40 protein-coding genes and 4 pseudogenes (1 of these 44 running past the window's edge) are annotated in these 57,671 nt (G+C 37.2%); 36 read left to right on the top strand and 8 right to left on the bottom strand.

Annotated elements, in window-relative coordinates:
• Positions 1–614, top strand: partial view of a DNA polymerase III subunit alpha gene (locus tag N824_RS20305; RefSeq protein WP_048906980.1) — the end only. Its footprint begins 2,338 nt before the window's first position; the window shows 614 of its 2,952 coding nt (coding positions 2,339–2,952); its start codon lies beyond the left edge, outside the window; it ends in the stop codon at positions 612–614.
• A gap of 316 nt (positions 615–930) precedes the next feature.
• Here the strand turns inward: N824_RS20305 and N824_RS20300 are convergent, their stop codons facing one another.
• The gene (locus N824_RS20300) at positions 931–2,229 is read right to left on the bottom strand and encodes an MFS transporter (RefSeq protein WP_048906979.1); all 1,299 of its coding nucleotides are present in this window, start codon (positions 2,227–2,229) and stop codon (positions 931–933) included.
• A gap of 282 nt (positions 2,230–2,511) precedes the next feature.
• Between N824_RS20300 and N824_RS20295 the strand changes: the two genes are divergently transcribed.
• Both N824_RS20295 and N824_RS20290 read left to right on the top strand, forming a co-directional pair.
• Positions 2,512–2,703 carry a hypothetical protein gene (locus N824_RS20295; protein WP_048906978.1) on the top strand — a complete coding sequence of 64 codons (192 nt, stop codon included), beginning with the start codon at positions 2,512–2,514 and terminating at the stop codon, positions 2,701–2,703.
• Positions 2,703–3,785, top strand: coding sequence for a serine hydrolase (locus N824_RS20290; protein WP_084498406.1), 1,083 nt, complete (start codon positions 2,703–2,705; stop codon positions 3,783–3,785). Before N824_RS20295 ends, N824_RS20290 begins: the two co-directional genes overlap by 1 nt.
• Before the next feature lie 13 nt (positions 3,786–3,798).
• Here N824_RS20290 and trxA read toward each other — a convergent pair whose 3' ends face one another.
• Positions 3,799–4,095 carry a thioredoxin gene (gene trxA, locus N824_RS20285; protein ID WP_048906977.1) on the bottom strand — a complete coding sequence of 99 codons (297 nt, stop codon included), beginning with the start codon at positions 4,093–4,095 and terminating at the stop codon, positions 3,799–3,801.
• 138 nt (positions 4,096–4,233) lie between these two features.
• Between trxA and N824_RS20280 the strand changes: the two genes are divergently transcribed.
• Positions 4,234–4,815 (top strand): DUF1684 domain-containing protein, encoded by a 582-nt coding sequence (locus N824_RS20280; protein ID WP_048906976.1) that lies wholly within the window; start codon positions 4,234–4,236, stop codon positions 4,813–4,815.
• A 45-nt stretch (positions 4,816–4,860) separates the two neighbouring features.
• Here N824_RS20280 and N824_RS20275 read toward each other — a convergent pair whose 3' ends face one another.
• The gene (locus tag N824_RS20275) at positions 4,861–5,382 is read right to left on the bottom strand and encodes a hypothetical protein (protein ID WP_048906975.1); all 522 of its coding nucleotides are present in this window, start codon (positions 5,380–5,382) and stop codon (positions 4,861–4,863) included.
• Positions 5,383–5,681: 299 nt separating this feature from the next.
• Here N824_RS20275 and N824_RS20270 point away from each other — a divergent pair, with 299 nt between their 5' ends.
• From N824_RS20270 to N824_RS20235, 9 genes and pseudogenes are all read left to right on the top strand, one after another.
• Positions 5,682–6,203 (top strand): DinB family protein, encoded by a 522-nt coding sequence (locus N824_RS20270; protein WP_200869918.1) that lies wholly within the window; start codon positions 5,682–5,684, stop codon positions 6,201–6,203.
• Between the two features lie 17 nt (positions 6,204–6,220).
• On the top strand, positions 6,221–6,823 hold the full coding sequence (locus N824_RS20265) for an alpha-ketoglutarate-dependent dioxygenase AlkB (protein WP_048906973.1): 603 nt from the start codon (positions 6,221–6,223) through the stop codon (positions 6,821–6,823).
• A 131-nt stretch (positions 6,824–6,954) separates the two neighbouring features.
• Positions 6,955–7,560: a TetR/AcrR family transcriptional regulator gene (locus N824_RS20260; RefSeq protein WP_048906972.1), complete on the top strand. Its 606-nt coding sequence runs from the start codon at positions 6,955–6,957 to the stop codon at positions 7,558–7,560.
• Between the two features lie 50 nt (positions 7,561–7,610).
• On the top strand, positions 7,611–8,042 hold the full coding sequence (locus N824_RS20255) for a DoxX family protein (RefSeq protein ID WP_048906971.1): 432 nt from the start codon (positions 7,611–7,613) through the stop codon (positions 8,040–8,042).
• 48 nt (positions 8,043–8,090) lie between these two features.
• Positions 8,091–8,690 carry an LEA type 2 family protein gene (locus tag N824_RS20250; RefSeq protein WP_048906970.1) on the top strand — a complete coding sequence of 200 codons (600 nt, stop codon included), beginning with the start codon at positions 8,091–8,093 and terminating at the stop codon, positions 8,688–8,690.
• Positions 8,691–8,812: 122 nt separating this feature from the next.
• On the top strand, positions 8,813–11,251 hold the full coding sequence (locus N824_RS20245) for a PIG-L family deacetylase (RefSeq protein ID WP_048906969.1): 2,439 nt from the start codon (positions 8,813–8,815) through the stop codon (positions 11,249–11,251).
• A 12-nt stretch (positions 11,252–11,263) separates the two neighbouring features.
• Positions 11,264–11,413, top strand: a complete 150-nt coding sequence (locus tag N824_RS33205; RefSeq protein WP_172659566.1) for a hypothetical protein — start codon at positions 11,264–11,266, stop codon at positions 11,411–11,413.
• Positions 11,410–13,117: pseudogene (locus N824_RS20240) on the top strand (sodium:solute symporter). The gene N824_RS33205 and the pseudogene N824_RS20240 overlap by 4 nt, the downstream one beginning before the upstream one ends.
• Positions 13,118–13,174: 57 nt before the next feature.
• Positions 13,175–14,155, top strand: coding sequence for an exo-alpha-sialidase (locus tag N824_RS20235; RefSeq protein WP_048906968.1), 981 nt, complete (start codon positions 13,175–13,177; stop codon positions 14,153–14,155).
• Positions 14,156–14,220: 65 nt separating this feature from the next.
• Here N824_RS20235 and N824_RS20230 read toward each other — a convergent pair whose 3' ends face one another.
• Positions 14,221–15,069: a DUF2911 domain-containing protein gene (locus N824_RS20230; RefSeq protein WP_048906967.1), complete on the bottom strand. Its 849-nt coding sequence runs from the start codon at positions 15,067–15,069 to the stop codon at positions 14,221–14,223.
• Positions 15,070–15,186: 117 nt separating this feature from the next.
• On the opposite strand from N824_RS20230, the gene N824_RS20225 reads away from it, so the two are divergent.
• On the top strand, positions 15,187–17,751 hold the full coding sequence (locus tag N824_RS20225) for a M1 family aminopeptidase (protein WP_052334227.1): 2,565 nt from the start codon (positions 15,187–15,189) through the stop codon (positions 17,749–17,751).
• A gap of 5 nt (positions 17,752–17,756) precedes the next feature.
• On the opposite strand, the gene N824_RS20220 is transcribed toward N824_RS20225, so the two are convergent.
• Together N824_RS20220 and N824_RS20215 are read right to left on the bottom strand one after the other, a co-directional pair.
• Entirely contained in the window at positions 17,757–18,146 is a 390-nt protein-coding gene (locus N824_RS20220; protein WP_048906966.1) for a hypothetical protein, read from the bottom strand.
• Between the two features lie 35 nt (positions 18,147–18,181).
• Entirely contained in the window at positions 18,182–18,541 is a 360-nt protein-coding gene (locus N824_RS20215) for a hypothetical protein (protein ID WP_048906965.1), read from the bottom strand.
• 257 nt (positions 18,542–18,798) lie between these two features.
• Here N824_RS20215 and N824_RS20210 point away from each other — a divergent pair, with 257 nt between their 5' ends.
• From N824_RS20210 to N824_RS20125, 18 genes and pseudogenes are all read left to right on the top strand, one after another.
• On the top strand, positions 18,799–20,127 hold the full coding sequence (locus tag N824_RS20210; RefSeq protein ID WP_048906964.1) for a cytochrome ubiquinol oxidase subunit I: 1,329 nt from the start codon (positions 18,799–18,801) through the stop codon (positions 20,125–20,127).
• 4 nt (positions 20,128–20,131) lie between these two features.
• Positions 20,132–21,148: a cytochrome d ubiquinol oxidase subunit II gene (locus N824_RS20205; RefSeq protein ID WP_048907024.1), complete on the top strand. Its 1,017-nt coding sequence runs from the start codon at positions 20,132–20,134 to the stop codon at positions 21,146–21,148.
• Between the two features lie 142 nt (positions 21,149–21,290).
• The gene (locus N824_RS20200; protein ID WP_048907023.1) at positions 21,291–22,157 is read left to right on the top strand and encodes a hypothetical protein; all 867 of its coding nucleotides are present in this window, start codon (positions 21,291–21,293) and stop codon (positions 22,155–22,157) included.
• Positions 22,158–22,207: 50 nt separating this feature from the next.
• Positions 22,208–24,976, top strand: coding sequence for an outer membrane beta-barrel protein (locus tag N824_RS20195; protein ID WP_048906963.1), 2,769 nt, complete (start codon positions 22,208–22,210; stop codon positions 24,974–24,976).
• Between the two features lie 91 nt (positions 24,977–25,067).
• Positions 25,068–27,983 carry a triple tyrosine motif-containing protein gene (locus N824_RS20190; protein WP_048906962.1) on the top strand — a complete coding sequence of 972 codons (2,916 nt, stop codon included), beginning with the start codon at positions 25,068–25,070 and terminating at the stop codon, positions 27,981–27,983.
• A gap of 219 nt (positions 27,984–28,202) precedes the next feature.
• The gene (locus N824_RS20185; RefSeq protein WP_048906961.1) at positions 28,203–31,334 is read left to right on the top strand and encodes a TonB-dependent receptor; all 3,132 of its coding nucleotides are present in this window, start codon (positions 28,203–28,205) and stop codon (positions 31,332–31,334) included.
• 11 nt (positions 31,335–31,345) lie between these two features.
• Complete coding sequence (locus tag N824_RS20180; RefSeq protein WP_048906960.1) at positions 31,346–32,881, top strand: RagB/SusD family nutrient uptake outer membrane protein; 1,536 nt, start codon at positions 31,346–31,348, stop codon at positions 32,879–32,881.
• Positions 32,882–32,947: 66 nt separating this feature from the next.
• Entirely contained in the window at positions 32,948–34,351 is a 1,404-nt protein-coding gene (locus N824_RS20175) for a glycoside hydrolase family 30 beta sandwich domain-containing protein (RefSeq protein ID WP_048906959.1), read from the top strand.
• A 292-nt stretch (positions 34,352–34,643) separates the two neighbouring features.
• Positions 34,644–36,170 (top strand): cellulase family glycosylhydrolase, encoded by a 1,527-nt coding sequence (locus tag N824_RS20170; RefSeq protein ID WP_200869917.1) that lies wholly within the window; start codon positions 34,644–34,646, stop codon positions 36,168–36,170.
• Between the two features lie 104 nt (positions 36,171–36,274).
• Entirely contained in the window at positions 36,275–37,354 is a 1,080-nt protein-coding gene (locus N824_RS20165; RefSeq protein WP_161662345.1) for a multiheme c-type cytochrome, read from the top strand.
• 66 nt (positions 37,355–37,420) lie between these two features.
• Positions 37,421–38,053 (top strand): annotated as a pseudogene (locus tag N824_RS38600) (RNA polymerase sigma factor).
• 27 nt (positions 38,054–38,080) lie between these two features.
• The gene (locus N824_RS20155; RefSeq protein ID WP_048906956.1) at positions 38,081–39,127 is read left to right on the top strand and encodes a FecR family protein; all 1,047 of its coding nucleotides are present in this window, start codon (positions 38,081–38,083) and stop codon (positions 39,125–39,127) included.
• A 164-nt stretch (positions 39,128–39,291) separates the two neighbouring features.
• Positions 39,292–42,855 carry a TonB-dependent receptor gene (locus N824_RS20150; RefSeq protein WP_048906955.1) on the top strand — a complete coding sequence of 1,188 codons (3,564 nt, stop codon included), beginning with the start codon at positions 39,292–39,294 and terminating at the stop codon, positions 42,853–42,855.
• 20 nt (positions 42,856–42,875) lie between these two features.
• Positions 42,876–44,666: a RagB/SusD family nutrient uptake outer membrane protein gene (locus N824_RS20145; protein WP_048906954.1), complete on the top strand. Its 1,791-nt coding sequence runs from the start codon at positions 42,876–42,878 to the stop codon at positions 44,664–44,666.
• A gap of 20 nt (positions 44,667–44,686) precedes the next feature.
• Positions 44,687–45,808, top strand: coding sequence for an acyltransferase family protein (locus N824_RS20140; protein WP_048906953.1), 1,122 nt, complete (start codon positions 44,687–44,689; stop codon positions 45,806–45,808).
• Between the two features lie 12 nt (positions 45,809–45,820).
• Positions 45,821–48,349 (top strand): family 20 glycosylhydrolase, encoded by a 2,529-nt coding sequence (locus N824_RS20135; RefSeq protein ID WP_048906952.1) that lies wholly within the window; start codon positions 45,821–45,823, stop codon positions 48,347–48,349.
• A 139-nt stretch (positions 48,350–48,488) separates the two neighbouring features.
• Entirely contained in the window at positions 48,489–50,855 is a 2,367-nt protein-coding gene (locus N824_RS20130; RefSeq protein ID WP_048906951.1) for a DUF1549 domain-containing protein, read from the top strand.
• A gap of 36 nt (positions 50,856–50,891) precedes the next feature.
• Positions 50,892–52,310, top strand: coding sequence for a DUF1501 domain-containing protein (locus N824_RS20125; RefSeq protein ID WP_048906950.1), 1,419 nt, complete (start codon positions 50,892–50,894; stop codon positions 52,308–52,310).
• 79 nt (positions 52,311–52,389) lie between these two features.
• Here the strand turns inward: N824_RS20125 and N824_RS20120 are convergent, their stop codons facing one another.
• Entirely contained in the window at positions 52,390–52,719 is a 330-nt protein-coding gene (locus N824_RS20120; RefSeq protein WP_048906949.1) for a DUF3276 family protein, read from the bottom strand.
• Positions 52,720–52,788: 69 nt separating this feature from the next.
• A pseudogene (locus tag N824_RS20115) lies at positions 52,789–54,581 on the bottom strand (ABC transporter ATP-binding protein).
• Positions 54,582–54,692: 111 nt separating this feature from the next.
• Here N824_RS20115 and N824_RS20110 point away from each other — a divergent pair.
• The 4 genes and pseudogenes from N824_RS20110 to yajC all read left to right on the top strand — a co-directional run bounded on the left by N824_RS20110 (position 54,693) and on the right by yajC (position 57,597).
• Positions 54,693–55,781, top strand: a complete 1,089-nt coding sequence (locus N824_RS20110) for a Glu/Leu/Phe/Val dehydrogenase (RefSeq protein WP_048906948.1) — start codon at positions 54,693–54,695, stop codon at positions 55,779–55,781.
• Between the two features lie 90 nt (positions 55,782–55,871).
• Complete coding sequence (gene nusB, locus N824_RS20105) at positions 55,872–56,765, top strand: transcription antitermination factor NusB (protein ID WP_235207223.1); 894 nt, start codon at positions 55,872–55,874, stop codon at positions 56,763–56,765.
• Positions 56,766–56,771: 6 nt separating this feature from the next.
• Positions 56,772–57,242: pseudogene (locus N824_RS20100) on the top strand (DUF1573 domain-containing protein).
• 22 nt (positions 57,243–57,264) lie between these two features.
• On the top strand, positions 57,265–57,597 hold the full coding sequence (yajC, locus tag N824_RS20095) for a preprotein translocase subunit YajC (protein WP_048906945.1): 333 nt from the start codon (positions 57,265–57,267) through the stop codon (positions 57,595–57,597).
• The last annotated feature ends 74 nt before the right edge of the window (positions 57,598–57,671 follow it).

The following is a 57,671-nucleotide window of genomic DNA, read 5'->3' as shown; positions in this document are numbered from 1 at the left end:
CATTTATTGATCTGGAGGATTTTGTAAAACGCACAGGGATGGGGCTGGAACAGGTAATTATTTTGATTAGGGTGGGAGCTTTAAGGTTTACAGGTAAGAGTAAGAAAACTTTGTTGTGGGAGGTGCATATGATGTTGGGTGGTAAAGTTAAGCCTGTTAATCATGCAGAACTTTTTCATTTGGAAAGCAAACATTATATACTGCCGGAGCTGATTAATACCAAGCTTGAAGATGCATATCATGAGTTGGAACTGCTTGGGTTTCCTTTGTCGCTTTCCATGTTTGATCTATTGAAAACCCCATACAGGGGGGATGTGCGTACAAACAACCTGATTCAATATGTTGGGCAAACGGTAAAAATGGTGGGATTGTATGTTTGTGAAAAGACTGTGCATACGAAGAACAATAAGAAAATGTGGTTTGGTACTTTTCTGGATGCAGATGGAAATTTCTTTGATACTACGCATTTTCCAAACAGCACACCTACTTATCCTTTTAGGGGAAAAGGTTGCTATTTGATATTGGGTAAGGTAGTGGAGGATTTTGGTTTTCCAAGTGTTGAGGTAATCAGGTTTGCAAAACTACCTATCGTTGATAATCCTGTAATGGATTGAGTTTGATTAAATACAAAATTTGGAATTTTATTTTTTATAGGACAGAATGCCAAACAAAAAATTGCTGAAAAGTTAATAGCCGGAAAAAGTGCGGAATGTATAGTATTCTTTGTTTTTGAATCAAGAGAATTGGACTTTTGTTAATAGAATTGTGTGCCTAAATTGTAGTCTCATAAATAAATTTTTGCTCAGCACTTTTCGTTTTAATTATGTCTATTAAGATTTGTAGACATGCTTATATTTGGTTTTTAGGCATTGTTGTTCCTGCATCGAACAACAATGCCTTCCTTAAAGCATTCGCACGGAACTTTATTTATCAGCTGTCCTGATTCAATTTCGAAGTCTTCTTTGTATCCTTCATAAAAATGTAAACCATCAGAGATATGAAAATACAGGTGGTAATGTACCAATAGTAATATTCTTCATGGTTCCAGTCTTTTAATTGCAAGGCGATATATTCAGCTGATCCACCAAAGATGGCAACAGTTAGCGCATAAGGTAATCCAACACCCAGTGCTCTAACCTGGGCAGGAAATAATTCAGCCTTTACTACTGCGTTAATACTAGTATAACCACTAACTATAATTAATGCTATCATTAACAGAAAAAAAGCCTGCCACTGTGATGTAGTGTGGCTTAGTGTAGTAAGCAATGGAACTGTGCATATTGTGCCTGATACGCCAAAAGCGATAAGGAGTGGCCGCCTTCCTATTTTGTCGGACAGAGCCCCGAATAAGGGCTGTAAACATGCAAAGATAAATAACGTTAAAAACGACATCAGTGTAGATTGTTCTTTTGTCATGTGTACAGTATTAACAAGGAACTTTTGCATATAAGTTGTATAGGTATAGAAAGCGAGGGTACCACCCAGTGTTAATCCTATTACGGTAATTACTGCTTTGGGATGTTTTAATAATTCTTTTATGGTTCCTTTCTTTTCACTTTCGCGTTGCTTTTGGTTTTCGAATGCTTTTGTCTCGTCGAGGTTTTTTCTAAGATAAAGCGCTACAATAGAAAGGATAGCACCGAATACGAAAGGAATACGCCAGCCCCATTCCTGAAGCTGAGTTTCGGATAGTAATATTCTTTGCAGTATTAATTGAATAGCGAGGGCTAGTAATTGACCCCCAATTAACGTCACATATTGAAAGCTTGAATAAAATCCACGCCTGTTTTTAGTGGCCATTTCGCTTAAGTAGGTTGCAGATACCCCATACTCGCCACCAACACTTAAGCCTTGAAGCAATCTTGCAGTTAACAAAAGGATAGGTGCTATAATGCCAATGGTTTTATAGGTTGGCGTTAGTGCAATTAGAAAAGAACCCAGCGACATCAATAATACAGAAAGTGTCATAGATTGTTTACGGCCAACACCATCGGCAATACGACCAAAAATATAGCCTCCAAGTGGGCGCATTAAAAAACCTAAAGCAAATATCCCCGCGGTATTAATTAGCTGTACAGTGGGATTCCCTTCGGGAAAAAAGGAAGCGGAAAAATAGATTGCGAAAGCAGAGTAGGCATACCAATCGTACCATTCTACAAGATTGCCTATGGAGCCTCCAAAAATAGCTTTTAGTCTTCTTGCCGAGATTTTATCATCATTTCCTTCCATAGGTTTTATAGTTAAATGCAATTTATATAGTTTGATCTTTATATCTGCAAAAATGGATCAACTAAAAATTTTTAAAGGCGTATACAATATTTTGTTTTTAAATGCGTCTTTATATGGAGAGCGTTAATTTAGATATACAGGAATGGTCGGTAGGATCATTCCTGTTTTCTTTTTATAGCCTATGTAGTTGTAATATAATTGTAACTATATTCCATGGTTATTTGATGAACGAATTAATTTGTATCTTGTATTGTTTATTTTTTATCTGTAAAGCAGTACGTTATGAATCAAAAAGAAATCAAAGACGAGTATGTTAACGCAGTTAACAAGATCGAAACCATTCTTAAATTTGATAAGCATGTTTATCCTACAGCGACCGATTTTATTGGTCACCTTTTGAAGCTATCTAAAAGTCATCATTTTGAAGTTTTAACAAAAGATGGTTCTAAACTGGAAGATGCTATTAATGGGTAATGTCTTTGATAAGAGTCATAAACCTGGTAATACTTCTGTTCATTGTAAACTGTGCTTCCGGACAAATTAAAAATGTTCAGGAGGTAGTTGATTCCTGTGTCAAACAGCGAAACTTTAACGGCGCAGTGCTGATTGCAAAGAATGGAAAAATTGAGTATTTAAAATATACGGGAATAGCAGATAGGGTTAATGATATCAGGTATTCCGAAAGTACAAGATTTCACATTTGGTCTTTAACCAAAACATTCACTGCTGTACTGATCATGCAGCTTTATGAACAAAAAAGAATAAATTTAGATTCAACAATCTCTACATATTATCCTGAATATAAGGGCGAAGCCGGAAGAAAAGTTACTATCAGGAATTTGCTTACCTATAGTAGTGGAAGATTTCATAAAGATATTAGTTCTCCGGAAATGATACATGAGGCTTATGATAAAACAATCTGGCCTCTGGATACTTTTATAAATAAATTCCTTTCAGAAAAATTAATAGATACACCAGGCACTAAATTCAATTATAATAATGGTGACTTCATTATTCTGGGTAAAATAATAGAGAATATTTACGGAAAAAGTTATCAGCAGGTACTAAAAGAAAAAATATTATTACCCTTAAAAATGTTCCATACAGATTATCTTCATCATGAGGACATCATAAAAGGGATAGATCATGGGTATTCAAATAGAGATTCAAGCGTAAAAGATCTTTATATGCCAACGAATTATTATATGGATAATTTCTATTCCGCGGGAGCTATGTACTCAACGCCGCAGGATTTGCTGTTGTTTGATCAGGCAATTTTTAATCATAAAATATTAAAACCTGAGACGGTGGATGTAATGCTTAAGGGGGATGAAAAGCTTGGAGATGTTGCTTTTGGATTTTGGGTATACCCTAAGAAATTCGGAAATGTAAATACCATATTTGCTGAAAGGCAGGGAGCAGGGTACGGACATAATGCGAACTGGGTACACCTTGTTGACAAAGGTCTTACCTTTATTTTCTTATCAAATACCAGTACGACTGATCTTAATAAGATGCGCCTAAAAGTAATTGCTGCTTATTTGGGCCAGAAATAGTTTGTTCCTCGTGTTAAGCATATTGGTTGATGAGCTGCTGTAATTGCGTTGCCTGAACAACTCCAGATTGCCTCCAAAGAATTTTACCTTGTTTAAAGAGTATAAAGGTAGGTACACCTTGCACACCGTATGCAGCAGCAGCGGCTTGATTCTTGTCGACATCTATTTTTAGAATGGTTGCAGTCTCTCCGACTTGTTTTTTTAACGTGTCCAGAATGGGCGCCATAACTTTGCATGGGCCACACCATGTAGCATAAAAATCGACAAGTACCGGTTTATCACCTTTAATGATTTCTGAGAATGTAGCCATAGTGTTATTAGTTTAATGTTATGTTATTCTAAGCAACAAACAGAATGCCACATACCTGAATGGGATTTCTAATATATAAATTGATAGCTTTGTAAACTAGATTTTAATGATATGATTAGATATTGCTTTATACTGTTTATGATGATCCAACTGAACAGTTTTGCACAAGATTATAAAACACAGATTGCAACTCATCGTGATAATTATAAAGCGGATTTTTTGAAAGATCCCCGTTCACCACTAAAAGAAGATGATCTAAAGAATTTGCATTTTTTTGAGGCAGATAGTAACTATAAGGTAAAAGCAAATGTAGAACTTTTAATGAATGAAACATCATTCCAAATGCCAACTTACACCGGTACTAGCAGGGAATATATCCGTTATGCAATTCTTAGTTTTAAATTAAATGGCGAAGCTCAGAAGCTTACAATATATAAAAGCATTTCATTATCTAAAATTGCGGAATATAAGGATCATTTATTTTTGCCATTTACTGATGAAACCAACTCAGAGGAATCATATGGTGGTGGGAGGTATATTGACTTAAGCAGTCAGGATATTTCAGGGAATTTTATTGAGGTTGATTTCAATAAGGCCTACAACCCTTATTGTGCTTATAGCGATGGTTATCAATGTCCTAAACCTCCGGCAGAAAATGAGCTGAAACTTAAGGTTAAAGCTGGTGAAATGATTTATACCGGAGATAAAAAACATAAATAATCTCTTTTGATAGAATTAAAAATCAGAGTTAATTGATTTAATCAACTAACTCTGATAAGCATAAACCATATTTAGATTTGCTGTCTGCTTATCTTTAATACGCTTTAAATGATCTTGGAACAGCTCGTGCTCAGTTTGTGAGGCAGTTGCTAGCGCCGCTTGTTTGTAGTGCTCTTTTGCTGTAGCGAAGTCTTGTAATTCCTCGGCATTTAAGCCAAGGCTCTCATGAATGTGAGCTTTACAAACTCCCGGAACAGTTAATGCCTTTTTAGCTATGTTTTGAGCTAATTTATGCATTTTTAATGTGATCAACAGCTTTAGATAATGTTCATAAACATCAGGGAAATCAGCCTCCAGTTCTATGCACTTTTTATAATAGTAGCCGGCAGTTTGGTAATTTTTGAACTGATAATAATAAAAACTACCCAATTGATAATATGCTCTGGCATACTCCGGATCTGAATTAACGATTTCATGAAAAAAGTGAAGCGCTTTTGGCAGCTCGCCATAATGAAGTTCTTCTATTGCCTGCAGATACTTTTCTTCTACAGTGTATAAAATGTCCATAAGGATATATGTATGATTTGCTAAGGATTAAATAGCCATAGCAAATTGATTATAATAAAATAAATGATTTTTGTTTAGGTCTTAGCGTATTCTAGTTAAAACTAAAATCCATACCCAAGCCCATGAGCCAAAGAGACCGGCTTATGTTATTTTTTTGGATATGTTTAAGACGTAGCATGATTTTATTTTTTTACAAATGTAGTTAATTTTTTTATTTAAAAACAGACTGCCATAGGGTTGTCAGTGGGGGTTGTTTTCTTTGTATAAGAAATAAGATTAACCACTAAAAACCCTACATTATGACTATGATTAACACAGCCACAGAAACAGTTTCGGCACCTTTATTTATTAATTCTAATGCTTTATTGGACCATTGGCAAGGTCATCGCAGACTTACAAGACGTGTGATTGAGGCTTTTCCAGAAGATAAATTATTTAATTATTCTGTTGGAGGGATGCGTCCGTTAGCCGGTTTGATAAGCGAAATTACAAGCATGTCTGGTCCGGGCATAAAAGGCATTGCTACCGACGAGTGGACAACCATAAATGAAATGGATCATCATACTGGGAAAACTGAGGTGAATTCCAAGGAAGCGCTGTTAAAGGAATGGGATAGGATTACAGATGAGATTAATACTTACTGGGCACAGATTCCAGAAGAGAAATTTCAGGAAGTAGTGTTGGCATTTGGCCAATATGAAGGAGAGGCTTATGGTATTATCCTTTATTTTATCGATAACGAAATTCATCACCGTGCACAGGCTACTGTTTATTTGCGCAGTTTAGGTATAGAGCCGCCAGCATTTTGGAACAGAGATTAATTGCCTAAATTGCATGCATGGAAAAAATCTATGGTGATCATGTAAATCTATTAACAATACCCGGGGAAGCATTTTTTCATCCGGGTTTTTTTATGGAGGATGATAGTTATATGTATCTGGATAGGTTAACTGAGGAAACCAAATGGAAACAGGAACCCATAAAGATTTTCGGAAAAACTATTCTTCAGCCTCGTTTTACTGCTTTTTATGGAGATGATGATGTTAGTTACGCTTATTCTGGTATTAAGATGAATGCTTTGCCGTGGACAGCTACCTTACAGAGAATAAAAGAAAGCATTGAAACTGCTTTTGATACCAAATTTAATGCCTGCTTGTTGAACCACTATCGCGATCGTAAGGATTATATGGGGTGGCATAGAGATAATGAAAAAAATCTGGGTAAATTTCCTGTGATTGCTTCCGTTAGCTTTGGGGCATCAAGAATTTTTCAGTTCAGAAATTATAAAGATAAGCTGCCAATTGTTTCTATTGAATTAACCCACGGTAGCTTGCTGATTATGAAAGGTGAGACCCAACACTACTGGGAGCATAGGCTTCCGAAGACGGTAATTGAAACTCAACCTAGAATTAATTTGACCTTTAGAACAATTAAAATTTAGTGGTCTTGGTTACTCTATTCATACCAAATAGAAAAAATATTGTTGTAATTAAGTCAGAAAAACATTTGAAGTTTTAATTGTATCTTAAACCCATTACTTTTGTTAACACTGTTAACTAAAATTAAACTAGTATGGGAATTGCAGAACGTAAAATCAGACAAAAGGAAGAGTTCAGGGCTAGCATACTTGAAGCTGCCTGGCTACAAGTGCTCACTGACGGCTGGCAATCTTTATCTATTCGTAAAATTGCTGATGCCATTGAATACAGTATTCCGGTCATCTACAATCATTTCGAAAATAAGGAAGCCATTCTTTTAGAATTTACTAAAGAGGGGTTTCAAAAACTCGCAGATGCGCTACTCGAAGTAAAGAATAAATATACTGAACCATCCGAACAACTGGAGGCAATTGCTCACGCTTACTGGGACTTCGCCTTTGAACATAAGGAATACTATCAGTTAATGTTTGGCCTTGGAATACCTGCATGTGAAATGGTAAATCAAATTGCCGAAATGAAATACATGACAGGTATTATGATCACAACTATTCAGGAAGCAATTGCTTCTAGTAATAATACCGAAACCAACTATTTTCTAAAGTATCATACTTATCTCTCAATTCTGCACGGTTTGGTTTCAATAGAGATGATCCAGAAGGTAGGAAAGCCTGATCCGGAGAAGAAATTGATCCTTCAGGATGCGATTTCGGGATTTATTAAATCACTTACAATTAAATAATCATCAAAATTTCTATATTTATCATTAACTGAAAAACTGAAAGTTTAAACATGAGAAAACTATTTAACACTAATTTCAACAATGAGGGCGTACATTTTATGCTGCTTATTACACGTATTGCTATTGCCGCATTTATGCTTACACATGGTCTTCAAAAATTACCATGGCTTTTGGCAGGAGGTGAGATTCAGTTTGCTGATCCTATAGGTCTTGGTCAAACAGCTTCTCTAGTATTAACCGTGTTCGCTGAAGTTGTATGTTCAGTTTTAGTTTTGTTAGGTCTGGGAACCAGATTTGCCGTAATACCTCTGATTATACTTATGCTTGTAGCCGCTCTTGTTATTCACGCACCGGACGCATTTGAGAAAAAGGAACTTGCATTCCATTACCTGCTTACGTACTTATTTTTACTTGTTGCTGGTCCTGGTAAATATAGTATTGATCATTTGATAAGCCGTAATATGAATGGCCGCAGACGGTAGTGAAAAATCTATTTGTATAATTTTACTGAATAATCCGTTATAGCTGTTATGAAAAAGATATTATTAGTTTGCCTGATGGCGATAGGGATAGCTGGTTGTGGTATAAACAAACAGGCGCGACAAATAAAAGCACTTGAAAGATGTAAATATAGGATCACTTCTGCTGATGAGATTACTCTGGCGGGAGCTGATGTCAAAAAGATGATCAGCAATCAGGATATTAATTTGGGTAGCCTTCCAGGACTAGCTCTGGGATTACTGAGAAAAGATGTTCCATTAAGAGCTCGTTTGAACCTGGAAGTGAAAAACCCTTCAGGTGATGATGCTTCCATTAATCAGTTTGAATACAAAATATTAATTAACAGACAGGAGCTTGCTACTGGTTTTGTAAATCAGGAAGTAAATGTTGCTGCAGGACAGGCTACAGTAGTACCTGTTGACATGGAGATAAACGTCTATCCGTTTATCTCTGACAGCAAGGTAATGAGGGAGATCACTGAGTTTATTCAATCTGGAAAGAATGGACCCGAAAAGAAAGGGATACTTACACTTAAAATCAGACCAAGTATTAAAGTGGCCGGTGGATTAGTGAAATATCCGGGTTTTATTACTATTGATAAAGAAGTAAGCAGTAAAATTCTCCTATAAGAACCGTAGTATTTTTGCAGGATTGTTACGGAGTTTAGTTTTTAATAACACTTCGGATTAATGTTTTTTAATTATTTTCGGGCTATCTTGAGGTTACATAAAATGTAATCTAAGATGTGTATATGAAGTTACGTTTATGCCTGTTCCTGCTTACTGTACTGGTTCCTTCGCTAATTAAAGCCCAGAATATGCAGCAGCTTAATGCTGCTGAGATTAAACAAGGCCTTGAAGGATTGAATGTTGTTGGTAGTGTGTTATATATTGCCGCACATCCTGATGATGAAAATACCCGTTTATTGGGCTATCTGGCGAAAGAGAAAAAAGTTAGAGCTGGTTATTTATCATTAACCAGGGGTGATGGGGGACAAAATCTGATCGGTAATGAACAGGCTGAATTACTTGGGCTGATCCGTACCCAGGAATTGTTGGCTGCCAGACGTACAGATGGTGCAGAACAGTTCTTTACAAGAGCAAACGATTTTGGGTTTTCGAAGAATTCTGATGAGAGTTTTAAGATCTGGGATAAATCAAAAATACTGGCAGATGTAGTCTGGGTGATTCGTAAGTTTCAGCCGGACGTGATCATTACCCGCTTTCCCGAAGATTCACGCGCAGGCCATGGACACCATTCTGGTTCTGCAATATTGGCTCATGAAGCTTTTATAGCAGCAGCTGATCCTAAGCAATTTCCCGAACAACTTGCTTTTGTAAAAACATGGCAGACAAAACGTATTCTTTGGAATACCTTTAACTTTGGAGGGAATAATACGACCTCAGATGACCAGTTAAAAATTGATGTGGGCGGGTATAATGCTTTATTGGGTAAAAGTTATGGAGAAATTGCTGCCGAAAGTAGATCTAATCATAGAAGTCAGGGCTTTGGTTCTTCCAGACAACGTGGATCAGCTATAGAGTTTTTTAGTTATGTAGCTGGTGAAAAGGCTTCGAAAGATATATTTGAGGGGGTAGATTTTACCCTTAACCGAAATTCTGGAAATGGAGAGGTACAAAAACTTGTTTCTGAAATAAATGCAGAATACGATGTTGCCGATCCATCTAAATCGGTAATAAAACTTTTAAAGCTAAAACAACTGGTAAAAGGAAGGCCTTTTAAACAAGATTTACTGGATGATTTGATCCTCGCATGTGCGGGAATCTGGTTTGAAAGCGCTGCGGCAAGTTCATCTTACGCGTTAGATGCCCCTGTTGATGTTAGAATACAGGCCATTGCAAGGGCTAAACAAGGTTTTCCCTTAAAGATTAGTATTGAGGAAATTAATAGCAAAGCTTCTTTTGATTTGCCGCTTAATCAATTCGTTTCTCAGGATAAAACTATATCAACCTCGGGCGTGGGAATTACTCAGCCTTATTGGTTGGAAAAGAAACATACTTTAGGTTCGTATGTAGTTGATTCATTATCAAAGATAGGCCTTGCAGAAAACCCGATAGGTTTAAGTGGTCTGTTCCGGATCAAAATAGGTAATCAGGTGATTGAAAAGAAACGGCCAGTAGTTTATAAATATACAGATCAGGTCCGTGGTGAAATTTATAAACCTTTGGTAATTGCGCCTCCTGTTACCGCTACAATGAGTGAAAAGGCATTTGTTTTTATTAATAATGAGCCTAAAAGAATAGCTATTCAGCTCAGAAGTTTTAAGGATAATGCAGTAGGTATATTAAGGCCCGCAGTTCCCACGGGATGGAAGGTTACTCCTGAAAATATTAGTTTTAACTTGGTTAAAAAAGGTGAGGAACAGACTGTTGAATTTACAATTACCCCGGCTGGAAATAAGATTAGCGGTAATTTAGTTTTAAATGTAGTTGTTGATGGCAAAACATATAATCATGCTTTACATGTAATAGACTATGAGCATATACCCACTCAAACACTTTTTCCGTTTGCTGAGGCAAAGGTAGATAAGGTTGATTTAAAGTTGGCAGGAAAACGCATAGGATATATAGCGGGAGCGGGAGATTTAGTTCCTGAGTCACTAAAACAGATTGGTTATGAAGTAATTAATTTAACCGCAGGACAGGTTATAAATGGAGATCTTTCGGGATTTGATGCAATAATTACTGGTGTTAGATTATATAATGTAAGTGAACAGATTAAAAGCATGCAGCCAAAACTGATGAAGTATGTAAATGATGGTGGGACTTTATTGATTCAGTATAATGTAAATGGCCCTTTGCGATTAGATAACTTAGGCCCATACCCTTTCGGCTTGTCGCGAGATAGGGTAACAGAAGAAGATGCCAAAGTTACAATACTAAAATCTAATGATCCTGCTTTGAACTATCCTAATAAAATTACAGATAAAGATTTTGAAGGCTGGGTACAGGAGCGGGGATTGTATTTTGTTACCGATGTTGATCAAAAGTACAGAACCCTTTTGAGTATGCATGATGATGGTGAAGGAGAGAAGACAGGGTCTTTAATTATTGCAGATTATGGCAAGGGTAGATTTGTTTATACTGGCTTATCATTTTTTAGACAGCTACCCGCTGGTGTACCTGGTGCTTATAGACTCTTTGTGAATTTAATATCAGTTAAGAAGTAATATAATAACAGCATGGCAGAACATGACAACCCGGTACCAGAGAAACCAGAACAAGAGCTACCGCCTTTTGTTAAAACCTGGAAACAGTTTTACCGGTTGCTGATAGGCTGGCTTGTATTCCTGATCCTGATCTTTTACGCATTTACAAAATACTTCGAATGAGTGTTATAGACTGGGCGGTATTAATTGTTACACTCGTTGTAATTGTAGTTTACGGCATTTATAAAAGTCGTGGGGCTCAAAATATTCAGGGCTATTTGCTCGGTAATCAATCTTTGCCCTGGTACCATGTTTGTCTGTCAGTTATGGCTACACAGGCCAGTGCCATTACTTTTTTATCTGCACCTGGATTGGCGTANMWSWTCNRGGATSMGMTTTGTACAATTTTATTTTGGTGTACCCCTGGCAATGATCGTTTTGTGTATCACTTTTGTACCTATATTTCATCGTTTAAAGGTGTATACAGCTTACGAATATCTTGAACAACGGTTCGACCTTAAAACAAGAGCTTTAACTGCATTTCTTTTTCTTGTGCAAAGAGGGCTTTCTACTGGTATTACCATTTATGCCCCTTCAATTATCCTTTCTACTATTTTAAACATCAATACTACTTATACAACTTTGTTTATTGGAAGTCTGGTAGTATTTTATACTGTTTATGGGGGTACAAAAGCAGTTTCTTATACGCAGATGCTTCAAATGAGTATCATATTTTGTGGTTTGTTTGCTGCGGGTATTATGGTAGTTCATTTACTGCCAGCAGATATTGGCTTTGTGAAAGCGATAAACATAGCTGGTAAAATGGGCAGGGCAAATGCAATAGACTTTACCTTTGATCCGAATAATCAATACACTGTATGGACAGGTTTACTGGGAGGTTTCTTTTTACAATTATCGTATTTTGGAACTGATCAGAGTCAGGTTGGCCGTTATTTATCAGGTGCATCTGTTAGCCAGAGCAGACTGGGGTTATTGATGAATGGCCTTGTTAAAATACCTATGCAGTTCCTGATATTGCTGATAGGCGTGTTGGTTTTTACTTTTTATCAATATAATAAACCACCTATATTCTTTAACAGTTTTGAGTTGAACAAGCTGGAGAATAGTAAGTATAATCCTGAACTGAATAAAATAAAGGCAGACTATGATGTGGCTTTTAAAGAAAAACAGCTTGAGGTTAACAAAATGAATATTGCTTTGGACAAAGATGATAAATCGTTGATTGACCAGCAGAGAAAGGCATTGCAACAGGCAGACGAGAAGGAGAAGTCGATAAGAAAACAAGCTACAGACTTAATGGTTAAGAATGATGAGCATGCAAATACAAAAGATAATAACTATATATTTTTAAGTTTTGTAACTCAATATTTGCCACAGGGACTTATTGGGTTATTGATTGCTATTATATTCCTTGCTTCTATGGGCTCTACAGCAAGTGCCTTAAATTCATTAGCATCTACAACAGTAATTGATATTTATAAGAGATTGATTAAGAAAGATGCTTCAGATCATGAATACTTGCAGGCTTCCAGACTTGCTACAGTGTTTTGGGGTGTGATTTGCATTGTTATGGCACTTTACGCAAGTAAGATAGGTAATTTGCTGGAGGCTGTGAACATACTTGGTTCTTATATTTATGGTACCATCCTTGGTGTTTTTTTAGTTGCTTTTTATGTGCGGCATGTAAATGGTAGGGCTGTATTTTTTGCAGCTTTAGCAACGGAACTGGTGATTATAATTATTGGTAAACTTGATCTTGTTGCTTACCTATGGCTAAATGTGATTGGGTGTTTATTGGTAGTTCTTTTGTCGGTAATTATTCAGAGTATCATGAAGAAAACAGGAATTGCCGGGGGAGAAAAATAATATTTAATMTSWTMCGATNTTTTTTTAACTGCTTTCGTTTTAACTGTTTGTACTGGTGTGGTATTTGGACAGCATACATGGAAAAAGGTAACTGCTGAACAGATATTTAACAATCCCCCATTTGATCAATGCCATGCATCTACATTGGTTGAAATTGAGGGAGGGAACTTAATGGCTGCATGGTTTGGCGGTAGTCATGAAGGAAGTAAAGATGTAAGGATCTGGTTATCTACAAATGAACAGGGAAAATGGACTAGTCCTGTTGCCGTTGCCGATGGTAAAATGAATGGTGAATGGTCTTCTCCCTTATGGAATCCGGTGTTATTTAAAACAAAGAAGGGAAAACTTTTTTTGTTCTATAAAGAAGGACCCTCGCCAAGAGAATGGTGGGGAATGGTGCAAACATCCGATGATAATGGCAAAACATGGTCTGCTAAAACCCGTTTGCCGGAAGGAGTGTTGGGACCAATAAAAAATAAACCTGTTGAGTTAGCTGACGGGACAATTTTATCTCCATCAAGTACTGAAACTGAGGATAAGTGGAATGTGCATATAGAACGATCTGTAGATGGAGGTAAAACATGGACAATTATACCTGTTGATGCAGATAGTAAATTTGATGTAATCCAGCCAAGTATATTATCTCATGAGGGCCATAAACTACAGATATTATGTCGCAGTAAACAGGGGGTTGTTGTTGAATCGTGGTCGGAAGATAGTGGGAAAACATGGGGTAAATTAAGCGCTACCACTTTGATGAACCCTAATTCAGGAACTGATGCTCAAACATTGAAAGATGGTAAGCATATGATTGTTTATAATCCAACTGTTCCAGGTAAGGAATGGTTTAATGGGCGATATAAATTAAACGTCGCTTTGTCGGAAGATGGGGAAAAATGGAATGATATTCTAAAACTCGAAGATGGCGATACTAAAAAGGAGTTCAGTTATCCGTCAATAATTCAGACTAAAGATGGCAAGGTTCATATCACCTATACATTTGATAGAAGGAATATTAAGCACATAGTGCTTGAATAATTGGATAGATAAAGACAGGATGCTGATTTATGGTATCCTGTCTTCTATTTATGTTTTGGATAATATTATTTTTTTGTTTCAGCTAATAAGCCAGTATGTAATCTAATGTATTCAGGGTTTTTAATCTCAGTCGCTAATTTTATGCCCTCTTCTGCGGTAGCAGCAGCAGCTTTCTTATCTCCTGATTTTAATTGAACACGTCCTTTAAGTAATTTAACCCATGGTGCTTTAGGATCTGCAGTTTCAGCAGCGGTAGCCCATTCAAGTGCTTTGCTTAAGTCTTTTCCAGTTTCAAGGTAATAGTATGCAGCCTGAAAGTAAGGTTTTTTCTCTCCTTTCATTGCCTCATCAATACCTGCCATCACTTTGGCATCAAAATCAGTAGATAAATCAACCGTTAAAGCAGTGTTTTCCCACGTTAACTGCAATTTGGCAGTATTTGGATAAACATCAGCAAATTGAATCGTAAATGTTTCTACTTTCTCTTTAAGCTTAGTTGGCTTAACCTTTATGCGCAAAATATCATCACTTTCTTTATACTCATAGGCACCCCATTGTTTTGATCCTTTGTTTATGATTACGGTCCATTCACTCTCTCCTGGAATGGTAAATAATTCATATTCTCCGGCAGCAAGATCTTTTCCTCCAATTTTAACGGCCTCCGTAAAAGCGATGGTAGTAGCAGAATTAGCACCGGTTCTCCATACAGAACCATATGGTTCCAGTCCGCCAAAGATTTTACGTCCTTTAGTGTTTGGACGAGAATAACTGATGGTTACTTTACCCAGACCAAAATCCTGAGAAATGGTTTGTCCTGAGCTTGGTTGAGGCATTTTTACACCTTGTGCCTTAAGCTCAGATTGTAATGATACCGCTAGCGCAATAAGCAGTACAGTTGTTAATGTCTTTTTCATGATCATAAATTTGTTTTAGGTGATCAGTCAGTTTGAACAGAACTGATCTAAGTTTTGTTGACGCTAAATTACCACTTATTTGATGCTTTAATTCAACAAAATCTTAAATTCGTTGCTATGGTCAATTTGCGTAATACAATAGCAATTTTAGCGCTCTTTCTTATTTCTTGTTCTGGTGCGAAATATGTCTCAGAGCCAATATTGGAGACGGGAGTCTCCAAAAAGCTGGCCATTTATCGTAAATCTATTTTAAGTAATATCAACTATAAAATCGAACTGGACATTCCTAAGAATAGGAGTGAGATTATAAATGCTACAGAAGGAATTGCATTTCAACTTAGATCTAATAAATATCCATTGCAGCTGGATTTTAGAGAGGATGCTAAAAAGATAAAGAGCTTGGACGTAAATGGTATATCCGTAGTGGTGAATCATAAAGATGAACACCTCATTATAGATTCAAAATATCTAAAAAAAGGAGAGAATGTACTAAGTGTGAGTTTTGAGGCAGGTGAGGCCGCACTTAACAGGAACAGTGATTATTTATATACGTTATTTGTTCCAGATAGAGCCAGAACAGTTTTTCCTTGCTTTGATCAGCCTGATTTAAAAGCCACATATAATCTTACTTTAAAAATCCCAGCCGATTGGAAGGCACTGGCTAATGCTACGTTAAAAGATTCTGTTGTTACAAACGACCGTAAAACCTACCGATTTAATACATCGGATACCTTAAGTACTTATTTATTTGCTTTTGCGGCAGGAAAGTTTACACTTGCAAATGGTAAAGTCGGAAACATGTTGACCGATTTTCTGTACCGAGAAACTGACTCGTTAATTATAAAAAACAGCTTGAATGAAGTATTTAACATTCATTCGAAGTCATTGAGTTATCTGGAACAGTGGACTGGAATTCCTTATCCTTTTCAAAAATTTGGTTTTGTGGCTATTCCGGATTTTCAGTTTGGAGGGATGGAACATGTAGGTGCAATTCAGTATAAGTCGTCGGCCTTATTTCTCGATGAAGGTGCCACAAAGGATCAACTAAATGGTCGCAATAACTTAATAGCTCATGAAACTGCTCATATGTGGTTCGGAGATTTGGTTACCATGAATTGGTTTACAGATGTTTGGATGAAAGAAGTTTTTGCAAATTTTATGGCTGATAAGAGTGCGGACACTATTACTGGGAAAGAAGCATTTGACCTTAAGTTTTTGATAGATCATTTCCCTGCAGCTTACGGTGTAGATCGTACTACGGGTTCAAATCCAATAAGACAAGATTTAGATAATTTAAAAGATGCAGGAACACTTTATGGAAATATCATTTACCATAAAGCTCCAATAATGATGAGACAGTTGGAGCGCTTAATGGGAAAGGAGAAATTTCAATTAGGTGTGCAGGAATACCTGAAGAAATTTGCCAATAAAAATGCTTCTTGGCCAGATCTAATCACAATCCTTGACAAACATTCGGAGCATGATTTAAATAAATGGAATAAGGTTTGGGTAAATGAGGCGGGAAGGCCTTTGGTTGACTATACGGTTAAAGCTGTAGATAATAAAATTAGTGAGTTCATAATTAAGCAGAAGCCAGAGTATGGCCCAAATAGGATTTGGCCACAATTAATAGAAGTAACTCTTTATTATCCTGGTTATAGTAAAGAACTAACAGTGAGCTTCAATAATAAAGAAGTGAGATTAAAAGCTGCAGAAGGAATGGATGTGCCATCCTTTGTTCTGTTTAACTCATCAGGACAAGGGTATGGTCTTTGGCCATTGGATAAAAAAATGTTTAATGAGATATATTTGATTGATAAGCCTTTGAGCAGGGCTGCTGCCTATATTTCCTTGTATGAGAATATGTTAAGTGGGCGGTATATTAAACCATCGGAGCTGTTAAATCTGTTTGTAAATTGGCTGGATCAGGAAAAAGAAGAGCTAAACCTGAAACTGATGACCAATTATATCAGTAGTATTTATTGGGGATTCATTTCAGCGCCTGAACGTACTGGTGTATCCACATCATTGGAAAGCAATTTGTGGAACAGTATGCAGAAGCAAAGTTTGCCTAATAACAAGAAGGTGCTTTTTAAAACCTACCAAGACATATATCTATCGGCTAACGCCGGTGAAAGGTTACACCGAATTTGGGAAAGTCAGAAAATTCCTGCAGGATTAAAGCTAACAGAAGATGATTATACCTCATTGGCCTTTTCACTTGTATTGAGAGATGCTGATAGTTCGATTCTTGGTAAGCAGCTTAAGCGAATAAACAATGGGGATAGACGAAAGAGGTTTGAATTTATTATGCCAGCTGTATCTTCTGCAGAAACAAAAAGGGATGCCTTTTTTAAGAGTCTTGAACTAAAATCGAATAGAGAAAAGGAATCAAATGTGGGGGCTGCTTTATATTATCTTCATCACCCACTAAGACAAACTAGTTCGTTTAAATATTTAGCGAAGAGTCTGGATATGTTGGCTGAAATACAAAAAACAGGAGATATCTTTTTCCCTCAAAACTGGCTTCAATCTACCTTTGGGTATTATCAGCGCGCGGAGGCCCTAAAAATTGTTCAAGACTTTTTGGAAAAGAACCCCCGCTATAATCCAAAGTTGAAGGCTAAAATTCTTCAGTGTTCTGATAATTTATTTAGAGCACAAAAATTATTAAAAGAATAAGGCCATTATTTAAGTTCGGTATAGGTGATCTTAAAAGTTTGCTTACTTTGAAGCATTGTGATCTGTTTAGGATAATCATCACTATTGTATTGATAACTGAAATCGGTATTTTCAAGCGGCTTATCTGTATTTGAATAGCTTAATCTATTGTTTACATCGGCACAAAAAAAGCTGTAGCCCATTTCCAGAAATAACAATTGAGCATGCTGTACATTCTTGAAGACTCCATTTTTTTCATCATGGGTATATTTAATAGGAGACGTATCACTAGGAGAACCTTTTACGATAATACCTGATACATTTCCAGCTGGGCTATATGACCATATACTATGGATATGAGGGCCGTCGCCTGATGCTTGAATAGAAATCAGTTGTTCCTTATTGTTTCTTGTCAATACCAGAGCGCCGGTAGGTGTATCTACTTTTCCATCTATGTTGAAAATGTAACCTTTAAATCTGTATTGGCTGTTTTTCTAAAATAAATTGATTTAAAAGGTATGTTGCTTTTGTATTTAAGACATTCAAACGGTAATTGATCTAGGTAACTTATTTTAACACTGTAGCCATCGGAACTATTAACTTCTGAAATAAGAGCAGATTTTTCGATGTATTTAAGGTTAATATCCAGATTTTCCGATTCCAGTTTTATGGGGATAAATTGTTTTTTAACAGGATCTTTAATATCCGGTTCAACAGGTTTTTCTTCGTTAGGTTTATTCTTCTTGCAAGACGCAGTTAAAAATATAATTCCAATAATAGTAAGGACGTATTTAAACTTCAGTGTATTCATCAGTTATCTTTTAAAATGTTAGCGATCAACAGATGTCAAACGTATTTGTAAATATCTCTTTAAACAAATTTATTTTCTTTTAAGTTTGGTTTTTATTTCTTATAAAGAAATATAATTCTTTTAAGGAATTGTAAGCTTATTGAAATAATCATAAAAGTATTGCCTGAAATACGGTAAGAAATTGGGTTCCTGTGCTTAAAACACGTACTTTTGCTTGACTATTTCTTTTAGCGACTAACGTTTATTAAACCCTAACTATGGACGATTTTTTAGCTGCCCGACTCCAGATGGCCTTCTCTCTTGGCTTTCACATTGTTTTTGCATGTATTGGTATGGTGATGCCCTTTTTTATGTCAGTTGCTCATTTTTACTGGCTAAAAACAAAAAAGGTTGTCTATAAGGACGTTACAAAAGCCTGGAGCAAGGGTGTTGCAATATTTTTTGCAACGGGAGCGGTTTCGGGAACGGTATTATCTTTTGAACTAGGACTCCTGTGGCCAACATTTATGGAGCACGCAGGTCCTATATTTGGAATGCCGTTTTCTTTAGAGGGGACGGCATTTTTTATTGAAGCGATAGCCCTTGGGTTTTATTTATATGGATGGGACAAGTTAAACCCCTGGTTTCACTGGGTTACTGGTGTTGTTGTAGGAATAAGCGGGTTATTGTCAGGAATTCTTGTGGTTGCTGCAAATGCCTGGATGAACAGCCCTGCAGGTTTTGACTTTGTAGATGGCAAGTATTTAAACATAGATCCTATAAAGGCAATGTTTAATGACGCCTGGTTTTCTCAGGCGCTCCATATGTCGGTTGCTGCATTTGTATCTACCGGATTTGCCGTAGCAGGTGTACATGCCCTGATGATTCTTAGAGGGAGAAACGTGCTTTTTCACAGTAAGGCTTTTAAAATAGCAGCAGTATTTGGAACAGTTGCAGCTTGCTTGCAACCTATCAGTGGTGATATTTCTGCCAAGGATGTTGCTCATCGGCAGCCGGCAAAACTCGCTGCTATGGAGGCTCATTTTCATACAGAAAGAAATGCGCCATTAATTATTGGAGGAATACCAGACACAGCGAATAAAAGAGTTGATTATGCAATTAAAATTCCTGGCCTGCTTAGTTTTATGACTACAGGAGATTTTAATGGAGAAGTTAAAGGTCTCGACGTGATCCCAAAAGAAGACCAACCTCCGGTAGCGGTAACACATTATGCCTTTCAGATTATGGTTGGACTTGGAATGGCAATGGTGTTCATTGCTTTATTGTACTTTATAGCCCTTTGGAAAAAGAGGCAATGGCTTAAGAGTAACTGGCTATTAAAGCTTTTTGTAATTGCAACTCCTATGGGATTTATAGCTTTGGAGGCAGGGTGGACAGTAACAGAGGTTGGACGACAACCCTGGATTATCAACGGTGTTATGCGGACTGCAGATGCTGCAACGCCAATGCCTGGAATTGCTTATTCCTTCTATCTCTTTACTGGAGTATACATTTCGTTGGCTATTATAGTGAGTTTATTGCTGTACCGTCAGATTACGATGGTTGGTAAATTATATGATTCTACTTCCAAACTACCTAAAAATTAATATTATGATCTATGTTGTTATTGTTTTCCTGTGGACATCAATTCTATTATATATCCTATTAGGTGGTGCAGATTTTGGTGCGGGAATTATAGAATTGTTTACTTCCAAAGGTAATCGATCTAAAACGCGTAAAACTATGTATGAAGCTATTGGCCCTATATGGGAAGCAAATCATATGTGGTTAATTATTGCTATTGTTATCCTTTTTGTTGGGTTCCCTAAAATTTATACTACAGTTTCAATCTATCTGCATATTCCATTAGTATGTATGTTGCTTGGTATTATTGCCCGCGGAACTGCCTTCGTATTTAGAAACTATGATGCCGTTAAGGATGATATGCAAAAGGTATATACCCCAATTTTTATTTATTCAAGCTTAATCACCCCATTTTTCCTTGGAATAATTGCTGCCAGTTCTGTATCGGGTCAAATAGATGTTCAGGCACAAGATTTTCTTTCAGCCTATGTTTTTAGCTGGCTAAACTGGTTCTCTGTTTCGGTTGGTGTATTTACAGTTAGTATATGTGGCTTTTTGGCCACTATTTTTATCATAGGGCAGGCGGCTGACGATGACAGAAGCTTCTTTATCGGAAAAGCAAGGCGGACAATTTATACGGTTATGTTTTGTGGAGCACTAGTTTTTGTCGCCGCTTATCATGAAAACATCCCATTAGCAAGTTGGATTTTTGGAGATACTTTGGGTTTGATCGCCATTATTGCTGCAAGTATTTCATTGATTATTATGTTTTTCTTACTTCAGCGGAAGAAGCCCATATTGCTTCGTTTACTTGCAGGATTTCAGGTTGCTATGATCTTATTTGCTGCTACATACAGCCATTTTCCAGACATCGTACTCCTTAAAAATGGGGCTAATTTATCGTTACTTACCCATCAGGGACAAGCAAAGGCGATAGATACATTAGGTTACGCCTTATTGATTGGCAGTATATTTATTCTGCCGGCCCTAGTTTATCTGATCTACATATTTCAACAAAAAAAGGAAGTACAGGAAGCCCATTAATTTGTATTGAGGTGGAATGCTATTGTAAAATTGATTGTAACAAGAATATTAACCGCTAAAATTGGTCATTAGGATTAAACCTAAGCAGGTTTAGTTAGTCATAATTCCAAAGCTATAGTTAATGACAAAACTTTCACCAAATATGAAATCAATATTCTTAAAAATCACAGCAAACACTTTATTGCTAGCTGGTTTTTGCATGACAGTGCAAGCACAAAAACTTAAAGATGTGCAGGAAGGTAGTGTAACTGCTCCGACTAACATAAAAGTTGATGGAAGAAATACAGAATGGAACGATACTTTTCAGGCCGAAAATAAACGGACCAGTATTTTATATACGATAAGTAACGATGATAAGAACTTATACCTTGTAATTAAATCAACTGATGTAGCAAATAATTCAAAGATTCTTGCCGGTGGAATTACGCTTGCTATAAATACTGAAGGAAAAAAGAAAGAAAAGGAAAGCATTACACTTACATATCCATTGATTAACCGTCCTGCACAAGGTGGTGGACAGGGAGGCGGACGGCGCCAAATGGGTGCCATACTGGGCGGAGGTGGAGGAGGAACTCAAACTCCTGAACAAAGAGATTCTATGATGGCTGTAATGCAAAAAAGGCAATTAAGTCAGGTCAAGGAAATTAAGATCAGCGGGTTTAAAAAAACAACCGATACCCTTATTTCCGTTTATAACGATTTAGGTATAAAGGCATTTGCTAGTATAGGGAATGATAAAGCATTCTTCTACGAATTGGCAATCCCATTTGAAGAGTTGGGCATTTCGAAAGATGCAACAAAGGAATTTGCATATAATATAAAGTTGAATGGTTTACAATTTCAGAGGCCAGATGGAGGCGGCGGTGAAGGCGACGGAGGAGGAAGAGGCGGTTTTGGTGGTAATAGAGGCGGCGGGGGCGGTGGTAACTTCGGCCCTAGACGTTCTGGAATTGATTTTCAAGCACTAACCAGCCCAACAGATTTTTGGGGAAAATATATCCTTAAATAAGCTGTATACATAGATACTACTCACACACAAATAAACCACACAAACAAAAAATGAATTATTTATATAATGCATTGAGACCTGCTATTGTATTATTTCTACTGGTATTCAGTTCTGTAGTACTTTATGCACAGGGGCAACAAAACCCTCCTCCACCCTTGCCCACGCGTGAGATAAGTGGAATTGTAAAGGATTCTACAGACCTAGGAGTAATTGGCGCAACTGTTAGTTTAACTTCCGACAAGGATACCCTAAAAACCAGTACTAATAATGATGGTGTATTTGTTTTTAGAAATGTAAAGTCAGCAACTTACATTATTGTAGTTCAGAGTATTGGGTATGTTAATACCCCAGCAATGCGTTTTAAACAAAACGACACAAGCCCAAGGATTGTGATGGATCCAATAGTTCTTAAAGAAGAGCATAATACTTTGAATGAAGTAGTTATTAATGGAACCCCTTCTATTACCTATAAAACAGATACAGTTGAATACAAGGCCAGCGATTACATTGTTCGAAAGAATGCTACTGTAGACGAACTGCTGAAAAAGATGGAGGGTATGGAGGTAGGTACTGATGGAAGTTTAGTCCATCAGGGAGAGGCAGTTACTAAGGCCAAATTGAATGGAAAGGAATATCTTGGAGGTGACATCGCAAATGCAATTAAAAATCTTCCTGCTGAGATCGTTGATAAAATTCAGATTGTTGATGACTATGGTGATCAGGCGGCCCGTACAGGCGTAAAGGATGGGGATCCTGAAAAAATATTGAATATTACTACAAGAACAGATAAGTCTGTTGGAAATATGGTGAATCTGAACACCGCTGGAGGCAGTAAGGAAAGAAAGGAAGCTGGATTATTTGCTACTCGAATTAACGGAAATCAACAGATTGGTATAAACGGGAATTATAAAGATGCAATTAATCTTAATGCATTAAGTGGCACAACAAAGAATGCAAATGCCAGATTTAGTTTGCGTGATAAAATCGGGAAAAAAATAGACTATAATCTGGGCTATCAATTTCAAAATTCCAATGGAGACAATTTGAATGAGACCGAATCCCTAAGTATTTTAAATAATGGGCAATTGCACTCCAACAGTTCAAATACAGGTTTGCAAAAATCAAATAATCATAATTTTAAGCTTGAATTTGAAGTAAACCTGGACTCAAGTAATTACCTTAAAATTGTCCCGACTTTTCAGTCTAATTCTACTGATAATAATGGTTCTTCAACTTTAAGCCAAAGGGGTAGTAGTCTTTCAATGGGTCTGGATCAGGACCGCCGCATAACAAATTCAAATTCCAGCACTGCGCCTCAATTTGGTATTTCTGCTTTTTATCAGCATCTATTTAAAAAATACAGAAGGAATTTTTCAACCCAGATAGATTTGAATAAAAATAATCAGGATAATGAGCAGGAAAGATACAATTTCACAACTTTTTATACTGAAGCGACGCAAGACGGGAAAGATTCTATAATTAATCAGATTATAGCACGTAAGAATCGACGTGATAATTATCGCGGAAGTATGACTTATGTTGAGCCTCTTGGAATCAATACTCAATTCGAGGTGAATGCCCAGATAAATTATAATGGTTATGACAATACCGCGACGACAAGGGATATTTTAGATGGAGGCGTTTCAGGTATTATAGACTCATTAAGCAACATTTATAATTATTCCTTTACACAGGGCCGGGTGGCGTTGAATTTTAGATATGGAATGACTAATGCTTCCAAAGTTCGTTTTTCTGTTGGTTTAACAGGTGTGCCAGCTTTATTATCCGGCACTAAAGTAAGTCTGGGTACGACAACAAACCGGACTAGTTTTAACTTGATCCCTATTGCAAGATTTGAATATCGTTGGAGTAGACAACAAAGAGTATCCCTGAACTATTCAGGAAATGCAGTAGAACCAACATTTGATCAGATACAACCGGTAAGGGATGTAACAAATCCAAATAATCCGGTTATTGGTAATCCAGACCTGATAGCCACTTTTGTGCATACTTTAAGAGGTGATTACAATAATTATATTGCAAACTCCAAACTCAATCTTTCACTAAATGTAAATGGGGCATATACGGAAAATGCCGTAATCAGAAATGTGGCAACTGTTGATAATCCAGATCCAAACCTCCCTGGCAGTAAAATTAATGAAACACGCTTTTTGAATGTTAGTGGGGTATATAGACTAACCGGTAATTACAACATCAGTAAGCAACTCAACAACAGAAAGTATAATTTGCAACTTAATGGTACGGTGAGTTATAATCATAGTCTGAGTATGCGGGACGGTATCTTGAATACTACTGATATTACTTCTTTCGATCAGCGTTTTGGCCCAAAAATTAATCCTACAGAATGGTTCGAAATCAATCCGAACATCGGATACAAAAACGAAAAATCTAATTCAACACTTCGTTCCGGTAATAATGAAATCAACACGCTTTCTCTTAACTTAGATGGAAGATTATATTTATGGGACGTATGGATGTTGGGTTACAACGGCAGTAAGCAGTTCATAAATGGTATAGTCGGAAATACAAATAATAGCCCTTTAGTGATAAATGCAAGTTTGGAACGTCAACTGTTTAACCGGAGAGGCCAGATCACTTTTCAGGCATTTGACATTTTAAATCAGAATAATTTTCTAAGAACACAGCAACCAGATGATGGCGGTTATATAAATACAAGAGTAAATCCCATCAGTCGATACTTTATGCTTAAACTGAGTATGAGATTGCAAAAATGGTCTGGTTCTCAAGGCCGTGGTGGTAGAGGCATTATGCGCCGTGGAGACGGAAGCTTCATGTAGGGCTTGATTTTTTAGGTGAAATACCTATGTTGATCAAAAATCCGTATTTTGGGTAGCTAACCAAATCCGGATTTTTTGTCTGTTGTAATTTATGAGGAAAACTCTACTAATCATTCTAATTCTATATTGTTTTACCCATTTTGAAGGTCTGGGCCAAATTGGCACACCTCAAATACTTAACTATAATAATGACCAGTATAAAGCCGGAATGCAAAATTGGGATATTGCTCAAGACAAGAACGGTATTTTATATTTTGGTAATAATGAAGGCTTACTAACGTTCGACGGCCGATTCTGGAATCTTATTAAATTGCCAAATTTTACTTCTGTAAGATCTGTTGAAATAGATTCGCACGATAGGATCTTTATTGGGGGACAGGATGAGGCCGGATATTTTTATCCAGAAAAAAATGGAATCCTGAAATATCATTCAATTATCCCTCTCATCCCCGAAAAATACCGAAGTTTTGCCGATATATGGAATGTTGCTATTATAGATGATGCAGTAGTTTTCAGAACAACCAGCGTTATTCTTTATTATAAAGATGGGGTTGTAAAAACCTATAAACCAGATATAGAATGGCAATTTGCAGGTAAGAGTAATCATCAGTTTTTTGCTCATTCTAAAGGGCATGGATTAATGATTTATGACGGTGAGATCTGGAAACCATATTGTTCAGATCCGGCATTGCTAAAATCTGCGGTGACTTCCATAATAGAATACAATAAAGACACCATGCTGGTCGCCACGTTAAAAAATGGACTTTTTTTAATGCACAAGGGAAAACTTATACCTAAACCAACAGCCCTGGATCAGATATTTTATAGCGACAGGATTTATGGTGCTGATAGGATAGACAGTAATAAGTACGTAATTGGAACTACCTCTGCAGGGGTTCTAATTATTAACAAACAGGGAAAGGTTTTGCAAAAATATACCTATAAGGATGGTCTACAGAATAACAATGTAAGAGGCTTTATTACTGATAGGAGCAAAAACCTTTGGTTAGCACTGAATGATGGGATTGATTATGTTGCTATTAATAGCGCAGTAAAAAGCATATTTCCTGATAAGAATAAACAGATAACAAGCTATGCTATACGTAATTTTAATGGGGAATTATATATAGGAACATCTAATGGCTTATATGTAACAGAAATTGAAACTGGTGTTGCTGATTTAAGTTTGTCGACCAAAGCATTTACGGAAGTTAAAAACTCTAAAGGGCAGGTCTGGAATCTTAGCGAAATCAACAACAAACTTTTAATGGGGCATGAGGATGGCTTTTTTGAAATTGAAAATGATGTTGCCCATCAAATATATAATCGGCCGGGAACATGGTTGTTTGAACCAACTTCAGAGGTTTATCCTTCACAAGATATTATAGCTGGCACCTATCTGGGCCTTCAGAAAATAAGTTATAGAAATGGAAGTTTTACCAATCAGGGCAAAATTGAAGGGCGTACAGAATCCTTAAGGTTTATCGCATTTGATGCCAACAACAATTTATGGGCATCGCATCCATATCACGGGGTATATAAAATTGAATTGTCTGAAAATTTTAAAAGAATAAAAAAATATACCATCTATACAGATAAGCAAGGGCTGCCTTCACATTTGTATAATTACATTTTTAAAATAAAGAATCGGGTTGTGGTCGCAACTAAAAATGGCGTATATGAATATGATACAGCAAAAGATAAATTTAAGCCTTTTGCCTTACTTAGCCAAGCATTAAAGCAAATGCGAATCCAATATCTTAAAGAAGATTCTAAAGGAAACTTATGGTTTGTCTCAGATAAAAAAGTTGGAATATTAGATTTTGGACATCCAACAGCTACAAAATCATTTACAGTACATTATTTTCCTCAGTTAGATGGTAAAATAGTAGGTGGATTTGAATCTATTTATTATCTGAATGATGAGAATGTTTTTATAGGTGCCAATAAGGGTGCTTATCATTTAAATTATGCTAAGTATTTGGAAAACATCCCAAAACCTAATGTTTTACTTGGTTCAGTAAAGCTTTTTGGTAAAAAGGATAGTACAATCTTTGGTGGTTATTTCCTGAATAAAGATAAAATGGTAAAAACTCAGGATTTGTCCTCTGTTTTAAAACTTGCCAACGTCTACAGTTCTCTTCATTTTGAATATTCTTCTACGCTATTTGAGCATCAGGCAAATATTGAATTCAGTTATCAACTTGTTGGCTTTGATAAAGAATGGTCGTCCTGGACGCAAAAAAGCGAGAAAGATTATACTAACCTGCCTTCGGGGAAGTATACATTTAATGTTAGGGCCAGAAATAGTTTTGGCAACGAGTCTGAAGTTGTGGGGTATACTTTTGAAATTTTACCTGCCTGGTATCAAACGATATGGATGTACATGTTCTATGTATTGCTCCTGGGCGTAGTTATCTATATGTTCTTTAAGTGGCAAAAGAAGAAACATATCAAAGCCCAGACCAGGTTAAGCTATCTTCATCAGCTTGAAATGGATCGTAGCGAAAAGGAAATCGTTCGTTTAGAATACGAAAAACTGGAAGCCGATGTAAATTATAAAAATAGAGAACTATCTAATATGACTATGCATTTGGTACAGAGAGGCAAGGTGCTGGCTAAAATAAAAGAGGTGATTTCTGCTGTAATTAAAAATCACGATATCAACGACAGTTCCCCAAGCTTCCGACACTTGATCCGACTCATAAGAGATGTTGAAAAGAGTGATCAGGACTGGGAAAACTTCTCAATCCATTTTAATACTGTTAATACTAATTTCTTTAATAAGCTAAAAGATCAGTTCCCGGAGCTCACACCAAATGAGCTTAAATTATGTGCTTATCTTAAAATGAACCTTTCTACCAAGGAAATTGCTCAGCTCATGAACATTACAATAAAAGCAGTGGAGGTAGGAAGGTATCGGTTAAGGAAGAAACTGCATATTCAGTCTGAAACTAATCTGTATGATTTCCTTATCCAGATATCAAGAACTGCTGAGGGCTCCTGATTAAAATAACCGTATTGTAAATCAGGAGTTTAGTTTCTTGCTGTAGTGGTGATGTAGTGGTACTCGTATGGTGATAATGCCTTTCAATTTCTTTTTGTAGGGGTAGTGTAGTGGTATGGAAATATTATAAAAACCGTTTCCAGGTATAGATTTGAGTTAGCCGAAACCGCCAGGTGGAAGCCAAATTAACCAATTATAAACTAAACTAAATCTTATTGTATGAAAAGAAGTCTTACACTTATTTTCTTCGTTTGCTGTCTTCTTATGTCTCCATTTGCCTCAATGGCACAGGAAGTAACAGCAACGGGTAAGGTAACAGACAAGAGCGATGGAAAACCATTGCCAGGAGTTACCGTAACATTACAAGGCACTACAAAAGCAACACTCACAGACGCCAACGGAAATTTTAAGATTCCGGTTCCCTCTGTAGGGTCAAAACTAATCATCAGCCAATTGGGGATGGTTTCACAAACAATAACCGTAACTAATAGCTCGTCTGTTAACATTGCGTTAGAGACGGATGTTACTGCATTAGGAGAGGTAGTAGTAGTAGGTTATGGAACGCAGAAAAAGAGCAATGTTACGGGGTCAATTTCAAGTGTAAAAGCAAAGGACCTGGAAAGCATGCCGATAAATAGGGTCGAACAGGCTTTACAGGGCAGAACTTCAGGAGTAACCATAGCAACAAACAACGGGCAACCGGGAAGTGCAGCCACAGTAAGGATTAGGGGATATACTACCTTTGCAAAAGATGGTAACAACAATCCTCTATGGGTGGTTGACGGAGTGATTGTAGATAATGGAGGTATTGGATACCTGAATCAATCAGATATTGAATCTATTGAAGTTTTAAAGGATGCAGCATCGCAAGCTATTTATGGAGCCCGTGCTGCAAACGGTGTTATCATTGTAACTACTAAGCGAGGTAAATCCGGACTTCTTCAAATTAACTATAATGGTTTTTACGGTACTTCTGCACCCGCAAAAACTTTGGATCTGTTAAATGCAACGGAGTATGCCACACTTAGAAATGAAGCGGCAAAAAATACAGACCCTAATGCAACTTTACCATTTGCCAATCCCGCGGCATTAGGCAGCGGAACCGATTGGCAGGATATTATATTTAACAATGATGCGAGGAGACAAACCCATGAATTTAGTATCGCAGGTGGCGGAGAGAAATCTACATTTTATTCATCTTTCGGATACATAAAGCAGGAAGGTATAGTTGCAAGTCCGATTTCAAAATGGAACAGAGCGAATATTCGTTTAAATTCTACCCATAAGCTTGCAAAATGGTTAACTGTTGGAGAGAATTTAGGATATAGCCATTCTGTAAATAGCAGCTTAGGTAATACAAATAATGAATTTGGAGGGCCTTTGAGTTCTGCTATTGGTTTAGATCCAACCACTCCGGCGATTGAAACCAACCCGGATCTTATTTCAAAACCACCATATACAACACCAAATGTTTTAAGAGACAAAAGTGGAAATCCATTTGGATTATCACCTTGGGTTGGCCAGGAATTAATTAATCCTCTTGCTTATATTCAAACAAAACTTGGGAATTATGGCTGGGATCATAACATAATTGGAAATGCGTTTGCAGAAGTACAGCCTATTAAGGATTTAGTTTTTAGATCAACGTTAGGAACCAAGATTGCATTTTATGGTGATGATGCATTTAATCCGGTTGCCTATTTAAACTCATCTAACATCGTAACTAAAAATTCATTTGTACGCAATTGGAACAATGTTTTGAATTACAATTTTGAAAATACGTTGAGTTATTCAAAAACGTTTGGAAAGCATAATGCGAATATTATAGTTGGTCAGGGAATTTATCTTGATGAAAATGTCAAAACTTTAAATGTAACATTCAACAATATTATTGCAAATAACTTTGAAGAAGCAAATTTAAATTATAAACCAGTTAGTGCAGACAGAACTGCAGATGGAAACGATGGGACAGTTCATAAAGTTAACTCTTTATTTTCTCGTATATCTTATAATTATGACGAAAAATACCTCTTTACCGGTATTATCAGAAGAGATGGTTCATCGCGTTTTGGTGACAACAATAAGTTCGGATACTTCCCTTCATTTTCATTAGGATGGGTGCCTACCAAAGAGAATTTTTGGAAGGAAAATAACGTTATAAATTTCTTCAAAATCCGTGGGGGTTATGGTGTTACAGGTAATGATCAAATTTCCAATTTTGCTTACAATGCCCTGGTTTCAAGTGGACGGAACTATACTTTTGGAACAACAGATGTCAGCTCAATAGGATGGAGCCCGGCAGCCCCCTCTAATCCGGATTTGAAATGGGAAGAAACCCGGCAGACAACATTAGGCTTTGATGCTACCATATTCACCAACTTTACTGTGGCCTTTGATGTTTATAAAAAGAAAACAGTTGGAGTACTTCAGTATCCAACACCCCCAAGCTATCTAGGTGTAGCTGGAGCCCCAGCCCAGAACATTGGAGATATGGAAAATAAGGGTTTGGAACTTGAGCTTGGATATCGTAAAACATTCGGAGAATTTAACCTTGGCGTAAATGGAAATGTTTCCTTCTTAAAAAACAAAGTAACTAAACTTGCCACAGGTAAATTATTTATTGAAGATGAAGCCCAAAGCTTTCAGGGGATGGGCAATATTACCCGAACAGGAATAGGGCACTCTTTCAATGAATTCTATGGTTACGAAACACTTGGCATTTTTCAAAATCAAGCGGAAATTGATAGTTATGTCGGACCAGGGGGAACTAAGCTGCAGCCTAATGCAAAACCCGGAGATGTTAAGTTCGCGAATTTAAATGGCGATAATCAGATTGAGGCAGCAGATAGAACTTATCTGGGAAGCCCGATTCCAAAATATACTTATGGCCTAACAATAAATATGGCCTATAAGAATTTTGATTTTGTAGTGTTTGGAAGTGGAGCAGGGGGCAATATGATATTTCAAGGCTTACGTCGTTTAGATGTAACATTTGCTAACTGGCAAACTGACATCCTAAATCGTTGGACGCCTACAAATCCTTCGACCACCATACCAAGAGTTGTTGAAAAGGATGACAACAAAAACAATACTAATTTCACAAGAAGGTATCTTGAAAAGGGAGATTATTTCAGGTTAAAAACATTACAGCTTGGATACAACATTCCTAAAAATGTAATTCAAAAAATTGGTGCGCAAAAAGTACGTGTTTATGTAATGAGTGAAAATCTTTTTACCATAACTAATTACACAGGGTATGATCCTGAAATTGGAGGAACTGTATTTGGAGTTGATAAAGGAATCTATCCACAGGCACGTTCGTTTATGGTTGGATTAAATGTTGGATTTTAATAAACATCAAAATGAAAAATAAATTAACATATATAGCTGCTCTTTTTATTGGAGCGCAGTTCATGGGATCATGTAAAAAGGATCTGGATGTAAATCCGAGAGAAAGAATACTTGAATCTAATTATTATAAAACTCCTGAACAGGCTTTTAGTAGTTTGATCTCGGTGTATGATCAATTTGGAAACCAGTCAGGTGGCTATTTAACCAAGCTAAATATTTTCTCTTCTGGGTCTGATGATCACTACGCTGGAGGTGATTCTCCATCTGATCTTGGTGATTTGCAGGCAATGAATAACTATACAGTAAGCTCATTATCCGGAGCACCAAGTTATCTTTGGGGTAAAGGTTTTACCGGGGTTTACAGGGCCAATATATTTTTACAAAAGGTAGAGGAGATTCAAATGGATGCCAGTACCAAAAACAGATATATTGCAGAAGCAAAAGCTTTAAGAGCTATTTTTTATTTCGATCTGGTTCGGATATTTAAGAACATACCCCTTATTTTAAAACCCGTTGAAACGAGTGACTGGTATAATGTTCTACAGGTTCCTCCTGCTGATGTATACAAACAAATTGAATTGGATTTAAAAGAAGCTATTCCCAATCTTCCGGTAACGGTTCCAAGAAACACTGAAGGTGGAAGGTTAACCCAGGGAGCGGCTCATGCAGTACTTGGTAAGGTATACCTTTGGCAGGAAAAATTTGCTGATGCTGCTACTGAATTTGCAGACGTAAACGGTCCTTCGCCAGGTACTACGCCTAGTAAATATGGTTATGTGCTAATGAGCAAGTTTGAGGACTTGTATAAACTCGCTAATAAATTCAATTCCGAATCCATTCTTGAGATTTCCTATAACAGCACTTCAAATATGGGCTGGGGTAATGTTGGTAGTGGAGAGGGTAATGTGGCTGGGATTATGTCGGGCCCAAGGAACTATAATATTCTAATTCCTGATAAAGCCCCTGATTATGTTTCCGGATGGAGTGTTATGCCATTTACTAAAGAGTTTTTTGCACTCATTCACTTTGATCCTCGTAATAAACCAACAGTTGCAAATTTAGATAGCCTTGAAAAGGCGGGTATTGTAACTTATAAACATGCCAACGATAATACTGGTTATTTTGTTGAGAAATATGCTGGCAGAGTATCCACCAAAGCCAATAGCGGACAGCTTGAACTTAACTTCCCTTATAATCTTTATGAAATACGTTTGGCCGACACTTACTTAATGGAAGCTGAGGCTGTATTGAAAAGCGGAGGTGCTGTTGGAGCAGGAAGCAGAGCTTATGCTGCTTTAAATGCGGTAAGAGCCAGGGTTGGATTAAAACCAGTGGACGTTACCATGGATAACATAATAAAAGAAAGACGTATTGAACTAGCAGCTGAAGGACAACGCTGGTTTGATCTTGTGCGTTGGGGACTTGCGCCTGCTAAACTAGCCTTTAAAGGTTTTGTGGCAGGAAAAAATGAAACATTACCTATTCCAAATGGTGAACTAAATAATACAAAGATAGTTCAGAGTAAAGAGTGGGGTGGTACTAAATAATACTCCAGGAGGTGGATGAAAAATCCACCTCTTATTTCTATTTCTAATATACATCACTTAATAATTATGAGATCAAAAGCGCTCAGTTCAATTCTAGGGCTGGTTATTACGTTTATTTCATTTGCCACAAATGCTCAAAATGATGTGAATCTATGGCTTACAAAAACAGATAAATCAATTCTATTTACAAAGCAGAAAAGAACATTGAAATTTGCTGAAATAAATAATAACAACCCGACCATCGTAGTTGATGAGAAAGCGTCTTTCCAATCAATAGATGGTTTTGGCTACGCATTAACAGGAGGAAGTGCCCAACACCTTATTAAAATGAGTCCTAAAGCAAGGGCCGCTTTGTTGAAGGAATTATTTGCTACTGATGGCAAGAACATTGGTGTTAGCTATATACGATTAACCATAGGTGCCTCAGATCTAAATGAGAAAGTATTTTCATATAATGATTTAGCTGAGGGAGAAACAGATTTAGAGCAAACCAAATTTGATTTGGGCCCTGATCGAATAGATGTGATTCCGGTAATGAAAGAAATACTGGCTATTAATCCAAATATCAAAATAATGGGGTCACCTTGGTCGCCGCCATTATGGATGAAAACATCTTATGATGCAAGAGGGGGGATGTTAAAACCTGAGTTTTATGAAGCTTACGCAAAATACTTTGTCAGGTATATTCAGGACATGGGCAAAGAAGGAATTCATATAGATGCTGTTACTATTCAAAATGAACCACTTCATCCTGGTAATAATCCAAGCCTGCTGATGGTGGCACCTGACCAGGCAATCTTTATTAAGAACAACCTGGGACCCGCTTTCCAGAAAGCGGGTTTAAAGACGAAGATTATTATTTACGACCATAATGCAGATCGTCCGGATTATCCAATTACGATTCTAAATGACCCTGATGCCAGGAAATACATTGATGGGTCAGCTTTTCATCTTTACGGTGGTGAAATTGAGGCATTGACTGATGTGCACAATGCCCATCCTGACAAGAATATTTATTTTACGGAACAAATGGTTATTGAGGATCCAAATGAAAATAGAATCAATATTTTATCGCCTATTAAAAGACTCATTATAGGAGCTACAAGAAACTGGAGTAGAAATGTTTTGGAATGGAATTTAGCAGCAGATCCTGAAAATAAACCTTTTACAGATAGAGGGGGATGTCCGATGTGCCAGGGTGCAGTTACAATAAATCAAGATAAAGTAACAAGAAACCTAGCCTATTATTCGGTAGCGCATGCATCTAAATTTGTTCGACCTGGTTCTCTGCGTATTGCTTCCAGCGAACCCAAAGACCTTTCTAATGTTGCATTTAAAACCCCTAATGGGAAAAAAGTTCTGATAGTTGCTAATAGTGGGAAGAATGCGCAGACGTTTAATATTAGCTTTAATGGCAAATTACTGAGTGATACGCTTGGTAATGGTGATGTTGCAACTTATATCTGGTAATATATCCTCAAAATAACTTAACACACATTTTAACTTATACTCTTTTTATGTTTCAAAAATTATCATTAATAAGGCTATTTTCTATAATAGCGGTATCTGTTTTGTATTCTACGTCTGGTTTGGCACAGGGTTTTTTAAGAGCAGATGGAAAGAAGATTGTAAATGAAAAGGGCGAGAATGTATTATTAAGAGGCGTTGGTCTTGGGGGATGGATGCTCCAGGAAGGTTATATGCTAAAAATAAATAAAGNNAAGRTCRGNAAKAKCGTMKTCGGGAAAGAATTGAAGAGTTAATGGGGGAGAAACAAACTCAGGAATTTTATGACCTGTGGCTTGCCAATCATACGAGAAAGATTGATGTCGATTCAATGAAAGCATGGGGCTTTAATTCAATCAGGTTACCAATGCATTATAACCTCTATACGTTACCTATTGAAAAAGAATCTGTAAAGGGACAAAATACCTGGCTTGACAAAGGATTTGCGATGACAGATTCTTTACTTTCATGGTGCAAGGCAAATCAAATGTATTTAATTTTAGATCTTCATGCAGCCCCTGGCGGACAGGGGAATGATTTAAATATTTCAGATCGAGATCCCTCAAAACCGTCACTATGGGATAGTCAGGCTAATCAGGAAAAAACGATTGCTTTATGGAGGAAATTAGCTGAGCGATATGCCAATGAGCCTTGGGTTGGAGGATATGATATCATAAACGAGCCTAACTGGGGATTTGAAGATCTTGCAAAAGACAAGAATGGGATAAACGAAAAAAAGAATGAGCCATTAAAGAAATTAATGGTTGATATTACAAAGGCAATAAGAGAGGTTGATAAAAAACACATTATTATAATTGAAGGTAATGGCTGGGGTAATAATTACAATGGCATTCTCCCTCAGTGGGACAATAATATGGTTCTAAGCTTTCATAAATACTGGAGCTATAATGATCAGGCATCGGCGGAAAATATGATCAAGACAAGGGATCAGTATAATATTCCTATTTGGCTAGGTGAGACAGGAGAGAATTCAAATGTCTGGTTTACAGAGGCCATTCGTTTATTTGAAACCAATAATATCGGTTGGGCATGGTGGCCTCTAAAGAAAGTAGGAGCTAACAATCCAATGGAAATAAAATCTAACCTGAACTATAATGATATTGTAAGTTATATAAATGGAAATGGAAATAAACCTAAAGAAAGCAATGTGTATAGTGGGTTAATGGAACTTGCTACGTATGCAAGATTTGAAAATACCATTATTCATTACGATGTAATTGACGCAATGATCCGTCAGCCTTTTTCTGCAGAAACCAAACCTTTTAAAAAGCATATTGTTGGAAAAACCACTACTGTGAATGCAGTTGATTATGATTTGGGCAGAAACGGCGTTGCCTATTTTGATAAAGATACGGCAGACTACCACGTCTCTACCGGAAAATATACGGCAGGAAACAAAGGAAGAATTTATAGAAATGATGGGGTGGATATTGCAAAAGACAGTACCAAATATGAATCTTACTATGTTAATAATATTGAATCAGGAGAGTGGCTTCAGTATACTGTCGATGTAGAGAAAAAAGGAATATATACAATTAAATTAAATGTCGCCTCAGATAACAAGAAAGGAAGGATTTCTTTAGCTTCCAATGGAGTCTTCATCGCAAAAGAGATCAAGATATCCGGCACCGGAGGATTGAAAACTTTTAAAACAATAGAAATAAAGAATATTCCACTCAAAGAAGGAAAACAAAGTATAAAGGTTTTGGCAGATACAGGTTATTTTAATTTTAATTACCTTCAATTTATTAGACAAATGTAATTGCAAATTAAATTATGAAGCGTAAAGGACGTTTACTCCTTGTGTTCAGTGTCATAGCTGTTTTGGTGATTCTATTCTCCCGATGTATGGATACCTCCAAAAATATGAAAGCAACAGAAACATCCATTGCAGGTGCAAAAACATGTGTTCAATGTCATAAAGATATTTCCAGTTCTTATTTAAATGATGCTCATTATGCTGCTTCAAGCCCGGTAGAGAATAATAATCAGATCAACCTTGGTACTGATTCCGTTTATGAGTATGATAAAAACCTAAAAGTTTCCATAGAAAAAAGAGATAGTGGTGTCTATCAGGTTGTTTATTTTAATGGTAAAGAAGATCTGGCTAAAAGATTTGATATTGCTATTGGTTCAGGTAAAAATGCTTATACCTATGCCTCATGGAGAGGGAATATATTAAGACAACTTCCGCTCTCTTTTTTTAAGCAAATAAATGGATGGGCTAACAGTCCGGGCTTGCGAACAAGCAGCCCGGATTTTGGAAGAATAATAGACTCACGTTGCTTAGAATGTCATAGTTCCTTTATAGAAAGTAATAAGGCAAATAACGGCAGTTTAATTGTTTCTCACGAAATGTTGAAATCTTCTCTTGTTTATGGAATTGATTGTGAGCGCTGTCATGGACCAGCAGGTAAACATGTCGAATTCCACTTGAAAAATCCTGATGAGAAGGAGGCTAAATTTATGGTGCTTTACAAAACACTTACAAGGAAACAAAGAGTTGATGCATGTGGTATCTGTCATTCCGGTAATGATGCAGAATTACTGAAATCTACATTTTCCTTTAAGCCAGGGGAAGATATTAAACAATATTATGCACATGTGTCATCAGCTCAGGAATCCCAGCTCGATGTTCATGGTCAGCAAAACCAGATGCTTGAGGGGAGTAAATGTTTTACTAAAAGTAATTCTCTCGAATGTTCCACCTGTCATAGCCCCCATGATCAGAACAAAGGAAGCTTAACATTGTATTCAAAAAAATGTATAAGTTGTCACGCTACCATAAAACATACACAGAAAACATTGGAAAACGCTATGGTAAAAACCAATTGTATTGATTGCCATATGCCTTTAAAACCTTCTAAGGCAATTAGCTTTCAACAGGCTGGCATGTCAGAAGTAAGTCCGTATATGCTTAGGTCACACCGCATAGCAATATATTAAGTGTAAAAATTTTGTGTCACGGTTTGAATTATATTGTTAAATTTGTTTTAAGCAGACATTAAATTCATGGATTACAGGCTCTTATCTGATGACGAATTAATTGTTCTTTTCAAAGGAAGTTGCCAGCATGCGTTTAAGGAAATGTATTTGCGGTACTGGCAAAAGGTATATCAGGTCGCTTATAAGAAAGTACATCATAAAGAGCTTGCCGAAGAGTTAACACAAAATCTCTTTGTAGAACTATGGAGACGAAGAGAAACAGTAACAATAAATTCATTAGGGGCTTATCTTTTCGGGAGTTTAAAATATTGCATCATCAATCACTACAAATCATTATTAGTTCAGGAAAACTATCATAATTACGTAAAGGCTTCTGCAAATTATGGGGTAGTAAACAATACCGATTATCTATTGATGCTTAATGAATTATCTGATGCACTGGCCAGGGGGATTGCTCTACTTCCAAAAAAAACTGCCGAAGTATTCAGGATGAGMCRRMYTKWWYAYYGATNCGGNKKRARRMTAYATCNTKANCAKYTYCATAKMTCNYKRRAWAGNCMRTTGRRKMTMAMATTNNSMAAKMRYWKWWWTSWWTTSKGTWWWATNMTTAAARAGTACCWRTTTCWWTTKKTTKYWWTKATWMKGYKWCYAYMRAKWTCNTWYWYTYTWWMMYTANYWYRRSGMTNMKKSCKANCTTAGCTTACATATAGTTTAAAAGCTATAAAAATGAGCAGAGAAGCATTTCATCTATTACTGGAAAGATACCTGCAGAACAGGTGTACAGATGAAGAAAAGGAAATTATTGAAAAATGGTATGGAATGCTTGATAAGCATGACATGGAAGATACTGCCCCAACCCAAATAAGTGCATTGGAGCAGAAACTGTGGGACAGAATACATGAAAGTGCCATCACAGAAACTCCTGTTCGTAAACTTAAGCCTCAAAATAAACCATCAAGGACTTTAATAACTGCCGTTGCTGCAGTAATTGCAGGCTTTGTAATTATTACCGCCTATATATTCTTTAGAGTAGATAGTAAAAAACCTGAATTCATTGTTGCTGCAATTGCAAACAATATTAATTCTATTTCAAATAATAGTGCTATACCCATGATAGTTAGTTTGGAAGACGGAAGTACTGTTACCCTGCAACCAAAATCTTTATTGAAGTACCCTAAACATTTTTCCAAAACTGTCCGTGAAGTCACGCTTGAGGGAGAGGGCTTTTTTGAAATCAGTAAAAATCCATCCAAACCATTCCTTGTATACAACAGCAATGTAATTACAAGAGTTGTAGGAACCAGCTTTATTGTAAAAACAAATAGTACAGCAAGCGAAACCGAAGTAACGGTTAAAACAGGAAAAGTAATTGTTTCTCCAAACTCGGGGAGCCTTTCCTTTAAAATTGATGACCTCTTAAAATCAGGTAAAGGAGTGGTACTTACCCCAAATCAGAAAACTGTTTATAGCGCCTCCGAAAATACATTTGCAACCACGCTTGTTGATAAACCTTTACCAATAGCAAAAAATAATAAGCAACCTATAAAAGAGAGCTATTCCTTTAATGACAGCCGTGTTGCCGATGTACTAAATCAGCTTCAAAAATCGTATGGGATTGAATTTGTTGTGGAAGACAAAGAATTGTACAGCTATACATTTACCGGTGACCTCTCTGAACAAAACTTATACAGCCAGTTAGATTTTCTATGTGAATCTATTCAGGCAACCTACCAGGTAAAAGAGACTAAAATAGTCATCAAAGAAAAAAGATAAAACCTAAAAATCAACCAGAACTAAAAACCTAACCAAACCAGCTTATGAAGAAAAGAGAATTTTACTAACCAAATGATCAAAAAAAACTGACAATGTTGCGGGACATTGCCAGTTAAGAATTCTGTACGAAAAGTTTCATATTAACGAACAAAACTCCTAAAGTTATGAAAAAAAAGCGATTTGTTGCTTTAATAAAAACAGCAATGAGGATATCTATAGCCCAAATATTTCTTGTAGTTCTATTCACATGTGGTGCAGCAGCAAAAAATGCCGGTGCTCAGGGGATATTGAATAAAGAAATTTCCATCAGCATTAATGATGCTAAGGTAACCGAGATATTAAATGAAATTCAAAACCAAACAAAAGTTAAATTTATTTATAGTCCATCGGTAATTAAGTCTGAGCGAAAAACATCAGCAAACTATATCAAAAAACGACTTGGAGATATCCTTGACGAGACATTAAATCCACTAAGTATCTTCTATAAGGTAATTGACAACAGAATTATTCTGTACGATAAAGATATGTCTAAGAAGATTAATGAACCAAATACCAATAAGCCTCCTCTTCCAATTAAAGGTAAGGTAACTTCAACAAAAGGTGAAACATTGCCGGGAGTAAGTGTAAAAGTAAAAGGGACTACAACGGCTACTATTACAGATATAAATGGAAATTTTGCCATTAGTGTGCCTGATGCTAATTCTGTTTTGGTTTTCTCTTATATCGGTTTTACATCAAAAGAGGTTCCGGTTAATGGGCAGAGCACTTTAAGTGTTCAACTTGTCGAGGAAGAAACTTCATTAGGTGAAGTTGTTGTTCTGGGATACTCAACACAAAAGAAAAAGGACCTTACCGGAGCCGTTTCTGTAGTGAATGTTGCCGACATGATTAAGCAACCCAGCCCATCCATAAATAACCTCTTGCAAGGACAGGCTTCTGGGGTTACCATTTTGGGGTCCGGACAACCTGGAGAAGAACCTCAGGTGCGTATCAGAGGAGTAAATACTTTTGGTAACAACAATCCACTTTATGTGGTTGATGGGGTTCCAACGCTCAATGTAGCCGATATTAATCCGAATGATATAGAATCGATGCAAGTATTAAAAGATGCAGGATCGGCTTCAATATACGGATCGCGTGCAGCAAATGGGGTTATTGTAATCAGTACTAAAAAAGGTAAGGATAAAGTAAAGGTACAATACGATGCCTATTATGGTACACAGCGACCTAAAACAGGAAACGTTTGGAATATTTTGTCGCCACAGGAGATGGCAAATCTGAAAAGACTTGCTGAAACAAATACCGGAGAAACTGAATTTGATGACCCCCTATATGGAAATGGTCCAACCTACGTATTGCCTGATTATATTTATCCACTAGGAGCTAAAGAGGGAGATCCATCTGTAAATCCATCCTTATATAATGTAAAACCCTTATTTACCTCTGATGAAGAGTACAATAACTTTTACAGAATTAATAGAGCAAACAAGGCAGGAACGAACTGGTATGATGAAATATTTAATCCGGCACCAATAACCAGCCAGAACATCTCGGTAAGTGGCGGTTCAGATCAGGGGAGTTATCTTTTCTCCGCAAATTATTTCAATCAGAAAGGAACACTAGATAGAACTTATCTAAAAAGATATACAGTGCGTTCTAATACTCAATATAACATTGGAAAATATGTTAGGGTTGGAGAGAACTTAGCTTATACCATTACAAATAATCCTAAAATAGACGGACTTAGTGGTGATAATGCTATAGGGCATGCTTTTAGAGAGCAACCTATTATACCTGTATATGATATTATGGGGAATTTCGCAGGTGGTTATGGCGGGAAATTGGGCGATGCCTATAATCCGGTAGCCATGCTGTATCGTACTAAAGATAATAAGGCAACAGACAACAGGTTATTTGGAAATATCTTTGCAGAAGCAGATATTTTGCCTTTTTTAACACTTAGGACTGCATTTGGTGCCGATTCATTTTCAGGTGCATCCAGATCATTTGTTTTTCCTCAATATGAAAATGCAGAGAATACAACTAGTAACAGTTATGCCGAATCTTCAAATACAGGATTAGAATACACCTGGACAAATACCTTATCATTTAACAAAACTTTTAACCTTCATAGTTTAAAGGTATTGGTAGGAACTGAGTACAACAAGAACCGGTATAGCACCATGAGCGGAAGTAACAAAGGCTATTTTTCATTTGATCCCGATTATACAAACCTTTCGAATGGTAGTGGCCCAATGGAAACTGTTAGTGAAAGAACTGCTGATGCCTTGTTCTCACTAATAGGGCGTGTTGATTATGCATTTAATGATAAATATCTTATCGGAGCTACTATCCGTAGAGATGGTTCATCTAAATTCCTGAAAAACACCTATGGAGTTTTTCCTGCAGTAAGTGCTGCCTGGAGGATTTCAAAAGAAAGCTTTTTATCCGATGTGAAATGGATTACGGATCTAAAAATAAGAGGTGGCTGGGGTATTATGGGTAACCAGGTAAATGTTTCCGGTGCCAACTCCTTTACAACATTTGGCAGTTCAATTGGCCAGTCTTATTATGCAATAGGTGGCGGAAATGCTGTGGTTGCAGGATTCTTTCAAAACCAAACCGGAAATCCGGATGCTAAATGGGAGAAAAATGTGAACTCAAACTTTGGTTTTGATGCAACATTATTTGGTGGCGGTATAGAGATCTCTGCTGATTATTACCAGAAAAATGTTCGTGACCTTTTGTACAATCCAGAAATGATTGGAACTGTTGGAGCTGCAACTGTGCCATTTGTTAACATAGCCCAAATGAAAAACGATGGGTTCGATATTTCATTAACAGGACATAAAGATATAGGAAGCGATCTTAAACTTAATGCCACGGCTACAATTACCACCTACCGTAATGAGATAAAAAAAGTATCTGGAGATGTGGATTATTACGACGTAGATTCAAGAAGATTTGATGGTAGTCGTATTATTCGTAATGCTGTAGGACACTCGGTTAGTGAATTCTTTGGTTATAAAATAGCGGGATTCTGGAATTCAGACAATGAAATTGAAGCTGCAAATACAAAAGCCCAGTCTGTTACTGGTGATCCAAATACTGTTTATCAGGATGATGTTAAAGTCGGCAGGTTTAAATACGCAGATGTAAATGGCGACGGAATGATTACGGCCGATGACAGAGCCTTTTTAGGTAATGCAAATCCGGATTTCAGTTACGGGCTTAACCTGGGCGCTAGTTTTAAAAACTTCGACTTTAGTGCTTTCTTTTATGGTGTTCAAGGTAATTCAATTTGGAATCAGGTAAAATGGTGGACAGATTTTGTGCCTTCTTTTGGTGGAGCAAAAAGCCACACAGCTCTTTATGACTCATGGACACCCTCGCATCAGAATGCAAAGGCACCAATACAGGAAACAACCCAATCTTTTAGCACAAACAGTGTCCCTAATTCTTATTTCGTAGAAAAAGGATCTTACCTGAGACTTAAAAACGTGCAGATTGGTTATACACTTCCTTCAAATAAGCTTCAAAAGCTGGGTGTAAACAGGTTAAGAGTTTATATCTCTGCGGCCAATTTGTTCACAGTAACAAAATACTCAGGAGTAGATCCGGAAGTTGGAACCTCAAGTGAAACAGGACAGCAAACAGCCTACGGGGTTGATGATGGTTCGTATCCAAGTCAACGGACTTTTTTACTGGGTTTAAATTTACAGTTTTAATTACCTAACGGTTTAAGGAAATGAAAAGATCAACATATATATTATTAGCCGTGCTGTTGTTTACAGGACAACTATTTTATTCTTGTAAAAAGGCTTTAATACAGCCACCTCTTGGCTCATTATCAGAAGAGCTTGTTGCTAACAAAAATGGTGTAAATGGACTGCTAATTGGCGCTTATGCCGCTTTAGATGGTATGCAAGGAGGCGATGTTGCCTTGGGCGGGGGCGATGCCTGGCAAGCCTCTCCAACGAACTGGGTGTTTGGCTCTGTTGTTGGTGGCGATGCTTCTAAAGGAAGCGATGGTGCAGATCAGCCGGCTATTGATCCAATTGCCAATTTTTACTCAGGAGCAACCAATGCTTTTTATGATGGCAAATGGAAAGCACTATATGAAGGTGTTACACGTACAAATAATGTTTTAAAACTCATGGCAAAAGCCACGGATTTGAGCGAAGCAGAACGTAAAAGTATTGGCGCTCAGGCACGTTTTTTACGTGGGCACTATTATTTTGAATTAAAAAAGATGTGGAATATGGTTCCCTGGATTGATGAAACCACAACTAACTTTAATCAGCCTAACAATGTGGATATATGGCCGCAAATTACAGATGATTTGAAGTATGCCTATGATAATTTACTTCCTGCTCAATCAGAAATAGGGAGGGCAAATAAATGGGCAGCGGGTGCATATCTTGCCAAGGCTTACTTGTACCAGCATAAATATGACCTGGCGAAACCTGTATTTGATGCGGTTATTACACAAGGCCAAACCAGTTCAGGTTTAAAATATGACCTGAATAAGAATTTTGAAGACAACTGGTTGCCAAGCAGAGAAAATAATCCGGAAGCAGTTTTTGTGATCCAAATGGCTGCAAATGCAGATCCAACAGGCCCTTCAAATGCTAATAATGGTGACATGCTTAATTTTCCTTATGGGGATGGAAGCCCTTTTAGCTGCTGCGGATTCTTCCAGCCATCAATAGATTTGGTAAACCATTTTAGAACAAACCCGGCTACAGGATTACCATACTTAACAAACTTTAATAGTTTTCCTGTAAAAACAGATATGGGAATAGAGGCTGGTCAAAATTTCACGCCAGATGAAGGAACACTTGATCCGCGTTTGGATTGGACTGCCGGTCGTCGCGGTGTACCTTATCACGACTGGGGAATTTATCCTGGTAAACCATGGGCAAGAGACCAAAGTTATGGCGGTCCGTATGGACCAAAAAAGAACGTTTATTGGAGTGAAAATGCAGATAGCGATGGAGACCAGGGCACCTGGGCACCGGGAACAGCTGTTAACTATTCAATTATCCGTTTTGCAGATGTACTTTTAATGGCTGCAGAATGTGAGGCACAAATTGGAAGTTTAGGTAAAGCTCAGGAATACGTAAACAGGGTTAGGGCAAGAGCTGCGGATCATGAAAGCTGGCTTTTTAAATATAAAGATGATGAAGACCCTTCTGCCGGATTCTCTGATGAACCAGCCGCAAATTACAAAATCAATGAATATCCAGCAGGAAATTTCACAAGTCAAGGTAAAGACTACGCCTTACAAGCGATCTATTACGAAAGGAAGATAGAGCTGGCAATGGAAGGCCACCGATTCTTTGATTTGGTGCGTTGGGGTATAGCTGATCAGGAATTAAATGCCTATTTTAGCTATCAGGGAAAAATTACATCTGACGTGAGGAACGGTAAATTTGTTAAGGGCAAGAATGATTATTACCCAATACCACAGCGCCAGATAGACTTAAGCCAATCTAATGGTGCGCCGGTTTTAAAACAGAACCCAGGATATAATTAATCTGAACATAACCTAAAACAATGAACCAACAACAACGTTTTTTATCACTCGATGTATTTCGGGGTATGACAGTCTGTTTCATGATTATCGTGAACACACCCGGTAGCGGAGCAGAGCCTTTTGCCATGCTGAACCACGCAGCATGGCACGGTTTTACACCAACGGATCTGGTATTCCCATCCTTCTTATTTGCTGTAGGAAATGCCATGAGTTTTTCTATGAAAAAGTTTACCCAGATGGACAATTCAACAGTATTGGCAAAAATACTTAAGCGTACACTGTTAATATTTCTCATAGGATATCTAATGTATTGGTTTCCTTTTTTCAGCTACAACGAAGGAGGAGGCATTAGTTTCTCGCCTGTAGCAAATACGCGAATTTTAGGTGTTTTGCAGCGAATCGCGCTTTGTTATGGTATTGCATCGTTGCTAATCCATTACCTGAGCACCAGAAGTGTAATCATTATCAGCTTATTGTTTTTGATTGGCTATTGGGTGGCATTGTTATTATTTGGCGATGCGACAGATCCGTTTAGTATGACAGGAAATGCTGGCCAATATCTTGACTTATATGTGTTGGGAGATAAGCATATGTATCATGGCGAAGGTATAGCTTTTGATCCTGAAGGGATATTGAGTACCATACCTTCGTGTGTGAACGTGATTATCGGATATTTTGCTGGTAAATTCATACAGGAAAAAGGAAAAGGATTTGAAACAATTTCGAAACTATTACTTGCCGGTGGCCTGTTAATATTAATAGCCATATGCCTTAACCCGGTATTCCCTATAAACAAAAAGCTATGGACAAGTTCTTTTGTCTTGGTTACCTGTGGTTTGGATCTGGTAATCATTGGAGCTCTAATTTATGTTATAGAAGTAAAATCGTATACAAAATGGACAAGTTTCTTTACAGTTTTTGGGAAAAATCCGTTATTCATTTACATTGTTTCGGAGGTTTTGTTAACCATCATAGGGGTGATCGTTCCTGGTTTAGATTTCAGGGGGTGGATTAGTACTAAGTTTTTTCAGGTTATCGCACCTGGTCCTGTTGGTTCATTGCTTTTTGCAATTTGTTTTATGCTTACCTGTTGGCTGGTAGGCTATATACTCGATAAAAGAAAAATATACATACGCGTTTAGTTATCAAACAAAATGAAGAGATTCTGTATTCTAATTGCACTACTTTTTAGTGGTTTAATAAATGCTTATGCACAACCGGCATTGCCGTTTAAGATTAGTGACCTCCACATTACCAGAGAGGTCTTGAATAATATTGATGACAAGACCTTATCAGTATTAACCATTACTAATAATGGCAAACAAACATTACCTGCCGGAGGGTGGAGTATTTACTTTAACTCCAGACCTATGGAGGTTACCGGTACCGACAGTCTTAGTGCCGTAGTAAAACATATAAATGGAGACTTATTTCGTTTGTATCCCTTAAAAGGTTTTGCTGCTTTAAAATCGGGTGCATCAAAAAAGATCAAAGTGGTTTCAACGGAGGTAAAAAATATTACAGATCTCTCATCAGGTTTTTATCTGGTGTGGGACAAAAACCCTTCTAAAGGATATAATATCAACCATACAGATATAAATCCGGCTCAGCAGGTCGAAAAAGTAGAGGCTGAGGTGGCGGCTCAAGTATTTAGCCGGAACAAATCTATTCAGGATATTCCTCTAGATAAATTGCCCAAAGTTTTTCCAACTCCTGTATCGTATAAAGAACAAGAGGGGGCATTTAAATTGACCCCAGAAGTTTCGATAATAACTGAAATTGAGTTTGAGAATGAGGCCAATCTATTTGCCGATGAATTATCGGCTATACTAGGTAAAAGACCTTCTTTTGTTCAGCCGCCTGCTAAAAACATTATTGTAATTAAAAAAGGAAGTGTAAGCGGTAGTGAGTCCTATAGACTAAGCGTTACACCAGAAAGTATAGTTGTCACAGCTGCCGAATCGGCAGGCGCATTTTATGGTATACAATCTTTAAAGACTTTATTCCCTTCCACATCTTGGGGAGCTATCCAAAAGGAAATTGCAGTACCTGCAGTCGAAATTGAGGACGCTCCCCGGTTTGGATTCAGGGGATTCATGATGGATGTAGGACGAAATTTTCAAGCTAAAAAGGAGGTACTGAAAGTTTTGGACGTGATGGCGCTTTATAAAATGAACGTGCTTCACTTCCATTTAAATGATGATGAAGGATGGCGATTGGAGATTCAAGACTTGCCTGAACTTACAACTGTTGGCTCGCAACGTGGTCATACTATTGATGATGGCAAAAATATTCTCCCATCGTACGGATCTGGAGCTGATATAGGTGTAAATTCCGGAAGCGGATTTTATACACGCTCCGATTTTATTGAAATCCTTAAATATGCTACTGCAAGGCATATCCGTGTGATACCTGAGATTGAAACCCCCGGCCATGCAAGAGCCGCCATTAAGTCTATGGATGCCAGGTACGAAAGATTAATGAAAGCAGGTAAAAAGGAAGAAGCCGGACAGTATCTGTTGCGAGATTTGAATGATAAATCAATATATGAATCTGTTCAGGGATGGAATGATAATGTAATCAATGTGGCGCTACCATCAGCGTACAACTTTCTTGAAAAAGTGGTCGATGAAATACGCATTATGTACACAGAAGCCAATGCACCACTGGTAACAATACATTTTGGTGGTGATGAAGTCCCGGCTGGAGTGTGGGAAAAATCTCCTGCTGTAGCAAATTTGTTAAAAACGGATATTTCAATTAAAGGGGTAGATGAAATGTGGTATTACTATTTCAACAAGGTCAATAATATGCTTAAAACAAAGCAATTGTATTTGTCGGGCTGGGAAGAAATAGGACTAAGAAAAGCACTGGTAAATGGAGAAAAGAAGATGGTGCTTGATGATCGTTTTGCTAAAGAGAATTTCCATGCCGATGTTTGGAATAACTTAAGTGGTAATGAGGATCTTGCTTATAAATTAGCGAATGCAGGATATAAAGTTGTATTAACTTGCGTTACAAATCTTTACCTGGATCTCGCAACCAACAAAAGTTTTAATGAAACCGGCCAGTATTGGGGTGGTTATGTCGATGTAGATAAACCTTATTATTTTGTTCCTTATGAACTATTCAAAAATTTAAAGGAAGATGAAAGCGGTAACCCTATTGATAAAAAGATATTGGAAGGGAAAACTACACTTACTGAATTTGGGAAATCAAACATTGTAGGCATACAGTCGCCTTTGTGGAGTGAAATCATTAAAACCCCGGAAAGATTTGAATATATGCTTTTGCCAAAGTTGTTTGGTGTAGCTGAAAGAGCTTGGGCAAAAAATCCGGAATGGGCTACTGAAGCAGATACCCTAAAAAGCAAAGCAATGTATAACAAGGATTGGTCTGAATTTGTGAACATTGTAGGCAAAAGAGAAATACCAAGGTTAAATCATTATTCAGGTGGTTATAATTACCGTATTCCAACTGCAGGGGTGGCAATTGAAAATGGTAGAGTGACTGCAAATGTGCAATTGCCGGGTTTTGTAATTCGATATACCACAGATGGAACAGAGCCGACAATAAATAGCAGTATTTTCAAAACAGCTATTGATACAAAAGGCACAATACAATTAAAAGTATTTAATACCGAAGGCAAATCTGGCCGTTCGGTTAAAGTGCAAAATAAATAGGAAAGACAAGACAGTACAGGTTGCTTGTTAACTATTATAATTGGATATTTATTCAAGTTATGAGATTTTTCAAAAGGTAGAATAACTATTCTGCCTTTTGAAAAATTCATTTTTTTGAGACCAAATATAAAATCTAATTATGTTACAGCACATAGCATTCTGGCTTTGGGATTTTTTAGGCCATCTGCATCCTTTAGCAGTGCATTTTCCTGTAGCGCTGCTTTTATTTGCTGCTATACTGGAGCTATTCACTTTAAAAAACTTTAACTCAAAACTACGCTCAGGCATTGATGCCCTCCTTATTGCAGGATCACTTGGGGCTATAATTTCTGCTGCTTTGGGGTGGTTGCTGTATCAGGATGGAGATTATAGCGGCGATGTTTTAACGTTGCACCAGTGGATAGGATTTACAACTGCTGCACTTGGCGTTTTAACGCTTGCTTTTCTCTACCAAATCCGCAAAAAGGATAAGCTTAAGCAAATTAAAATTTACCGGGGCTTATTGTTTTCAACAGCAATAGGCGTTTCTGTAGCCGGACACTTTGGGGCTAATTTAACGCACGGAAGCGATTTCCTCTCCAGCACATTGCCATGGAGCATGGATTATGAAACAAAGAGCTCAGATAATTTTAGTCTTGTTGCATTAAAGGGCGATACGGCTAAACTTACAAAAAAGCAGGAAGTAGAATTAAATACAGAAGTAAGGGCTATACTTGCGCATAGCTGTTATAAGTGCCATGGTTCAGAGAAAGTAAAAGGAGATTTAAGACTTGATGGGAAACACGTTGCTTTTAAGGGTGGCGAGAATGGACCTGTTATAGTGCCAGGAAATCCTCAGGAAAGTGAAATATTTAAGCGTATTTCTTTACCCGCAGATCATAAAGATGTAATGCCTTCTAAAGGGAGAAAACTGCCTGAAAAAGATATTGAAATAGTTCGGTTTTGGATAGAAAAAGGTGCCCCATGGCCAGATGACGGCACCAAGCAAAACGTTTTCAGAGTGGCTAAACTTGAACCACGCAATCCTGTTCTTCCTGCTCCCTCAAATAATTTATCTAACCCTGTTGATTTATGGACGAACCAATATTTTGCTAAAAACAAGATTAAATGGCCTTCGTTAATCGATGACCATACTTATTTACGGAGAATTTACCTCGATATCATTGGTTTGTTGCCTAGCCCGATCGATTTGGAATCATTTTCAAAAGATGCAAGACCAGATAAAAGAGCCCTGTGGGTTAAAAAGCTATTGGGTCTTGATAACGATTATGCATTGCATTGGCTAAGTTTCTGGAATGATGCTTTAAGAAACGATTATTCAGGAACCGGATATATTACAGGAGGTCGTTTCAACATTACTGATTGGTTGTTCAAGTCATTAAAAACGAATAAACCATATGATCAGTTTGTAAAAGAATTAATCAGCCCTTCCGAAGAGTCAAAAGGATTTATAGAAGGTATAAAATGGCGCGGAGTTGTCAATGCCAGTCAAAGAACAGAAATGCAGGCAGCTCAAAATGTTTCGCAGGTATTTTTAGGTCTTAATCTGAAATGTGCTTCTTGTCACAATAGTTTTATCAGCGATTTAAAGCTGGATGATGCTTATGCTTTTGCTAATATTTTTGCAGATACAACGCTGGAAATTAATCGTTGTGATAAACCAACCGGAAAATATGTAGATGCCAGGATGCTTTGGAAAGAACTTGGTACTATAGATAACAAAGCACCTGTTAAGGAGAAACGGAAACAGTTAGCCGAAAATTTAATTAAACCAGAAGACGGACGACTTTATCGTACTATAGTAAACCGGATTTGGTCGCAACTTATGGGCCGTGGTTTAGTTGAGCCAGTTGATGTTATGGACAATGAGCCATGGAGTCAGGATTTACTAGATTGGATGGCATTTAATTTTGTTGCCAACAAAGCTGATTTAAAAGAACTGATTTATCAGATTACCACATCCAATACCTATCAACTTCCTTCAGTAGGCTTTAAAGAAGTAGCGCAGGTTAGTAACCCGAACTATAAATTTAAAGGAATGGTACGTAAAAGGATGTCGGCCGAACAGTTTACGGATGCTGTAAGCAGCGTTATAAATCCTGTTTTTGCTGATTCAAACATTAGATATAACCCTCAAATTAAGCCATCCTTTATTCGTGCTTCTTTGGTGGCAAACAATAGTTTTCTTACTGCTTTAGGTAGGCCAAACAGAGAAACAGTAGCCACCAGCAGAGATTCACAAGCCAACTTGCTACAAGCTCTTGAGCTTACCAATGGCTGGAGGTTTAATTCTGTACTTAAAAATGGTGCCGAGCATTGGAAAACAAATTTTAAAAATACCGATTTGCTCATTAAAGATATTTACTTAAAAACTTTAGGCAGGGAGCCGGTTGAGAAAGAGATTAAAATAGCCAAACAGGCTCTTGGTAAATCTCCTGGTGTTGATGCTATTCAGGATTTATTCTGGGCGATGGTACTGTTGCCCGAATTTCAGATTATCTATTAACCCGAATTATGCTTAAATTAACTATAATCTTAAAAGATGAATTGGAATAGAAGAGACTTTTTGAAGAATACGAGCGCAGCAACTTTAGCTGCTATGGCTGCTGGCATTCCTCTTACCAATTTGCTATCCTCATGCAATTCAAAAAGTAACCATGCAACCGCAGATACTGTTATTTTATTATGGATGGCAGGAGGGATGGCTCACACCGATACTTTTGATCCAAAGAAATATACGCCCTTTTCCAAAGGCATGCAGGCTAATAGTGTGTTGAGTACCTTTAAATCTGTACCTACCATTTTAGATGGGATTAATTTTTCTGAAGGATTGCAATCTATTGGAAATGTAATGGATAAAGGAACATTGATCCGATCGTATGTAGCTGCAGATATGGGACATATATTACATTCGCGCCATCAATATCATTGGCATACCTGCTATAAACCACCTCAATCCGTTTCGGCTCCTCATCTTGGGTCTTGGATCGCAAAAGAATTAGGCCCATTAAATCCGGTAATTCCTGCTTTTATAGATATAGGACAACGGTTTACCCTTGGTGAGGCAGAAGAGTTGAAAGCTTTTCATACTGCAGGGTTTTTAGGTAATGAATTTGGTCCGTTTCTAATACCCGACCCTTCTGCCGGATTAGAAAGTGTGCAGCCACCTGTGGGTATGTCCTCAAGCAGATTTGAAAAACGGAACAAACTATATTACGATCTCATTAGTAAAAGTCCAATGGGTGAATATGGCAGTGATTATCAAAAGGAATCCTTAAAAAGATCCATGGAACAAGCATATATCCTATTAAAATCTCCCGAGGCCAAAGCTTTTGACCTGAGCCAGGAGCCTAAAGAAATATATGATATTTACAACACAGGAAAGTTTGGGTTAGGCTGCCTTATGGCACGCAGGCTTACAGAGCAAGGTGCCCGTTTTATTAGTGTAACTACCGAATATGAGCCATTTAAAGGCTGGGATACCCACGACAATGGTTATACTCGTCTGATAGAGATGAAAAAGCAAATAGATGGCCCCGTAGCGCAGTTAATTAAAGATTTAGAGAAGAGCGGACGATTAGATAGAACCCTGGTTATTTTAGCAAGCGAATTTAGCAGAGACATGATGGTTGAAGGGCGTCCCGATGCAAAAGTACAGGAGCAGGTAGAGCAGCCAGATATTATACAAGATATAAAAAACTACGGTATGCACCGTCATTTTACAGATGGCTGTTCAATGCTAATGTTTGGTGGAGGTATAAAAAAGGGAAGCGTATATGGCAAAACAGCAGACGAAAGACCATGTAAAACGATAGAAAATCCTATAGTTATAGATCAAATCCATCAAAGCATTTATCATGCGCTTGGGATTGCTCCAGATACGAATTATCTAGTCGAAAAAAGGCCGTTTTATACTACGCCCGACGGGTTAGGTAAGCCCGTAATGGATCTGTTTTCCTGAAATTCATCGGTTCAGAAGTTAACCGAATAAAAAACGCCCTGTTTGTTTATTGCAAACAGGGCGTTTTTCTATTATTTTGTTAAAATGAAAAGTCGTCGTTTTGAACCCTTGTTCCAGCACCTTCGTGGTTTTCAGAGTATTCATAACGTTTTTCTACCACTTCCTGATGACTTTTAATATAATCAACAGTTTCATTTAGTCCTTCAGCAAATTTCTCGAAATCCTCTTTGTATAAAAAGATTTTGTGTTTTACAAAAACACCATCTTCCAGTCTTTTTTTACTTTCGGTTAAGGTTAAGTAGTAATCTCCTGATCTTGTTGCTTTTACGTCGAAAAAATAAGTTCTTTTACCAGCTCTTACTTTCTTTGAAAAAACCTCTTCTCTCTCTTTGTTGTCAAATTCTCCCATGGTTGCTATAGCTCTTGGTTTTGGTTCGGGTAAATATAAAGGAATAATTACTAAAGTTCAAAATAGAAATTACACAGATTGACTTTCTTCTTCAAGTAATTGGTTCTGATACATTTCTGCATATGCGCCACCTTTTTGCAATAACTCGTTATGAGTACCCTGCTCAATGATTTGACCATCATCAAGAACCAGAATTTTATCAGCATTTTTTATAGTAGAAATCCGGTGAGCAATAAGAATACTTGTCTTGTCATTCATTATTCTACCTAAATTATTCAGGATCTCTTCTTCGGTTCTTGTATCGACAGCCGAAAGGCAGTCGTCAAATATCAGGATCTTTGGTTCTTTGATCAGTGCACGGGCTATGGAAACGCGTTGTTTCTGTCCGCCAGACAAGGTGATTCCTCTTTCACCAAGCATAGTCTCAAATTTAAGCTCGAAATCAATAATGTTGTGATAAACGGCAGCATTCTTTGCAGCTGTTTCAACTTCATGATCGTTAACCCTATCAAGACCAAAAGCGATGTTATTTTTGATCGTGTCAGAAAATAAAAATACTTCCTGAKRTWYRAMGMCTNNMTTTSGWTGCGATAATCTTGCAAATTAAGGTCTTTTAAGCCTTTGTCGTCAATTGTTATCTTACCGCCGTCCACATCATACATCCGCATCAATAAATTAGCAAGAGTTGATTTTCCAGAGCCTGTTCGGCCAATAATTGCTACGAACTGTCCTTGTTCAATTTCAAAGCTTACATTTTTTAAGGCTTCTATGCCGGTATCTGGATAAGTGAAACTTACATTCTCAAATCTGATATTCCCATTTATTGCTCTTTTTTCCTGCGTATTAGAATTAATATCGGGCTTAAGCTGTAAAAATTCATTAATTCTTTTTTGTGATGCGGAAGCCCTCTGGATAAGAGTAGTTACCCAGCCAAGCATGGAAACAGGGAAGGTTAACTGGTTAACATATACAATAAACTCTGCAATGTTCCCCGCTGTTATGGAACCATTGATCACTTGTTTTCCGCCAACATAAATGGTAAGGATAGTACTTAAACCCACAAGCAGAAGCATGGTAGGATAAAATAGCGCCTGCACTTTAACCAAGCTCATCGCGCTGTTCTTATAACCTTCACTTTCAGCCGCAAACACTTTTTTTGTATGTGTTTCACGAACATATGATTTTATGACCCTTATACCCGAAAATCTTTCCTGTACAAAACTAGATAGATTGGAAAGCTGCTCCTGAATGAGTTCACTTTTCCGATTGATCATTGTATTCACAAAATAAATTATGATAACTAATGCCGGCAGTGGCAAWAAAMAAAAGATAGCMAGTGTGGCSTTAMSAGAGAACATGGCATAAATAACCAGTAAAAAGAGGACACCCGTATTTATGGCATACATAATTGCTGGCCCAACATACATCCTTACTCTGTTTACATCTTCAGTAGCCCGGTTCATCAGATCACCTGTATTGTTTCTGCGATAAAAACCCAGACTTAGTTCCTGATAGTGTGCATAAATCTCGTTTTTCATATCATATTCAATGTGTCTGGACATGAGTATGATCGTTTGGCGCATAAAAAATAGAAACAGTCCCCTTAAAAGGTAAAGCACCAAAACAAGTGCACCAAAGTATAGCAAACTGTAAGAGAAAATATCGTAAATAACCTCACGACGCTCAAATCCGTAAAACAAACCATAAATCTGGATGTTCTCGGTAATTAAATTGAACGCATGACCGATAACCTGAGCTGGGATTACACCAAAAATATTTGATATAATCACGAAGAAAACTCCTGGAATAATCCACCATTTATATTTATAAAAGTACTTGTTTAAAAACCGGAGGTGTTTCATGAGGAGGTAAAGTTAGCCAAATGAAGATAAATTTTTTAAAGACTTTAGTTAAAACAATGTAAATAATGTTTTTTTGACTAGTTTTGCGGCTTATCTGATAAACAAAATTATATGTCTGGTAATAGTTCTATCGTAAATTCAGTTTTAGATCAAATTGGTGCCTCTGGGCATAAAAAGGTTGTTTATTGTAATGATCCCGATACCGGTTTAAAAGCGATTATTGCTATTCATGATACTACATTGGGCCCTGCAATAGGGGGTACAAGAATGTGGAATTATGCTACCGAAGCTGAAGCACTTGAGGATGTGCTCAGATTATCAAGGGCAATGACATATAAAGCGGCCATTACCGGCCTTAATTTAGGTGGGGGTAATGCTGTAATCATTGGTGATTCTTATAAAGGAAAATCAGAAGCCATGATGCGCAGCTATGGCCGATTCATCAAAAATCTAAACGGAGAATTTATCACTGCTGAAGATGTTGGTACCAATACAAGAGATATGGAATATATCCAAATGGAAACCAAACATGTTACAGGAGTTCCTGAGTCATTAGGAGGAGCAGGTAATCCGGCACCAACTACAGCAAAAGGGGTTTTTCTTGGTATTAAAGCCTGTGTTAAAGAGGTTTTTGGTACTGATATGCTTGCTGGTCGTTCAGTTGTGGTACAAGGTATAGGTAATGTTGGTGAGCACTTGGTTGAATTACTAAGAGCAGAAAATGTAGAGGTTTACATTAGCGATATCAATGAAGATCGTTTGCAACATGTAGCACGTACCTATAAGGCCAAACCAATTTCTGCAGATAAAATTTTTGGATTAAATGCCGATATTTATGCTCCATGTGCTCTTGGGGCTACGGTAAATTCAAAAACCATTGAAAAAATGAAGTTTGCTATTATTGCGGGTTCTGCTAACAACCAATTAGCTGATGAACAATTGCACGGCAAACTTTTGTTAGATAAAGGAATTTTATTTGCTCCTGATTATCTGATCAATGCCGGTGGTTTAATCAGTTGTTACTCTGAGCTTACAGGATATGGTAAAAAACGTACAATGCAGCTTACAGAGAACATTTACAATGCTACGCGCGATGTAATTAAAATGTCTAAAAAGGATAATATCCCAACAATATGGGCAGCTAACCGCATTGCAGAACAAAGAATAATAGATATAAAGAAAATAAAATCATCATTTTAATAAACAGGTAATTTACCACTCGTTCTTACATTCATGTTAAACAGAAGGCACTTAAGAATTAAAGCTTTGCAAAATATATTTGCTTGGCACATGACAGACAAAAGAGATTTAGCTTCAGCAAAGAAGGCTCTTATGCACAGTATTGATAATGTATATGAAATGTACATATGGATGCTTTCACTTTTAGTAGAGGTTACGGAATATACCGGTGTTGATGCAATAGAACGTGCTAACAAGCACCTGCCTACTGCAGAAGATCTTAATCCGAACTTAAAATTGCAAAACAATAAATTTGCAGTTACTTTAAAGAACAATCCGGATTTCGTTGCTGCCGTAAATAAATACAAAATCAACTGGATGGCGGATCCTGAATTTGTAAAAGCAATTTTCAACTCTTTGAAAGTTACTCCAGAATACACTGCTTATCTAGCAGATGAAGTAAATGATCTGGAAGAATCTAAAACCATTATCAAATACATCTTTAGAAAAATTATTCTTAAAAGCCATAATATTATACAGGCATTTGAAGATAAATTTATCAATTGGTCTGTTGATAAAGAGGTAATGCAGGGTATGGTTGCTAAAACCATCAAAAATTTTACATCAGAGGATGCATTCGCAAACAAACTTACGCCTATCAGTCAGGATTGGGACGAGGATAGCAAATTTGTTGAAGATCTATTTATCTACACCCTTAGAAATGATAAAGATTATCAGGCACTTATTGCAGAACGCACAAAAAACTGGGAGTCTGAGCGTATTGCTTTAATGGATACAATATTGATGAAGATGGCAATTTGTGAACTGCTAAATTTCCCGTCAATACCTGTTAAGGTAACTATAAATGAATATCTGGATTTATCAAAAGATTACAGTACACCGAAAAGTAATTCATTTATTAACGGTATCTTGGATAAAATTATGGGCGATCTTAAAAGAACCAACAGCATTAAAAAAATTGGTCGCGGACTTATAGAAGAATAAAAATTTATGAAGAAAATTTTGTTACTGGCGGCAGTTGCGTTAACATTAGCATCGTGCCAATCAAAAACTGACAAAAATGTTGATGCAGCTTCAACTATTACTGACACTTCTGCAATTGCAGCAAGTGCTGATTCTGCTAAAGCGGAGGCAATCCGTCATACAGATGGACCAGTACTAACTTTTGAAACTAATAATTATTATTTCGGTAAAATAGAAAAAGGCGAAAAAGTCTCTTATAGCTTCAAATTCCGGAATACCGGCAAGATGCCGTTAATAANKAYCGRRRCCATTGCAACTTGTGGCTGTACCGTTCCTGAAATACCAAAGACGCCAATTAAACCGGGACAAGCGGGCGAGCTTAACGTTGTATTTAACAGCGCAGGCAAAACAGGCAGACAAGATAAAATAGTTTCGGTTAAATCTAATGCACTAAACAGTGCAATTGAATTACACTTAACAGGAGAAATTAAAGAATAATATAAATTTATATAACAATAGTATGATATCAACAATAATATTGCAGGCAGCTGGTGGTAGCAGCATGCTAAGTACTTTAGTGCCAATGGTATTAATCATGGTAGTATTTTATTTTTTCATGATCAGACCACAGGTAAAAAAAGCAAAAGACCATAAGAAATTGGTTGAAGATTTGAAAAAAGGAGATAAAATAGTTACAACTGCTGGCATACATGGTAGAATTGTAGACATGAACGATACTACCTTCCTTATTGAAGTTGAAGGCGGCACAAAAATTCGTTTTGATAAAACTGCAATCTCTTTAGACGCAACCAAAGCAGCGGCTCCAAAAGCTGCAGAAGTTCCAAAGGCATAATTTGATGGTCGTCATCCTGAATTTATTTCACTGTTGTCCGGTTAACTTTATAACCGGACAAATTTTATGGCCTA

The organism is Pedobacter sp. V48 (genome assembly GCF_000523515.1).
Classification (GTDB): Bacteria; Bacteroidota; Bacteroidia; order Sphingobacteriales; family Sphingobacteriaceae; genus Pedobacter.
This window is presented reverse-complemented; position numbering and strand designations above follow the sequence as displayed.

Coding starts and splice junctions, on each gene's coding strand:
- N824_RS20145 (WP_048906954.1), top strand. CDS start 42,876: ATGAAAAGATCAACATATATATTATTAGCCGTGCTGTTGTTTACAGGA.
- N824_RS20150 (WP_048906955.1), top strand. CDS start 39,292: ATGAAAAAAAAGCGATTTGTTGCTTTAATAAAAACAGCAATGAGGATA.
- trxA (WP_048906977.1), bottom strand. CDS start 4,095: ATGGCTACATTCTCAGAAATCATTAAAGGTGATAAACCGGTACTTGTC.
- N824_RS20130 (WP_048906951.1), top strand. CDS start 48,489: ATGTTACAGCACATAGCATTCTGGCTTTGGGATTTTTTAGGCCATCTG.
- N824_RS20265 (WP_048906973.1), top strand. CDS start 6,221: ATGGAAAAAATCTATGGTGATCATGTAAATCTATTAACAATACCCGGG.
- nusB (WP_235207223.1), top strand. CDS start 55,872: ATGACAGACAAAAGAGATTTAGCTTCAGCAAAGAAGGCTCTTATGCAC.
- N824_RS20280 (WP_048906976.1), top strand. CDS start 4,234: ATGATGATCCAACTGAACAGTTTTGCACAAGATTATAAAACACAGATT.
- N824_RS20255 (WP_048906971.1), top strand. CDS start 7,611: ATGAGAAAACTATTTAACACTAATTTCAACAATGAGGGCGTACATTTT.
- N824_RS20155 (WP_048906956.1), top strand. CDS start 38,081: ATGAGCAGAGAAGCATTTCATCTATTACTGGAAAGATACCTGCAGAAC.
- N824_RS20200 (WP_048907023.1), top strand. CDS start 21,291: ATGAAATCAATATTCTTAAAAATCACAGCAAACACTTTATTGCTAGCT.
- N824_RS20195 (WP_048906963.1), top strand. CDS start 22,208: ATGAATTATTTATATAATGCATTGAGACCTGCTATTGTATTATTTCTA.
- N824_RS20215 (WP_048906965.1), bottom strand. CDS start 18,541: ATGAATACACTGAAGTTTAAATACGTCCTTACTATTATTGGAATTATA.
- N824_RS20140 (WP_048906953.1), top strand. CDS start 44,687: ATGAACCAACAACAACGTTTTTTATCACTCGATGTATTTCGGGGTATG.
- N824_RS20185 (WP_048906961.1), top strand. CDS start 28,203: ATGAAAAGAAGTCTTACACTTATTTTCTTCGTTTGCTGTCTTCTTATG.
- N824_RS20275 (WP_048906975.1), bottom strand. CDS start 5,382: ATGGACATTTTATACACTGTAGAAGAAAAGTATCTGCAGGCAATAGAA.
- N824_RS20175 (WP_048906959.1), top strand. CDS start 32,948: ATGAGATCAAAAGCGCTCAGTTCAATTCTAGGGCTGGTTATTACGTTT.
- N824_RS33205 (WP_172659566.1), top strand. CDS start 11,264: ATGGCAGAACATGACAACCCGGTACCAGAGAAACCAGAACAAGAGCTA.
- yajC (WP_048906945.1), top strand. CDS start 57,265: ATGATATCAACAATAATATTGCAGGCAGCTGGTGGTAGCAGCATGCTA.
- N824_RS20180 (WP_048906960.1), top strand. CDS start 31,346: ATGAAAAATAAATTAACATATATAGCTGCTCTTTTTATTGGAGCGCAG.
- N824_RS20165 (WP_161662345.1), top strand. CDS start 36,275: ATGAAAGCAACAGAAACATCCATTGCAGGTGCAAAAACATGTGTTCAA.
- N824_RS20230 (WP_048906967.1), bottom strand. CDS start 15,069: ATGAAAAAGACATTAACAACTGTACTGCTTATTGCGCTAGCGGTATCA.
- N824_RS20245 (WP_048906969.1), top strand. CDS start 8,813: ATGAAGTTACGTTTATGCCTGTTCCTGCTTACTGTACTGGTTCCTTCG.
- N824_RS20125 (WP_048906950.1), top strand. CDS start 50,892: ATGAATTGGAATAGAAGAGACTTTTTGAAGAATACGAGCGCAGCAACT.
- N824_RS20250 (WP_048906970.1), top strand. CDS start 8,091: ATGAAAAAGATATTATTAGTTTGCCTGATGGCGATAGGGATAGCTGGT.
- N824_RS20135 (WP_048906952.1), top strand. CDS start 45,821: ATGAAGAGATTCTGTATTCTAATTGCACTACTTTTTAGTGGTTTAATA.
- N824_RS20205 (WP_048907024.1), top strand. CDS start 20,132: ATGATCTATGTTGTTATTGTTTTCCTGTGGACATCAATTCTATTATAT.
- N824_RS20270 (WP_200869918.1), top strand. CDS start 5,682: ATGACTATGATTAACACAGCCACAGAAACAGTTTCGGCACCTTTATTT.
- N824_RS20260 (WP_048906972.1), top strand. CDS start 6,955: ATGGGAATTGCAGAACGTAAAATCAGACAAAAGGAAGAGTTCAGGGCT.
- N824_RS20170 (WP_200869917.1), top strand. CDS start 34,644: ATGGGGGAGAAACAAACTCAGGAATTTTATGACCTGTGGCTTGCCAAT.
- N824_RS20210 (WP_048906964.1), top strand. CDS start 18,799: ATGGACGATTTTTTAGCTGCCCGACTCCAGATGGCCTTCTCTCTTGGC.
- N824_RS20120 (WP_048906949.1), bottom strand. CDS start 52,719: ATGGGAGAATTTGACAACAAAGAGAGAGAAGAGGTTTTTTCAAAGAAA.
- N824_RS20190 (WP_048906962.1), top strand. CDS start 25,068: ATGAGGAAAACTCTACTAATCATTCTAATTCTATATTGTTTTACCCAT.
- N824_RS20300 (WP_048906979.1), bottom strand. CDS start 2,229: ATGGAAGGAAATGATGATAAAATCTCGGCAAGAAGACTAAAAGCTATT.
- N824_RS20290 (WP_084498406.1), top strand. CDS start 2,703: ATGTCTTTGATAAGAGTCATAAACCTGGTAATACTTCTGTTCATTGTA.
- N824_RS20295 (WP_048906978.1), top strand. CDS start 2,512: ATGAATCAAAAAGAAATCAAAGACGAGTATGTTAACGCAGTTAACAAG.
- N824_RS20225 (WP_052334227.1), top strand. CDS start 15,187: ATGGTCAATTTGCGTAATACAATAGCAATTTTAGCGCTCTTTCTTATT.
- N824_RS20110 (WP_048906948.1), top strand. CDS start 54,693: ATGTCTGGTAATAGTTCTATCGTAAATTCAGTTTTAGATCAAATTGGT.